Below are 57,671 nucleotides of genomic sequence, written 5' to 3'. Positions count from 1 at the left end.
TATGACCTAATAACGCATTACTGAAGCGAATAATATAATCGGTGATATTACCCACGTTCATTAAATTACCAGCCAGTATAAACCCTGGAATACAGAGCAATACGAATGAATCCATACCGGCATATAAACGTTGAGGCACTATTGTTAAAGGGATTCCCGCCATCGTTAAATAGGTTAGTGAGGCAATCCCCAAACAGAAAACAATTGGCACACCCACAAGTAGTAATAGAAAAAACACGGCAAACAATAAAATGATTTCCATTATGAGGTTACCTCTTGATCATCTCGATCGAGCAATACAAGCACAACACTCATAAAGCTATAAAACGCCGTTAAGGCAAAGAAAAAACTCACGGATAAAAAAGCCCAATACATTGGGACTTCCAAAGCAGGAGAGGTTTGCCAACGCCCAACTTGCGCGTATTTAATTGCATACGGCAGAATATAAATGGCAAAGCTACCCGCCAAAAGGTGGCAAAAAATTTGATATACCTTGTTCCAGAACCTATTTAATGCACCTTGAAACAGTTCCAGCCGCACATGGCGATTATGACGAATCACCAACCCTGAGCCCATGACGATAAGATATACAAATAAATAGCGAGAGAGTTCTTCAGTCCAGATAGGAGAACTGGGCAACAAGAAGCGAGAGAAAACTTGCAAAACAACAACGGCTGCAATTGCCAGCAAAGCCGATACGGCTAATACAGAAAATACCCAATCAGCTATGCGCAATAACAATTGGATGCCGTATTCCAACTTGCCAATATAGCCTTTTGGGTTATTGGTTTGAGATGAGGTACTCATCGCACTTTTCTCCAAAAAAGGCCCGTTCTTGCTGGTCTACAACAAAAACGGGCGTTTGAAACGCATCTAGATTTTTTATAAAAAACTAGATCTTGTTATAAAGTGCAAGTTGCTCAGGTGTAAGCGATTCTTGTACTGCTTTTTGAGCCGCAGCTTTAAATGCTTCAAGATCTGGTTGCACAAACTCCATGCCACGAGACTCTAGAGTAGAACGCAACTTCGCTTCATCTGCGGCAAACATACCATGCTCATAACTTTGCATTTGCTTACCAGCTTCTAAAACAATAGCGCGCAAGTCTGCAGGCATGCTGTTTAGCTTGTCTTGACCAATTACCACATAAATCCAGCTACGAACGTGACCCGTCAAATTCACATATTTCTGAACTTCGTAGAAGCTCGCGCTGTTAATCAAGCTTAGTGGGTTTTCTTGTCCATCAATCGTATTCTGCTGTAACGCAGTAAACACTTCACTAAACGCCATAGGAATGGGTTTGGCGCCTAATGCTTGCCACGTTTTCACAAACAAAGGAACGTTAGGTACGCGCAACTTCAAACCATCTAAGTCGCTTGGAGATTGAATTTTACGGTTAGATGTTAGATGACGTGGACCACGCTCAAACCAAGCAATAGGTTGTAGCCCGGTACGCTGAGTAATTTGATCCGTGATTTCTTTACCCACTTCACCATTAACCGCTTTTTGCAGCTGTTCTGAGCTAGTGAACGCATAAGGAACCGCCATCAAAGCCGCTTTTGGAGCCCAGTTTTGTAGCGACTCACCTGTTATGGTCATATCCGCTGTACCAAGCTGAATGCTATTGATCACCTCCATTTCTTTACCCAATTGCTCATTAGGGTAAAGCTTAACGTCGATACGACCATTGGATTGTGTTTCGGCTACTTCTTTGAATTTCAACGCGGCTTTATGCCAAATATTTTCTTCATTGGCAGGGTAGCCAAACTTCAAAGTAACATCGGCAGCGTGAGATAGACCCGCCATCAATATAGAAGAAATAACAGCGGCTTTTAGCATTGGTTTAATCATGGGGAACTCCGTTTTTATTGTTAGATTTATATTATGGGTTTATCAATCACTTACTCATCTCAACAAGCACTTTACGAGTGAGTTCTGGGTGGTTTTCCATTAACTGAATACCATCGCCAATGTCGTTTAACGCGATTCGATGGCTGATTAAAGCCAAAGGATCCAAACGGCCTGACGAAATCATTTCAAGCACTTGAGGAAAACGGCGGTTATTAAGGCGAGAGCCAACTATCGTCAGCTCTTTCTTAATCACTTCAATTTGCGCAAGATCGCTTGGCGTAGAGGTAAAGCCCAACAAGCCAATGCGTCCAGCAGGGCAGGCGATACGTAAAATTTCAGGTAGAAGAGCAGGAATACAAGCAGCATCGGCAATCAAAGGTACACCTTCACCGTTAGTCCATTCTTGGATACAGTCTTCTACTTTGTTTACTCGACTATTGATCACGTCCGTTGCACCAAGCGCTTTGGCTGTTTCTAAGCGCTCATCAACAATATCGGTAACAATGATGCGTTCGATGCCCATGGCTTTCGCCACTTGCACGATCGTCAGTCCAATCACGCCAGCGCCGTACACCAGCAAGGTGTCACCAGCAATCGGTTCCATGCGCGATAAGACATTCGTTGCAATAGAATACGGCTCAACTAATGCCGCTTGCTCAAGCGTGACATTATCTGGAAGCACTAATACGTTGCTTGCTGGTGCACTGGTGTATTCGCCAAAGCCGCCATTACGGTGTACGCCAAACACTTGCAATTTTGCGCATACATTAAAACGACCAGCGCGGCAGGCATAACATTCGCCGCAGCTAATAACAGGGTCGACGCAGACTTTATCGCCTACTTTAACGTGCGTAACGCCTTCGCCAATCGCTGCAACAACACCCGAAAACTCATGCCCTGTTATGCGAGGAAATTGAACGAATGGATTTTGCCCATGAATAATGTGAAGATCAGATCCACAAATTCCGGCAAAGGCGGTTTTAATCAATACCTCACCCGCTTCTGCAACAGGCTGTTTGGTATCGATCAATGCATAGTCATTTACATTTGCTACTTGAAACGCTTTCATAGTTTTCTACCAATTCCACAAGGTGCCATCTTCTAGGCGGTTCACCGGAAGATAGGCTGGTTTATAAGGGTATTTAGCCGCAAGCTCTTCATCAATGTCGACACCGTGGCCAGGTACATCTCCCGGTGTAAAGAAGCCATCTTTGAACTCATACGCATGAGGGAAAACAAGATCCGTTTCCTTGGTATGCGGCATGTGTTCTTGAATGCCGAAGTTCGGCACCCAAGTATCAAAATGAAGCGCAGCCCCCATACAAATAGGGGAAAGATCCGTCGCGCCGTGGAAGCCTGTTTTAACATGAAATATTGACGCGAAATCGGCAATCCGACGAACATTGGTTATGCCGCCTGCATGGGTAATAGTGGCGCGGATATAATCGATTAGCTGATTTTGAATCAACTCTTGGCAATCAGACAGACTATTGAAGATCTCACCAATCGCGAGCGGCGTTGTCGTATGCTTACGAATCAATTCATAGGAAGACTGATTTTCAACAGGCGTACAATCTTCTAGCCAGAATAAGTGAAATTTCTCCACTTCTTTACCCAAACGAGCGGCTTGGATAGGAGTAAGGCGATGATGAACATCGTGCAGTATATGCAAGTCTTCACCGAACTCTTTGCGTACAGCAGCAAAGAGCTCAGGAACATGATTAAGGTACTTTTCCGTCGACCATACATTCTCAGAAGGTAGCGCAGAGTCTGCAGGCTCATAAGGTTTGCCCGCTTCTTTGGACACACCATAGGTCGTTGGTATACCTGGTATGCCACATTGCACTCGAACCGCTTTGTAGCCTAGTTCAACGTGCTTACGAACTTCCTCAAGACAAGAATCGATATCTAGCCCAGTGGCATGACCATAAACCATCACTTTTTCACGGCTTTTGCCACCCAACAATTGATACAAAGGCATACCAGCGAGCTTGGCTTTAATATCCCACAAAGCAACATCAACAGCGGCAATCGCCGTCATGCCAACAGGGCCTCGACGCCAATAAGCACCACGATACAAGTACTGCCAAATGTCTTCTATTCGCTGTGGGTCTTTGCCAATTAGGGTAGGGATAACATGGTCTTCAAGATAAGAAACAACCGACTTTTCACGACCGTTAAGCGTCGCGTCACCAATGCCATAAACACCTTCGTCTGTTTCTATCTTTAATGTGACTAGGTTGCGACCTGGACAGGTCACTATTACTTTTGCAGATCGAATTTTCATAAACTACGATACCTAATTATTTTTTTTGGTATGCCAAATACCTATTATTTTGACAAAATAGCTGAAAAATTCACGCCTAACAAGTAGAAAAGACAAAATTGGTATACCAAATCACAATTCCCTGCCACTGAATTGATTAAAATATCGACTTTAAGTACAGCTTGCGTAAAAATGGCATACCAGATTATTGATAATGAAAGTAACTAAGAATCCTCCTATGGCAGAACGACTCTACAGAGAAATTGGCGAGAGCATTAAACAAGAAATTGCAAAATCCACAATGAAGATTGGTGATAAGTTACCAACGGAACGTGTTTACGCAGAATTATTTGGCGTCAGCAGAACCTTGGTAAGAGAAGCCTTCATCATGCTGGAAATTGAAGAGCTGATAGAAGTTAGAAAAGGCTCAGGCAGTTATTTGAAAAATAGTCTCTCTTCTTTACAGGCCATAGCTCAGGTCTCGGATGTCGGTCCGTTTGAGCTATTGCAAGCGCGTCAAGAGATTGAAAGCTCAATTGCCGCCTGCGCAGCACCAGTTATCACTAAACATGACCTACAAAAACTGCAGGATATTCTAGATATCGAAAGTGCAGAATTAGAAATTGTTGAAAAAGCCAATAGTGCAGATCGAGACTTTCATCTCTCTATCGCTCAAGCAACTCAAAATACCGTCTTGCTTGATACAGCGACTCGCTTATGGGATATGAAAGATGGCAATCCTATGTGGAAAAAACTCCACGCTCGCATACAAGACACGTCATATCACGATCAATGGTTAGACGATCATAGAAAGGTACTCGTTCAGCTGCGCAAACGAAATGCAGAGGGAGCAAGACAAGCCATGTGGCAGCATTTAGAGAACGTTAAACAAACCTTATTTAAGCTGTCAGATACGGAAGCCCCAGATTTTGATGGCTACCTTTTTGCTCAACCGCATAATTAGTTATACGGTTGAGGTTTGCTGCATATTTCGAGCTGTGTCAAAACCTCTAATACGGTGCCGAAATGAGTTCTTCAACGGTTTGATGCAACACTTTCAGGAATAATTCACGAGGTTTATTAGGCTGAGTGGTTTTCTTACAAATCACCGCAACACCTAAGGTGTAAGAGCGGTGTTCAGGCGCGACAGCTACAATTTTCCCAGACTCTATATAAGCCGCAGCATAGCGTTCTGGCAAAAAGCCGATATAACGACCGGATAAGATCAGCGCCAGACGACTGTCATAAAAATACGAAATCGCCGTGAGGTTCATTCCTGAAATTTGTTCACTGATCGCTTCGTGCGGCTTTAATCCCGCGTGAGTCGCTGGAAATTGGTTAACCTGTTCGTTCTGCTCTTCGGCAGACATCAGCGCCAAAGGGTGATCCTTACCACAGTACAGATAACAATCGTCGCTGTATAAATGCACGTAACTTAGTCCGTCCAGTTTACGATGATAAGGAATAAAGCCGATATCAGCCTCGTCATTCAAAATCATGCGTTCAATGTTCGACATGGAGGACACGTTAGTAGTGATCGATACTTCTGGCGCTTCAGTGGAAAAGCGCTGAATCAATTCAGGGAAGTGACTACGCGGATCTAAACTCACTTTGTCAGAAAGCGCGAGGCGAAGCTTTCCCGTCAAGCTGGCGTTTAAGTTATTAACAGTGGTTCGAAACGCGTCTAATGATTCGAGTAAGTTCTCGGTCATTTTATAAATGATGACGCCTTCTTCCGTAAGAGAAAAACCACCACGGCCACGCTTACACAAAACAAGATTCAGACGGGCTTCTAGATTAGAAATATGCAGGCTAATGGTCGATCGACCAATATTAAGAGAGGTTTCTGCAGCCGAAAATCCACCGCAATCAACGACGGTTTTAAAGACTTTTAACTGTTTGATTTCATAATCACCGACCTGTCCCAGTGAATAATTTTTAACGCTCATTGCCTCTCCCCACCTGTACTAACCTAATCGTCGCAATTTAAGTTCGTTGATTCTCTAACTTTACATTGATTTAAGCTACTTTCATCCCCCTTTCTGCTTCTTTAAGGTAAGAGATGTCGGCTACCGCAGACAAAATGCCTTCATGACGGCGTTTTGTGCATTCAGGATGATTCGTATCCGCATGGTTATACCCTGAAATGATTTGGCAATGCTCTTAAGTTAACAACTGGATACAGGCCTTTCATTTCGTTCTTCCAGCACGTTATTTTGGCCTGTTTGTCTTACTTGATAAACAGGCCTTTTTTGTCGTTTTGATTGCTTGCCCTTCTTTTTAGAAAGGGGTTTAAAGGAGGTTATATGTCTATCGCGTTATCCGTTCGTCAGAAGCTAATTGCTATTGTGGTGTTGGTCTGTATTGGTTACGCAGGCTTTGGAGCTTATTCCATTTATAACTTATCGCAAATGTCCAGTGCCTCAGACGATGCCACCGAACTAAGCAGACTCACCAGCGAAGTCAAAGACGTTGAAATTGCCCTGCTAAAATTTGAACGCGAAATGACCACTCTCTCCCCTGATAACATTGATGCGATCAGCGCAACATTAGCGGATATCAAACATGCCACTTCTACCGGGTTCAGCATTCGAGCGGATTTACTCGATACCCAAGGTAAGACTCTCTTAGCAAACAGCCAAGCTCTACAGCCTAACTATTTATCCGCGCTTGAAAACAACCTGCAAAACTTAACGACACTTGGGTTAAGTAGCAACACTGGCGCACTGGGTCACTTGAATCAATCTGCACAAGCGTTAGCGGAACAGCTCAAATCATTAGCAAGTTTTGCCGCCAGTTTCAAAGAGGTGAGGGCGAAAGAAAAAGACTTTCTGGCTTACAGCGATGCGACACACCAAGAAGACCTTCAGACCGCGATTCAAACGCTCAAGAACAATGTTAATAACATCGGCTTTGGCGATGTCTTCGGCCCAATGATTCAAACCTATGAAGATGCCTTAGCACCGGTTATTGCTCTCTCTATTGCCATAAAGGAACAACAACGCGAACTCACAACATTAAGCAATCAATACACGCAAGCCATGGATGAAAGCGCCTATTACCTGCAAAACACCTTACTGGCTAAGGCTCAAATACGTTCAACAGAAACAGCGACACAAGCCCGTAGTTCTTTGGTGATCGCCTGTATTGTATTGGCGCTGGTTATCGGTTTTATCTTGTCGACTGTGATTCGCTCTTTGAGTCGCAACCTAACAGCCGTATTAGCCGTATTAAAAGAGGTGGCGCAAGGCAAGCTTCGTTCCCGTCAACAGAACCAAGATTCCAGCAATCCAGATGAATTCCAACAGCTTTTTATTGCTTCCAACCAAATGTCCGATAGCCTGCGCTTATTGATCAGTCACTTAATTAATAGCAATGAAAAGCTGGTGCTCACGGCCGATGAGCTGGACAGCGGTATTCAAACCATCGTCAGCGGCAGCGAGCGTATACGAGATCGCAGTAACACCTTGGCTGCCTCTACAGAAGAAATATCTGCCACCGCAGATACAGTGCAGTCTATGACACAAAATGTGCAGAGCGTCGCCAATGTTGCTTATGAATCCGCAACCAGCGGTGTCACTGCCATGCGTGACGCCATGACCAGCATTAGCGATGTGGCGGACACTATTCAAGATACTAACGAACGAGTTGATCGTCTTGGTGCGCTGTCTAAAGAGATTGATGTGGTTATTGAGCTCATCGTCGGTGTCGCAGAGCAAACAAGTCTATTGGCTCTTAACGCCGCCATTGAGGCTGCTCGTGCTGGGGAAGCTGGCCGAGGCTTTGCTGTTGTAGCCGACGAAGTTAAAACGCTTTCAGAGCAAACGGTCAAAGCATCGGGAAGTATTACAGAGAAAGTCGAAAATATTCAGAAAGAAACACAAACAGTCATTGATGCTATGACGCTGAGCCTTAAGAAAGTTAGCCGAAGTAAAGAGCAAGGTGAAAACGCTGTCACAACGATCCATCGAGTCGAGCAAAATACACTAGAAGCAATGAACCATACGCAGGAAATTACTCAAGCGATTAAAGAGGTGGCATTAACAACAGCACAAATGGCGCAAGATATGGACATCATTGCTCAGGATATAAAAGACAATCACGCCGCAACCCAATCTATCCAAATGGCGAATAAAAATGTTCATCATCAAACAAACGAATTAGCTCAACAGATACAAGGTTTTGACATCAATTAACGATTTTTAAAGCCTGCTTGAATGATCTGAAAAAATAACACGCCCCGCTTTGGGGCGTTTTTGTTATTGAACGTTATATTCAGATCTATATTTAGAAAAAGCAAAAAACATGCACGTTTTCAACACCATAGATCAATATTATTCACTATAATGATGCACACCTTTCACCTAATATTTGCTCTATTATGGTGCGTTACGCGCGATTTTTGTGCATCAAATTCCTTTAGTTAACTGATTTTAAAAGGCTTTTCACTTTTTTAATTGTTTGATAGCTACAAAACTTTAGATAGATTTTACGCGCTTTAATGGTGACAGCCTTTTTGAAAGTATCGAATACAAGGCGTCACAACAATAAAGACGTGACTTTTTTATGCACTTTTGCACTCGAGGTAGCTCAATGATTAAGACGATACTAAAAGTAAAAAAACGATTGGTTGTAAGCTCTCTAGCGGTAGCTCTTGGATTAGGCGCTGTCGCTTCTTCTGCTAACGCTGCGGATTATAACTGGCGCTTCGCCAACCTATACAGCCGAGGCTCTGCATTTGGTGCAGTGTATGAAGATTTAGCCAAAAACATTGAGACTATGTCTGACGGACGCATCAAGGTACAAGTTTTGTACGACGGTGAAGGTGTAGGTTCTTCTGGCATTTTTGGTGCCGTAAAAACGGGCCTAATCACCATGGGCGCGACTTTCCAATCTTTGAACGCGGGCGAGCTTCCAGCAGGCTTGGTTGAAATCGGTCTACCTGGCGGTACAAGCGACGTTGGTGAGCTAACGACTTTGTTCCAAGAAAAAGGCTGGGCTCCTATCCTTAAAGAAGCGTACGGTGCTCAAGGTCTAGTTTGGCTTGACCCTTACATTCAGCCAGCGGTTTACGTTATCACTAAGGAACCAATCAACTCTGTTGAAGACTTCAAAGGTTTGAAAATCCGTGCGCCAGGTGCATACGGCAAATTCCTACGTAATCTAGGTGCTTCTCCGGTTTCTCTTGCTTGGTCTGAAATTTACACCTCGCTATCTACTGGTGTAATCGATGGGTCTATTGGCTCTAACATGATCGACCACCGCGATGGTAACCACGTTGAAGTAGCGAAATACATGTACCCACTTCCACTAGCTGGTGCACAAGTGTTACCTATCATCGTAAACCAAAGCGCTTGGAACAAACTGCCTGCAGACTTGAAAGCGATTGTTAAAGCGGCGACGACTGTCCACGCTCAAGAGCAAATGACCAAGTCTAAACTTTGGGAATCTCAAGCGGTTGCTGATATGGAAGCAAAAGGCCTTCAGTGGAGCCCAGAACCAAGTGCAGAAGACAAAGCAGCTTGGAAAGCAGCAGGTGCGAAACTTTGGGATGAGTACGCAGCAGCAGACAAATACAGCAAAGAGTTGATTGACGTTCTACGTAAAGAACAGAAATAATTAACCTAGCACTGACCAAAACGGCCTTCTTGATGAAGGCCGTTTTAGTTTTCCGATCCATCCTTACAGGTACAATACAATGATAATGACTGCGATTAGACGCTATTGTCTAGGCGTCCACGCATTGGTGGCGTTCATTGGGAATTCCGTTTCCTACCTAATGCCAGTATTAGCATTTGTCGTTGCTTTCGAGGTTTTCTCTCGTTACATCTTAGACAGTCCAACCATTTGGGCTTACGACACGTCGTTATTTATTTTTGGGTATATTGCGGCTTTAGGCGGTGCTTATGCCCAACAGCAACGCGCCCACATTAATGTCGACATTCTTTACAACAAAGTCTCTGCTCGAACCAAAAGCATATTTAACCTATTTTCATTCGCTCTCGCCATGTTCTTCATGATCATCGTCTGCAAAATGAGCATAGGTAAGTTTGAAGAAGCGCTCGAGTTTAACTACCGACGCCAAAGTGAATGGGCTCCTCAAATGCATCATTACTGGTTAATGATGGCAATCGCTAGCGTGCTGCTAATTTTGCAACTTTCCAGCGACTGGATTGATTCCTTACATCAAGCAATTACTGGCAAACCCTTATTGCCAAAAGCACAGACAGAGCAAGAGGAAACGGCACCATGATTAGTATTGAATTATTAACGGGCATTTTATTCGCCTGCATCATAGCGTCGTTTGCCTTGGGTGCGCCTGTTGGTTTAGCGCTTGGTGGTATCGCCATGGGCATAGGTTACATGACTTGGGGCGATGCGCTCTTTAACGTTATTCCCACTACGCTTGAATCGACACATTTTAGTTTCATCCTGCTAGCCATACCTTTGTATATTTACATGGGGCAATTACTGACTCGCTCCGGCATTGGCGATGCCATGTTCAACGCCAGCCAAATGTTAATTGGTCGAGTACGTGGTTCATTGGCCATCAGTGTGATTGTCGTGTGTTCTATGATCGGTGCCATGGTCGGTATTATCGGCGCAGGTATCATGACGTCTGGCAGTATCGCACTTCGTCCTATGTTGGAACGTGGCTACGACAAACGTCTAGCGCTTGGCGTGATTATGGCTGGCGGTGGCTTGGGTATTTTGATTCCACCCAGCATCCCGATGATCATGTTTGCTTCATCAACACAGAACTCAGTAGGGCGCATGTTTATTGGTGCCTTGATTCCTGCGCTGATCACCATCGTCTTGTTAATCACTTACGTAGTGATTTCTTGTAAGTTGAACCCTAAACGCGCGCCTATGGATGTGGTGCCAGAAGTTCAACCTACACCAAAAGAGAAGTTCCTCACCGCTCGCGATGGCATATTATCTCTGCTGCTGATCGTTGCGGTACTTGGCAGTATCATCATGGGCATCGCGACACCGACCGAGTCCGGCGCGATAGGCGTTGTCGGGGCGATTGTATTAGCGATTTTCTTTAAACGCTTCAAACCACGCATGGTGCAAAAAGCCGGTATGCAAGCGGCGTTGCTGGTCAGTGTGGCAATGTGGATTATTGTTGGCGCGTCGGTTTTCAGTAACTTCCACTTACTGATGGGCGTGCAAAACATGGTAGCCGGCTTTACCCAAGACTTGGGCTTACCTCCAATTGTCGTCATCATGTTGTTCCAATTGATCATGCTGTTGCTAGGCTTCATTATCGATGAATTTATCATCGTCCTAATGTGTGCACCTATCTTCACACCGATTGCTGTATCGCTGGGTTACGATCCTATTTGGTTCGGTATCTTGATGATTCTAAACATTGAGATTGCTGTACAAACGCCACCTTATGGTTTTGCCTTGTTCTACCTAAAAGGCATCGCACCGCCAAGCATCACCATGTTGGATATCTACAAATCCATTACGCCATTTGTATTACTGAAACTTCTGGTTCTTATCATCGTAATGATGTTCCCAGAATTGGTGACTTGGTTACCTAGCCAACTAATGGATGGCTAAAACCAATAATACACACGAAGAACAACGATATTGAAAAGGCGACTCAACTATTTGTGAGTCGCCTTTTTTGTTTAAGTTTGCTCGATTAGTTAATAGCGCTTCAAAATAATCGCAGCGTTGACACCGCCAAAACCAAAGCCGTTACACAGAACATAATCGACATTTTTTTCACGTGAAACCAATGGGATAAGATCCAAATCCGCCATGCTGTCTTCTGGATTTTCAAGGTTTAAGGTCGGAGGCAAAATGCCAGTGATTAATGCCTGAGCACTGAAAATGGTTTCCACGCCACCGGCAGCACCGAGCAAATGACCCGTTGCGGATTTGGTCGATGAAATCGCAACCTCTGTCACTTTTTCGCCAAACACGCGACGTAACGCATTAATCTCTCCACGGTCACCCACTGGCGTCGACGTAGCATGCGCATTTACATAGCCAATTTGATCCGCAGAAATACCAGCCATTTTGAGCGCCGTTTGCATCGCACGGGCTGCACCGTTGCCGTCTTCTGGGCCAGACGTTAAGTGATAAGCATCGCCACTGGTGCCATAGCCAACGATCTCTGCCAATGGTGTCGCGCCTCGTGCTAAGGCATGTTCAAGGGTTTCAAGCACAACAAGGCCAGAACCTTCGCCCATCACAAAACCTTCACGGTCTTTATCGAAAGGTCGCGAAGCTTTTTCTGGATCATCATTGCGAGTAGAAAGCGCCTTCAAGGCACCAAAGCCAGCAAGAGACAAGGGATCGATGCAGGCTTCTGTACCGCCCGCCAGAGCCACTTTGGCTTCACCAGTACGCAACAGGCGCATAGCATCGCCAATCGCCTGTACGCCTGCCGCACAAGCGGTCACTGGCGTGCCAATCGGTCCTTTGAAACCATATTTAATCGAAACATTACCCGCCGCAAGATTGGCAAGAAAAGCAGGAACCGTAAAAGGCGACAAACGTCGAGCGCCTTGCTCCATTAACGTTGTGTGCGCTTGAGTGATCGTCGGCAAGCCACCAATCCCCGTCGCAATGATGGTGGCGGTGGCTTCTTGGTCTTCAGCCGTCGTTGGTCGCCAATTGGCTTGGGTTAATGCTTCTTCGGCCGCAACCAGAGCAAATAATGTAAACAGATCGACACGTTTACGATCTTTAGGTGACAGATAGTCCGATTCATTCAAGCCATTCACCTGTTCCGTATGACTTGGCACTTGTCCGGCAATATGAGTGTTTAGCCCTTCCGACAAGGTTGTCGGCAACAAGCGAATACCGGATTCACCGCGAACCAAGCGATCCCAGACAGAAGCCACGCCTAAACCAAGTGGCGACACCAGCCCCATACCTGTAATAACAATACGTTCTTTAAGCGACATGAGATAACCCTCTTAAGTTTCAGCAGAAAGAAAGTCACCATGCTAGAGTGAGTCTATATATGATCAAGATAATATTTAGATTCCGATTTATACTGGGAGTCTCAATAGGATCTACAGGAGCTCACCTAGGAGGTTTTAACTATGTCTTACACACCAAGACACAAAGAACAAACTAGACAACGAATATTACAAGCCGCGGCAAAACTATTTTGCTCGAACGGCTTTGATCGCGTCACGCTTACTCAAATCATGAAGAAAGCCAACATGACGCACGGTGCGTTTTATGCGCATTTTTCCGGTAAAAGCAGTCTGTACGAAGCGGCCATGCAGTTCGCTACCTCTAATGGTTTCTGGGCGCGACATGACAAGCAAACCGAAAACAATGAAACGCATTTAAAAGCATTGGTTACTCGTTATCTAAGCTGGAGTCGCAGCGACAAAGAACATCCATCGCCATTGGAGTTTTTAGTCACCGATGCCGCGCACAAAGAAGAAAAAGTTCGCCAAGCCTACCAAACTTGTTTTGATAGTCTGGTTGACCGTCTTGCAGGAATTCTGAAAAAACGTGGTAGCCAAGAAGCCGAAGCGCTGGCAGAAGAGACAGTCGTCTCGTTAGTGGGAACTGTCGCCATTGCACGCTCCTTTGACAAACCACTACAAAGCGACTTTTTGAAACGCGCCCAAGAACGCATCGTCAACCGACTTAACAGCGGATTAAAATAGGACATATTAAAACAGCTTAATTTTCATAAGGCGAATCTGGAAACGGGGTCAGTGACATCTCGCCTTTGCCGTCGAACAATACGACAACATGGGTCGTCTTATTAGGCGAATAAACAACCCAACCATTAGGATCAGCATTTTCTTTTACACTACAGTTATTTACTCTAGAGAAGCATTTCAATGTATAAAAAACACGAATCCGTTCTTTCTCGACTTCGACCTGCATAACGCCCATATCACGCTTATACTCTTGGTAATAATTCCTAAGAGTCCGAATCTTTTTCTCAGCCAATTCGCTGTCGATGTCGACGGAAATACGGTAAAAGGCAACATAGCCACGTGCATTTGGATTTTGTTTCGCCCAATAGCCTTCAATATGTTTAGGCACTCCCATACGGCCAATGTCGGCACTTTTTCCAGGATAACCATCAACCGCACCATAACCAAAGCCGCCACCACCACCTAATACATCAGCAACACCAATCGGTCCTAGAACATATGGGCCATCTAAACTACCGCCATTGCCAATACTGGCAACATAAAAAGGTTTCTCTTCACACCCTGTGAGCATAAATAAAATGGCGAAGATTAAGAGCAGCTTAATTTTCATACGGCGAATCTGGAAACCGGGTTAGGGACATTTCGCCCTTACCGTCGAACAGGACGACTACATGTGTTGTATTATTAGGTGAATAAACCACCCAACCATTAGGGTCAGCATTCTCTTTTACACTACAGTTATCAACTCTGGAGAAGCACTTTAATGTATAAAAAATACGAATTCGTTCTTCTTCAACCTCAACTTGCATTACCCCCATATCACGTTTGTACTCTTGGTAATAATTCCTCAATGTCCGAATCTTTTTCTCCGCCAATTCACTGTCGATGTCGGCGGAAATACGGTAATAGGCTTCTTCTTTGTTCCAGCCCTTTACCCAAAAGCCTTCTATGTGCTTTGGCACACCCATACGACCGATGTCGGCACTTTTCCCCGGATAACCATTCACCGCGCCATAACCAAAGCCGCCGCCGCCGCCTAATACATCGCTTACAGAAATAGAAACTAAATAATAAGGACCATCCAGACTGCCTGCATTGCCAATACTGGCGACATAAAAAGGTTTCTCTTCACACCCTGTGAGCATGAATACGGTGATTAAGATGGTGAATAACTTATTCATTGTCATAGATTTCTCTTGTTGGTGTGTTCAATGGGGCATTCGGCTGGTAGCGTTTAAAGGCCTCTAGGTTAGCAATGCCGTTTACTTGACTATCGAGTGGTTCACTGCAACCGGGGTTAATCACACTATCATGAGAACGATGAATGCAGTTATTGGGGACTTCTGTCTGCCAATCTTGAGGAGAAATTTTCCCTAAAGGCAGAGCCTCCAATTTACCCCATAATGCTTTTTGGGCAAGATTATTCTCATAATCTATTGACGTGTTATAACGTGATTTTATCCATTCCACCCCAAATCGTTCTGCCTGTTGCTTCATCCGCTCTTGAGCCAATCCGGCAAGGCTGGCATCGATGGGTTGCAATCGATAAAAATACAAGGTGTTATGCTCGAGGGCGACCAGCCCTTTCTGTCCGTATTGGGCTTGGCATGCCTCATTCCATTCAAGTTGCTGGCTCGCTTGTTCACGATGCAACATCTCGGTAAAGTCGCTAATACCACCACGATAGTTGTATTGTTCGCGACGATACTCTAACGATAAGGCTTTAACCAATTCACGATTATAGGTATTGTTCGTAGGGATTCCATAACGCTCAGGTAAATTGGTTTTGTCATATTGTTGAACAAAAGGATAACCACCGCCCACATCCGTGTGCGCCCCGGGGAAAACTTCTTCATAAAAGTTGGGGGCGAGTTGCCCACGGGTTTTTAAGGAGGAAAGCGGGAAGTTGGTGCGGTATTCATGGTGTGCACAGATCTGCAAGGCATGACCCACATCCGCCGAGTTGACATGCAGGTTAAACACGCCATTATCGTCATTGCCCGGCATATAGAAGGAACCCACCGTATCAAATAACCCCAAAAAGCGCACACTGGCGCTGCGTTGGCTGTCCGCTTGGTAGCCCTCGAATGGGTTGTATTGATCGCCTTCCGTGGTGCCCAATAAATTCGGGGCATGGTGTCTGGTATCTCTACCTGAACGGGGTTGGGTGTAGTCTGGCAAGCCCATTTTCAAGGCATTGACGAAGTGCCGTGCTAACGCTGCGCCACGGCTAAACCCGAAGACATCAAAAGCAAGATGGGTCACTTCGTCATAAAGACCTTCTTGAAGCTGTTCAATAATAATATCGCGTAGAGATTTTAATAGTGTCTGCCATTTCTGAAAGGCACCATTGTCATCATAAAGACCCGTGGCACCAGACAGTTTGCTTTCGTCTTTGCCCTCATCGATCATCTGGGGTGTTTGCCATGCCCCATCCACGGAGCCGACACCCGAGACATAAATAGCCGCTGACTTTCCTAGTTCTTGTGGGTAAGCTTCGAACAATCGCGCGATGTTACTGCGGGATTTATCGCCCTTGTCTTCTTTGTAGGCATCATTTTTGTTGTTTTGCCCTGTGCCATCAAAGAAAACACCAATGCGCAAAATGCGCTCGGGTTTGACGTTGACCAAGGGCAAGCCTTTTTTGACTTTACGGGACTCTAGGGGCAGAAGCGGCGCACCATAGGCAAGGGTGAAGCGTTTTTTGTCACTGACGTAATGACTGTTTTGTGCGCTGTTGTATGTGCTAGGAGCTTCGGGCGGCGTTTCAAAACGCTCGAACTCGACCGGTGCTTCGGCTTCTTTTTGGATAATGCTCAGTACGTCTCCCACTTTGAGCGCGCTGGGGTTAGCATCGTAACTGGGGTTCTGCTCAAATAGTGCTTTGGCGGACAAACCGTATTGGCTGGCGATTTCAGGCCAAGTTTCACGCTGCTGAGTAGCAGGATTTTCTACCACGGTATGATAAGTCAGGTTACTTTTAGGGGCGGCTTTTTGGTAAGCGTCTCGTGGTAATTCGGAGGCATCGGAAACGGCCAAAATGGCCTCGGGGTCCAGCTTTACCGCGTGATCGTCTAGCCATTCGGTGGAAATAGTGTTCAATTCGTCATGCGTTAAGGATTCGCTTCGATACAACAGGTGCTGATCGGTCACGACCTGACCCGCGATTTTCCAATGGATGAGTAGATAGAGACTGGCATGACGAAAGGCGTCTGTGTTCTTGTTATCCGGCAAAGGCGTTAAAGTGCCATCGTCCAACCATTGGTATTTTTGAACCAGTTCGGTGCCTTTGAAATGGTACACATAACCCGCGGTGCCAAAGGCCAAACGCTCACCAAATTGGACTTGCGGCATGACTGGAATAAAGGCGTCACCGATTTTACCTGAGCCAATGGGCACTAAGGTCACGTTTTTGCGTGAGATCCCCATAGCCCGATGAACCGCTTGGATCTGCAAATGATGAGGCTTTTTATTTGTGGTGGTGATGGCGTATCGGGTGCCGTATTGGGTTGGGGTGGCTTGCCAATCTCCTTTCGCCATTTTGTTCTTAGTGTCGTAGAGCGTCATACTGAGCTCAACAGGATGTTTGGGCTTGTTCTTGGAAAAAGCAATTTCCAGATTGTATTCGGCAACAGGCTCGGTGGACTCGTGTGAAGGATCCCGTGCGCGAATGACGGGCTCTGGAGTGTAATCAGGTTCGATAGTAGGGTGCAGGTTGCCTCGGTTATTGGCTTCGGAAGATCCTGACCCTTGCCCCATCATGCTGAGGCGTTGCGTTACCGCGCCTAATAATCCCGCTGGCAGAGTGTCTTTTGTGTCTGGGTTAATTTGCCACTCAATAGCACCAAATTTCTGACGCTCTTGAATCAGTAACGGTTTGGCGGGACGGTCGGTCAGCAGAGCGTATTCACCAGACTGGACCTTATCGATCAGTGTGGCGTTGCTCCAGCCTTTTGGGAGAGCAGGCTGCAACTCACGTTCATCAATGTGCGCTAAGTCGAGACCTTCAACGTACGTAAAATCCATTGCCATTAAGCTATCTAGCTTAATCAAGCGGTATGTCATGGACAAATCCTTGTCGCAGTTTATGAATGTTAATTGTGTAGATTTTATTGGTTGCAGAAAAATGAATCAATTCTAATAGAAAATATTAAGACACAGATTGAATATATTGAGTTTTTTCACGTGAAACAATCAGATAAGGCGCTTAGGTATAGGTAAAGGTAAAGGAAGGGATATAGAAGAAGAGTAACGCTTACTCTTCTTCCTCGTTTTCTAGATACCAGTTCATCACATACGGGGCAAGTTCAGCACCCGATACAAAGAAGTGGCCATTAAGTAGGGTCTCTCTTTGGTTGTAACGAAACGGCTTTCCATCCGGGGTGACGAGCATGCCGCCCGCGGCTTCGATAATGGCTTGCTGAGCGGCGGTGTCCCATTCACTGGTTGGGCCACGACGCAGATGCAAGTCCGCAATCCCTTCGGCAATTCGACAGCCTTTAATTGAGCTGCCTTTTGGCAGTTCTCGTACTTGCTCGTAGCTTTGCTTTAATTTGTTTTTTAGCGAGGCTGGAAGAGCAGGGCCGTGGCTACGACTGGTCATGGCAATAATAGGTTCGCGAGGCTCACGAACGTTGATGCGTTCGTATTCGTCGCCTTGCCATTTGAACGCACCAACAGGCAAATCTTGCCACGCTTTGGTCACGCCGAAATAACCTTCCGTTGTGGTTGGTAAATACACCACGCCAAGAATCGGCGCGCCATTTTCAACCAAGGCAATGTTGATACTGAATTCACCATTGCGCTTGATAAATTCTTTGGTGCCATCGAGCGGGTCAACGATCCATAACATTGACCATTTAGAACGCTCTTCAAACGTCACCACACCCTCTTCTGAAAGAACAGGAATATCAGGTGTAAGTGATTGCAAACCTGCTAGAATCACTTTGTGTGCAGCGAGATCGGCAGCGGTCACTGGACTGTCGTCCCGTTTTTGCTCGATACCCAAATCGGCACGTTGATAAATATCCATGATCACATCGGCGGCATCGTGTATTATTTTTTGAAGAGCTTGGAAAATTGGGTGGTTATTTACGTCCTGCATAACAGCCTCAAATATGACAACAGAATAGGGTCAACGCATTCTTTATGAGTAAACCAGAAAAGCAGTCGGCACCACAAGCCGTTCGTTTAGATAAGTGGCTATGGGCCGCACGTTTTTTTAAAACTCGCTCACTTTGTAAAGACGCCATCGATGGCGGCAAGGTGACTTACAATGGAAGTAAGGGTAAAGCCAGTCGCAATGTGGAAGTTGGCGCCTTAATTGGTATACGTCTTGGCTGGGACGAAAAGATCGTGGAAATCAAAGCAATTAGCGAACAACGCCGTGGCGCACCAGAAGCACAATTGCTTTATGAGGAAACCCCAGAGTCGATCGCAAAACGTGAAAAACGCGCCCTAGAAAACAAATCGTTTGGCGGCCGGATTATGTCCGACCACAAGCCGAATAAAAAAGAGCGCCGTGATATTAAGCAATTAAAGAAAGATATTTTTAGCGATATTTAATCGCTGTCTATCTAGTAATCACTGCCTATCAAGAGTGTCACTTTGAAAGCGAGAAGGTCTGCAACGTTTACTTAACAACGACAATAAAGACCTTCTCGATTCTCCACACAACCATACAGCTCCAATTCCATTAGCACCTGCATCATCAGCCCCGCAGCCATTTTGCTTTGCCGAATCAAGGCATCAAAATCCATTGGTTGCGCTTCTTGTTCCATCATAGCAATAACCGCCTTGGCATTCTCCGAGGTAGATTCCGGTAAAGCACGAAGCTGATTCGATACTAGAATAGGGGAGCTATCCGACGCCTGATGTCTATTTGTAGATTGCGATCTTGTATTATCCTTGCTTGCGCTAGCCGAGCTCTTTAGCAGAGGAACAGAGGAAAGCGCTGAACACTCAGTGAAGATATCATCCACATGGCGAACTAAAGTCGCACCTTGTCTCAGTAGCTGATGACAGCCTTCTGATTTGGGATCCGTTAAACGCCCAGGCAAGGCGAATACTTCTCGGTTTTGTTGGATAGCATAACTGGCACTGATCAAAGAGCCACTTTTTACCGATGCCTCAGATACCAATACACCCATACTCAAACCGCTGATGATTCGATTACGCGGTGGGAATAGGTGAGGGCGAGGACTGGTTGATAGTGGGTATTCACTTATTAATGCGCCATCTTGTTCTAGAATCTCTTCAAACATCTCACGATTATGATGTGGATAGCGGTGAAATAAGCCTGTTCCCATGACGGCAATGGTTGGCGTTGTTTTGCTGTATAAGGCCCCTTGATGGGCGGCGGTATCAATTCCCATCGCACCGCCACTGACCACGCAAATACCACGAGCGGACAATTGCTCAGCGAATTGAAAGGTAGCGTCTCGGCCATAGCGTGAACACTTACGCGCACCCACAATGCCGATTTTCGGAAACGCCAACCCATCTGGGTTGCCTTCCACATACAGGAAGGCTGGCGCCACGGAGATTTCTTTTAACGCTTTTGGGTAGTGCTCATCTTCTTGCAGTACTAAGTGATGGTTGGCGTCTTCTAGCCATGCTAGCGATTCATCACGTTTGGTTTCTTGTTCCTTGCTAAGGGTACCGTTGGAAAAATATTCCATGGCCTGACGTGCAGTAATGTCTGGCCACTTTAAAGCGGTTAACAGATCATGAGAAATGGTTGCTGTTGAAGTCTCGGTAGCAAACAAGGATAAGGTTTCAGCGCCATCTGTTGGCTCAGGGTGGTCAAGCTGACTAAGGTAAGTATAAAGACGAGAGAGTCGAGACGGACCGATTCCCGATAAGAGACTGAGGCATAACCAATCGGTTTTCGACAAACCTGTGGTGTTATAAGTCGACATGTTAATAGCTTCCTTACAAATGAATTTTGAGCATTCCTTGCCCAAACAAATAATAAAAACACCAAGCTGAGAATAAATAGTCTCAGCCTATTGGGGCTATTCAATCATATTGACCAAAAAACCGCCACGAGAAGACTGCTCAATAGCCAGACTTGCGTTACAATAGAGTCAATGAAAAGAGTAGGAGAAAGTGTCTCCGCTCATGAACAAAGACACATCGTTGGAAAAGATCATGGCTGTTTTAACTGTACTTGAATACCCAGACAAACGCTTACGCAAAGTTGCGGAGCCTATTACCGAATTTACTGATGAGCTGCAAACTAAAATCGACGACATGCTAGACACCATGTACGACGAAAATGGTTTGGGCTTGGCAGCAACACAGGTGGATTATCACTACCGCCTTGTTGTGATGGATTTTTCTGAAGAACGTAACGAGCCGATCGTTTTTATCAACCCTGAATTTGAAGTATTAGACGAAGAACCAAACGAGTTCCAAGAAGGCTGTTTGTCTGTGCCAGGTTTTTATGAGCACATTTATCGTGCGGCTAAAGTGCGCGTCAACGCATTAGATCGTCATGGCAAAGCTTTCTCTTTAGAAGTCGACGAGCTAATGGCGGTTTGTGTGCAACATGAAGTCGATCACCTTGATGGCAAATTGATGGTTGATTACTTGTCGCCATTAAAACGCAACCGCATCAAAAGCAAACTAGAAAAAGCCCACAAACTGGCTCAGAAACAAGGTTAAGAAGAACGCTCTTTTTGACCCAAAGAACATTGATACTCGAATGATAAAATCAGGCTTTGGCCTGATTTTTTGTTAAGGAACCGTTATGCCAACCTCACCACTTCGTATCGTTTTTGCTGGCACACCCGAATTCGCAGCGGCTAGCTTACAAGCAGTCTTAGACTCCAAAACAGAAAACCAATATGAGATCGTCGGCGTTTATACTCAGCCAGACCGCCCAGCAGGCCGAGGCCAAAAATTGGTTCAGAGCCCAGTTAAGCAACTTGCTATCGCCAACAACATTCCTGTTTATCAGCCACTAAACTTCAAGCTAGATGAAGACAAAGAACAGCTGGCGGCTTTAGAGGCGGACATTATGATTGTCGCTGCGTATGGCATCATTCTTCCGAAAGTTGTTTTGGATACACCCAAACTTGGTTGCATCAATGTTCACGCTTCCTTGCTGCCTCGTTGGCGTGGAGCGGCACCTATTCATCGCTCTTTGATTGCAGGTGACAGCGAAACAGGCATCACCATTATGCAAATGGATGTGGGTTTAGATACGGGTGACATGTTGTTAAAAGCGCACTGCGATATTAAGCCAACAGACACGTCTGCAACACTGCATGATCGCCTAGCAGTGCTTGGTGGTAACGCCTTAATTGAGGCGTTAGAGAAATTGAAAGCTGGGACGTTAGTGCCAGAGCCGCAAGACGAAAGCCTTTCTTGTTACGCAGCAAAATTAACCAAACAAGAAGGTGATGTGAATTGGGCATCGTCTGCGAAATTGATTGAACGCCAAATTCGTGGCCTATCGCCATGGCCTGTGGCTTATACCAACAGCATTGCTGGCGTGATGAAAATCCATGCCGCACACATTGCTAGCGTCAGCGACGAAGCTTCCACACCCGGCGATATTTTAGTTGTCAGTAAAGAGGGCGTTATTGTTGCAACAGGACAAGGTTCTATCCTCATTACTGAAATCCAGTTTGCCGGTGGCAAGCGCATGAAAGTTCAAGACGCACTTAACGGCAAACATAAAGCCGCCCTAGAGATTGGCCAACGTTTTGGTCTTAACGAGCAAACAGCATGAATCACAAAGATAGCGCGCCATCCATCCAACACAGTGCAAGACAAGTCGCGATAGAAGTCATTACCAATATTTTGCTTCAACAAGGTTCGCTCAGTACTCAGCTTGCTCGGCACCAAGCGGATGTGGCAAGTGAACACATCCCCTTATTAAAAGAACTATGCTTTGGCGTTTGCCGACAGTACCCAAAACTAAACAGCATCGCCTTACACTTATTGGCTCATCCTTTTGAAGAAAAGGACACAGATTTATATGCAACCTTACTTCTAGGCTTATACCAATTAAGCTACATGAACACACCAGATCATGCAGCCGTTAACGAAACGGTAGAAGCGTGCCGACTGCTTAAAAAAGACTGGGCAACCAAATTAATGAACGCCGTTCTGCGACGCTTTCAACGCGAAGCTGACGATATTATTGCAAGCCTTGAATCGACACCATCCGTTGAATACAACCAACCAAAGTGGCTGCTAAAGCGTTACATTAAGCATTGGCCAGAGCAATTTGAAGCCATTGTTGATGCCAGCAATACTCATCCACCCATGTGTATTCGAATTAATGAAAGCCAAGTTTCACGTGAAACATACCAAGAGCAACTTAACGAATTAGGTATAAAATCCTATCCGGGCGACTTCTCTACATCGGCTCTGTACCTTAAAAATGCAGTACGCGTTGGCGAGTTACCTAGTTTTGAAGAAGGCTTTGTCAGTGTGCAAGATGAAGCGGCTCAATTGTCAGCGCATATTCTAAATCCGAAACCCGGCGAAAAAATATTAGACGCGTGTGCTGCTCCAGGTGGAAAAACAGGACACCTATTGGAAAAAGGCAATGGCATCGACTTAACCGCTGTTGAGCTAGAACCTTGGCGAATGGAAAAAATCGAGTCCAACATTGAACGCCTAGGCTTTAATGCTAACTTGATTTGTGCTGATGCTGGCGCGACGGATTCGTGGTGGGATGGAGAGCAATTCGACAAAGTACTGCTAGATGTACCTTGCTCTGCCACAGGCGTTATTCGCCGAAATCCGGATATCAAAATTAATCGCAAACCAGCAGATATTGATCAGCTGGTGCTTATCCAGCGCGAAATACTGAGTAAGGTTTGGGGGACGCTAAAATCAGGCGGCTACCTGTTATACGCAACCTGCTCATTAATGCCTGAAGAAAATGAACGTCAGATCCAACACTTTCTTGAGCACCAAACAGACGCAAAAGAAGTTGCGATGAATACTTTGGCTCCCGAATTCGCATTAGAGTGGGGGATTCCTGTGAGTCATGGTCGGCAGCTATTTCCGACCATCGAAGGGCACGATGGCTTCTATTATTGCCTGCTGAAAAAATCCTAGCCAAACTCTAGCCAAGCCAAAGTAGGCACAGACAGGTCATTGTTGTAATAGAAAATTTATAGAAAGCCCAGTAATTTGTTTCACATGGAACACAGATTACTGGGCTTTTTTCTGGAAAAAAACAGGTTGTCATTGACAGAGTCTTTTCGCCATTTCGTTACTCTGATCGTTACCAAAACATGTCTTAATAACCGATCAACCGCTGTGCCGTAGAATCAACAAAAATAATTACGACTATTTAGCAACTTCAAGTTAAATAATGATCTTTATGTGGGTAAACTTGCATTACTGGATTCGAGTAAAAATACACTCTGACATACAATCACGAGCTCACAACAAACAATGCTCACTCTAAGGTGAATAAGGCAAACTATGAAAATCATCATTATAGGTGCGGGCCAAGTCGGCGCGACGCTTGCAGAAAACCTAGCAAGTGAAGATAACGATATTACCGTCATTGATACAGACCTCACTCGCCTTAGAGAGCTGCAAGATCGTCTCGATATTCAAACCGTAGAAGGTAGCGGGTCACACCCGGATGTATTAGATCAAGCTGGTTGTAACGACGCCGATATGTTGATCGCGGTAAGCAACCAAGACGAAACCAATATGATCGCATGTCAGGTCGCTCATACTTTATTTAAAACACCGACCAAGATAGGTCGTGTTCGTTCTAGCGCTTACGCAAAATACCCAGAGCTATTTGCTGATGCCGCCATCCCATTGGATGTTCGTATCAGCCCAGAAAAAGAAGTCACCAAACACCTTAGCCGATTAATACGTTATCCAGGCGCGTTGCAGGTAATGGAGTTCGCCGAAGGCAAAGTGCAATTGGTTGTGGTGAAAGCAGAAAAGGGCGGCCCTCTCATCGATCAGCCAATCAGCTTTTTGAAAGAGCATATGCCATCGATTCAAACTCGTATTGCTGCAATCTACCGAGATGGCAAGTCGATTTCTCCTGACGGCAATACGCACATTCACGCCAATGACGAAGTCTTCTTCCTGACCGCACAGCGAGATGTATTGGATGTCATGAGTGAACTGCGCCCATTAGACGTTCCATATCGACGCATCATTATTGCCGGTGGCGGTAACATTGGTGAACGTTTGGCGCAAAGTTTAGAAAAAGAATATCGCGTTAAAATTATCGAGCGTGACCCTGAGCGTTGCCGTTATTTGTCTGAAACCCTCGACAACACCATTGTTTTGAATGGTGATGCTTCTAAACAGGAATTGCTACTGGAAGAGAACATCGAATCCACTGATGTATTCTGCGCCTTAACCAACAACGATGAAGCCAACATTATGTCTTCCATGTTGGCAAAAGTGCTCGGCGTACGTACGGTTATGACCATCATTAATAACCCTGCGTATGTGGACATTGTTCAAGAAGGCATGATCGACATTGCGATTTCGCCTCAACAAACCACCATTAGTTCGCTGCTTAGTTATATCCGACGCGGTGACGTGGTTAACGTACACTCCATGCGTAAAGGTGCGGCGGAAGCATTAGAGGCAGTAGCGCATGGCGATTATCGCTCCTCCAAAGTGGTTGGCCGCAGCATAGCGAATTTGAACTTGCCGGAAGGCGCAACCATTGGTGCCATCGTTCGCGAGGACGATATGCTTGTCGCTACCAGTGAATTAGTGATTCAGGCGGAAGATCACGTCATTATCTTCGTGACGAATAAAAAGCAAATTCCTGCAGTGGAGCAACTCTTCCAAGTAGGACTGACTTTCTTCTAACCGCTCCCTACATGCCTTAACACGACCAGTCGTTAGGGTTTGTTAACCTTGCTTAAGAAGAAATACGGTAAGACAAGTAAGAAGCCCAATAAGGGCTTCATCAGAAATTTAACGCAGACCTAACGACACAAGAGCGTTAGGCTCTAGGAAGCAAGTATGCATTTTAGTGTTATTTTACGAGTCATCGGATTATTGGTTATGGTATTCAGTGTGTCACTGATTCCACCAATCATTGTCTCTTTAATTTACTCTGATGGTGCGCTCAATGCGTTTCTTTATGCGTTAGGTATCAACTTAATCGGTGGTTTTTTACTCTGGTTTCCAGTTCGTCGAGAACGTGGCGAGTTAAAAATTCGTGACGGTTTCTTGGTTACTGTATTGTTCTGGACAGTGCTAGGCTTGTTCGGTTCTGTGCCATTCTTTCTAGCCGAAAACCCAGAACTCACTTTTACCGATGCGCTATTTGAATCCATTTCTGGTCTCACAACGACAGGGGCGACGATTCTCACTGGCATCGATGATTTGCCTCAGTCGATTCTTTTTTATCGCCAGCTTCTCACTTGGTTAGGTGGTATGGGTATTATCGTATTGGCCGTTGCCATCATGCCGATGTTGGGTATCGGTGGTATGCAGCTCTATCGAGCAGAGACACCAGGACCGGTAAAAGACACCAAACTGACACCTCGAATTGCCGAAACCGCGAAGGCCCTTTGGTACATTTACGCCACGTTAACCACTGTCTGCGCATTAGGTTATTGGATCGCAGGTATGAGCTTGTTCGATGCGATTTGTCACAGTTTCTCCACCGTGGCGATTGGCGGTTTCTCGACCCATGATGAGAGTATTGGTTACTTCAACAGCGTCGCTATCGAAATGATTTGTACCTTTTTTATGATTGTATCGGCGTTCAACTTCGCACTGCATTTCTACGCTTGGCGTCACAAAAGTGTCTGGCATTATTTTAGAGATCCTGAAGCCCGATTCTTTTTGTTTATTTTGCTAAGCACCTGCGTACTGTCTACATTGGTACTGGCAATGACATCCACCTATGATTGGAGCTCTTCGTTACGTTATGCAGTGTTTGAAAGTGTTTCCATCGCCACCACCTCAGGTTTTGGCACAACAGATTTTTCTTCATGGCCGCATTTCTTACCCTTCTTGTTGATCGTTACCTCATTTGTGGGTGGCTGTGCCAGCTCGACTGGTGGCGGTATGAAGGTCATTCGTATACTCCTGATCCTCAAACAAGGTATGCGAGAGATCAAACGCTTGATCCATCCAAATGCCGTTATTCCCGTTAAGGTTGGCGGCAAGGCAATTAATGAGCGTGTGGTCTCTGCAGTATGGGGATTCTTCTCAGCCTATTTGTTGGTTTACGTGGTATTGATGATAGGACTTATGGCCACAGGATTAGATCAAGTCACGGCTTGGTCTGCGGTTGCAGCAACATTGAATAACCTAGGTCCAGGGTTGGGCGATGTCTCATCCAGCTTTACCAGCGTCAGTGATCCTGCAAAATGGATGCTGTGTTTTTCTATGTTATTGGGTCGTTTAGAAGTCTTTACTTTGCTGGTATTATTCACGCCTATGTTTTGGCAAAAATAAAACCATAAGAAAGAGAGGCAAGCTTTGACACCCGCTATCAACCAGCTTAAAAAGCTGAAAGTTGCGTTTAGTATTCATGAATATGAACACGACAGTAGTTGCTCAAACTTTGGCGAAGAAGCCGCTCAAAAGTTAAACCTAGATCCAGCTTGCGTCTTTAAAACATTGTTAGTCACCGACGAAAAAAACACCTTCGTCACCATTGTGCCAGTAACAGGTACATTGAATTTGAAACGAGCAGCCAGTGCCTTGGGCGTAAAAAAGCTGCGCATGGCCGACACCAAAGATGCCGAACGACTTACTGGCTATTTAGTTGGCGGCATCAGCCCAATTGGGCAAAAGAAAAGTCTAATCACCTGTATTGATGAAAGCGCCCAAGCCTTCGAAAAAGTCTATGTGAGCGGCGGACAACGAGGCTTAGACATAGGTCTTGCACCCAAGGATCTAAGCTTAGCTTGTCGTAATGCTTCTTTCGCTGCCATTGGTGAAAGCAAATAGACAGCGATACATAACGCCAAATACTATGGGCAAATCAAACTTCTTCACTCACTAAACAGAGCATCTTTCCATGGCGCAAATTAAACCTATTATTCTATTAGACCGAGACGGCGTCATTAACCAAGACTCAGACGCTTATGTAAAATCCGTCGATGAATGGCAGCCCATCCCAGGCAGCATAAAATCCATATCAGCATTGTCTAAAGCAGGCTTTAAAATCTTTGTCGTTACCAACCAATCAGGGATTGCGCGCGGTTACTATGACGAAACAACACTGCAAGCAATGCATAATAAGATGACAGCATTGGTGGCAGCAGAGGGCGGTAAAATCGATGGCATTCAATATTGTCCACACGGCCCAGACGATAACTGCCAATGTCGTAAGCCAAAAAGCGGCATGATTGAAAACATTGAGGCTGAGCTAGGCTTATCCTTCGAGGAGCACCCAGCTATTATGGTCGGAGACTCTCTCAGAGACCTTCAGGCGGGAAATGCACGCGGCTGTTCACCAGTATTGGTTTTAACCGGAAAAGGCCGTGAAACGCAGTACAAGACGATAGATTTCCCTTTCAGCGTTTATACAGACCTTGCGGCCTTCACCATCGCGACGCTACACAAATACAGCTAATTGAATCAAGCGACCATAGTCTAGCTGAAGCAACTTGTTAGTGAGTGGTTACTACCAAGTTGCTTCAGATAAAAACTAGGTGTCTCGTGTCATGCCTGCTAATCTGTGCCAGCTCAACGATATTAACAAGGCCAAAATCAATAGCAGATATGGAAAGGCTTTGGCGCTAAAAGCATCAATAATGACCCCAGCCAAAGAGGGAGCAAACAAGGCACCAAAACCACAACACACAAAGACATAACCTGTGCGTTTACCGTTAAGTGCCATGATGTTATTCGCATACGAAAACAACATAGGGAAAAAGGCTGAGCAACCCAAGCCCAACCACAAGGCAATCAGCACCAGCGGCGCATCGGATACTACCATCGCCAGACACCCCGTACAGCTCAGCGTCAGCAAACCATAAATGCCCTGTCTTGGGGCAATCCAGCGCAACAAAAACACAGAGATCAAACGACCAAGGGATAAACTCACAAAGAACCAAGTCACGAGAATCGCGGCGGTGTTTTGATCTTCTCCTGACAAAACCGCATAAGTACTGATCCAACCCGCAATGCTAATTTCAAATCCGACATACAAAAAAATAACCACCAAAAACGCTAAAAAACTGGCTTTTTGCTTTGTCGCTGGAACCGTCTCACTGGCCTTTACTTCAAAAGTCGGGCTAGGTTGTCGCCACAGGAAAATAGGCAACAGAACCGCATACAAGGCCACCAGCCAATAGCCGGCACCGTAGCCATGACCAGTCCATTGCGCGAAGACAAGAATCAGAGGCGCCAGCATGCAACCAGCACTGTGACATAAATGCAAAATCGTAACGTAAGAGCCAACTTTCTCTTTATGCAGCCACAACATCATCATGTTGCCGCCTGCGTTAGCCGACACTTCCGTAGCCCCAAGCAAAAAGAATAACACCACCAGCATCGATAAGCTGGTCGAGAAGGGCACCATCACCAATCCAGCAACCATACACAGCAACATCACAATCAGGTAATGATGACCTTGCCAACGGTCGAACATTCTACCCGCCAATAGAGCACCAAAAATGTTGCCGATTGCTCGGGCGCTAAACACGATGGAGATTTCCGCCACGGAGGCATCAATGAGATCCGCTAAATAAATTAGACTGGGACCCAATATACCTGCAACCGCACCAACGGCAATAAACATGGCGCAGTACAGCGCAGTTCGAGTTAATTCCTTCATCGAGCAGTATCCATTTGTCTAGTTTATAAAGTAAATCCGGATTTAATCATGCAACCTGATTAATTAATAGGCACTTATGTCTAGGCGGGTAACAATCTTCAACACGTAGTTTAAAAAATAATTAGATGATAATGGTTATTATTATGTAAAATAGCCATGACTTTTGGCTTTCTCATGACGCAACTTGGAGGTAAGGAAATATGGAAAGACTTATAGATCGTCTTTTCAACACAGCAAGATCTTACATTCCTGCATTAGACGGAGAAGAAGGCGGCTCAGATGAAAAGCCAAACACCGCAAACCTGTCCGCCAAAAACCCAGAACAAGCATTACGTGTGTTGCATAACAAATTACAAGAAGCACACCCAGAAACAGGCGCGCCTTATTGGCGGGTAAGGAGTTGGGGATTGGTTTGTTGGCAACCAGTTTATTTGGCGATGATTTGCGTCTATCAACTCAAAGCCATACCTCAGCGTTTACAAGACTTAGAACAAAAGCAAAGCGGCGAGATGATCGCGGGGTATTGTTTACCTGATGGGATTTGGCATGAAGGCAATCACGAGTTTCTTATCAGCTGTGTTTGTCAGCAACTCAATGCTCTTTTCCAATCGTTTGCCAACGCACATGTAGGTGCTTTTGGTGGACAACCTGCACTTTATAGAGGCTTGCTGGCAGATCAATTAATGAGTGCATTAATAGCCATCGGCAACAGGCTCCCCATTGAACAAAAATTCGATCTTGAGCAGGATTTTCGCGATTGGGCAGAAGCGATGAATTTACCGTTAAAACCGCTCGCAGGGCTACACCTGCAAGAAACCGATGCTCCGGTTTTTGTGCGTCACACTTGCTGTTTGCACTTTCGCCGCGACGACGGAAAACTTTGTGCGAATTGCCCAAGGCTGCGCACAAAAAACACTAAGAAAAAGCAACTTATTAGCCATTAATTGCCAACAAGTTGCTGTCAGTTCGTTAGCCTTTTAAAAACTGTCCCACCCAAGCCATTAGCTGCTGATTGTCTATCGACTCATTAGCAACCGTCTGACGTGCTTTCGCAGCCACATCAGGCGCGAGAGTCACACCATCATATAAGTCGATCAATTCGTTCTCATAAGCCTTGGAAAATTCAGGATGGCCCTGGAAAGTCAAAATACGATCTTCGTAAATGAGTCCCGCGTGCTGACAAAAATCACTGCTCAAAAAGCTCGTCATTTTCTCGGGTTTTTCTAATACTTGGTCTTGGTGAAAAGCGCAAAAAGCGATGTCTTTCTGAGTTAAAGGCGTTTTTACATTATCTGCAATTTGGTAATGATGAACCCCCACACCCCAACCGCCATCATATTTAGCTACGCGGCCACCAAGCGCTCGGGCGATAACTTGATGACCAAAGCAAATACCGACCAACACTTGGCACTTGGCATCCACTTCACGTATAAACTCACATAAACGAAGAATCCATGGCTCATCTGCATACGCATCCGCTTTAGAGCCAGTAATCAACCAAGCATCACAGGTGTCCGTACTGTCTGGAAACTCATCCAAACGAACGTCAAATATCTCAAACGACAACTCAGGCTCTAATATAGCAATCTGCTGAGCAAACATTTCAGCATAGGTTGGGTACTTAGAGCGCAGTTCATCAGGTGTAATGCCCGCAGCGAGAATTCCTATCTTCATTAATTATTTACCTCAAAAAACAGCGGTTAAGGATTTTGAAAACGACTTTGGCGGCGCATGATAAAAATGGCAGCGATGACGGCAATCGAGACAACCAAGATCATCAAGGTCGCTAGCGCATTTATCTCTGGCGTAACGCCCAGTCTCACTTTAGAGAAAATCACCATAGGCAAAGTGGAGTTACCAGGACCAGACACAAAGCTAGCAATAACCAAATCGTCTAATGATAACGTAAAGGACAACAACCAACCTGATAATATCGCTGGTGAAATCAATGGCAAAGTAATCAGGAAAAACAACGACACGGGCTTAGCCCCTAAATCCATTGCAGCTTCTTCCAACGTCTCGTCCAGCGACGACAAACGCGATTGAACGACAACAGCAACGTACGCCAAACAGAAGGTCGTGTGCGCAATGACAATGGTGGTCGTGCCTCGACCTGCGGGCCAACCAAACATACTTTCCATCGCCACAAACAACAGTAACAACGACAAGCCAGTAATGACCTCAGGCATCACTAATGGCGCTGTTACCCAGCCAGCCATCATGGTTTTGCCGCGGAATTTACCCATTCGACTCAACACAAAGCCCGCTAAAGTCCCCAATACTGACGCCAGGGTTGCACTGATGAAGGCGATTTTTAAGCTGACCCAAGCCGCGTTCATAATCTGCTCATTCTGAAACAGCTCCACATACCATTTGAGAGACCAACCACCCCATACGGTCACCAGTTTAGATTCGTTGAAGCTGTAAATAATCAAAGCAACAATGGGGGCGTACAAAAACAAAAAGCCGAAGCCAGCACTGAGCTTAAGTGCTAAAGAATGATTTTTCATTACAGAGCCTCCTTGTTGCCATTACGCATAAACATAATAGGGCCCACCAAGACAATCAGCATAATGATCGCCACAGCAGACGCTAAAGGCCAATCTCGATTCAAGAAGAATTCATCCCATAAAACTCGACCAATCATCAAAGTGTCTGAGCCACCCAATAAAGAGGGTATGACAAACTCACCGACAGCGGGGATAAATACCAACAAACAGCCAGCGATGATGCCAGGTTTTGCCAATGGTAAAGTGACAAAGCAAAATGCTTTCCATGGCTTGGCGCCTAGGTCTTTCGCGGCTTCAATCAAGCTCATGTCCATTTTTTCTAGCGTGGTATAAAGCGGTAGGATCATAAACGGCAAATAGGTGTAAACAATACCAATATACACCGCCACATCCGTTTGTAGGATTTGTAATGGCTGATCAATCAAGCCTAAAGACATCAATGTATCGTTGACCAAACCATTCTTTTTCAGCAACGACATCCAAGCATAGACGCGCAATAAGAATGATGTCCAAAAAGGCAAAATGACCAATGATAACAATATCGTACGCGCAGTCGGACCACTACGGGCAATCAGATAAGCAATCGGAAAACCGATAATTAAAGTGAAAAAAGTCGACACCGCCGCAATGCGCAAAGAGCTTAAATAAGCGTCTAAGTAAAAACGCGATTCGAACAAAAACAAATAGTTGCCAAAGGTAATCTTTAACGTTGCGTAAGCGCTACTTGGATCCCACTCCAATAAAGGCGAATAGGGCGGCACCGCAATCATTGCCTCTGAAAGCGATATTTTAAACACCACTAAAAAAGGGATAAAGAAGAACGCAGCCAACCACAACATTGGAATTAGGATAACGAACCAGCGCCCCAAACGAATGGCTTGCAAACGCTGCAGCAGCGTCGGCTGTGTTGTATTGGTCGGTGCGTTTATCATGATGTTAATACCACGCTGCTGTCGGCATCCCAAGATAGGTAAACATGATCATCCCATGTGAGACGCTCCCCGGTATCTCGATGGGAATTGGGTTGTGTAATACGCACTTCTTTCCCTGACAGCAAACGCACTTTGAAGATGGACTGGCTCCCCATGTACGCCACTTCCGTAATAACCCCTTCTGCGGAGTTATTTTCAGCACTAGATGCTTCTCGGGCGATACGCATTTTTTCAGGGCGAATCGCGACATTTACCACTTGGTTAGGTGCGCAGCTAATGCCATGATCCAAGTAAATAAGGCCATTGGTATCATCACATTGAATCGCAGCGCTATCACGCTCATCCGACACCACAATGCCGTTAAACAAATTCACGTTACCGATGAACTCAGCGACAAAACGATTACTAGGGTATTCATACACTTCATGGGGTTCGGCAGTTTGGACGATGACACCGTTGTTCATAACGCCAATGCGCGTTGCTAACGTCATCGCCTCTTCTTGGTCATGAGTGACCACCACAAAAGTGATTCCAAGCTCGTCTTGTAAGCGCATTAATTCGAATTGTGTTTCTTCGCGTAACTTTTTATCTAATGCCCCCAAGGGCTCATCCAGCAAAAGAAGTTTAGGGCGCTTGACCAAAGAACGCGCCAATGCAACACGCTGACGCTGGCCACCAGATAACATATGCGGTTTGCGACGAGCAAGGTGCCCTAATTGCACCATATCTAGAATATCCTCTACGCGCTGCTTCACTTCACGGCTTGGCAAGCCCTCACGCTTTAAACCAAACGCCACGTTCGCTTCAACCGTCAAATGAGGGAACAAAGCATAGGACTGAAACATCATATTTACTGGGCGTTCCCACGGTGGCACATGAGACATGTCCACGCCGTCGATGATAATTCGACCCGAGGTGGGGGATTCAAACCCAGCTAACATTCGTAACAAAGTACTTTTACCCGAACCAGATCCGCCCAGCAGACAAAACAGTTCGTTCTTATAAATATCCAAAGAGACATTATTCACAGCAGTGAAGTCTCCAAACGCCTTATTAATTTGTTCAATGCGAACAAAAGGCTCTGCGTCTTTTTGACGCCAAGTTGGCATGGATTGCGAAGTCACAATAGGAGAAACAGAAGATACAGACATAAACGCACCAGTCAGCATGGTAAGTATTCAAGAAAAGTGACGCCGAAACGACGTCACTCACGCACAGATGGCTGCTTAGCGCCCAGTTTTGATGTTAGTCCAAGCACGTGTCAATAAACGATCGAAGCGCGCAGTGTGGGCTACTTGTACGAACAGTTTCTCTTTGATTTCCTGAGTTGGGTACACACCTTTATTGGTTGCCACTTCTTCATCTAGCAATGGCGCCGCCGCCGTGTTGGGCACCGCATAGAAAACGTAGTTCGAAATCGCTGCGGCAATGTCCTTTTTCAAAATAAAGTCGATGAATTTGTGGGCAGCTTCAGGATGGGGAGCGTCAGCAGGAATTGCCATTAAATCAAACCACACCAAGGTGCCTTCTTTTGGGATCACGAACTTAATATCAACGCCTTGACCCGCTTCTTCAGCACGGCTTTGCGACTGCAAAATATCACCGTTGTAACCAATCGCCACGCACACATCACCGTTAGCTAAATCGGAAATGTATTTGCTGGAATGGAAATAACGAATGTTATCCTGAGCCTCTGACAGGAGTTTTGCGGATTCCGTTAACGCATCTTTGTCTTCGGAGTTTGGATCCACGCCACGATAATTATTAACAACCGACATCACTTCTGCAGGAGAATCCAACACGGCAATACCACAGTCGTTCAACTTAGCCGCAATACTTGGATTAAATAAAATATCCCAAGAATCAATATCCGCCGTACCCAAACGCTCTTCAATCATTTTAGTATTGTAGCCAATACCGATCGTGCCCCAAGCATAAGGAATATTATGAACATTACCGGCATCGTGCTTTTCAATTTGCTTTGCCAATGTTTGATCCAAGTTGCCATAGTTACTCAGCTTACTTTTGTCGATGGCTTGATACACGCCTGCTTTAACCTGTCGCTCGAAGAATGAGTTAGATGGCATAACCACGTCGTAGCCAGAACCACCAGCCATGAGTTTTGCTTCCAACACTTCGTTGCTGTCATAAACGTCGTAATTCACCTTGATGCCCGTTTCCTTAGTAAACTGCTCCAAAGCACCTGGCGCCATATAATCCGACCAGTTATAAACGTTTAAAACATCTTCAGCGTAGCTACTAACAGCAAAACTAGACGCTGCACCAGCGATCAATATACTCAATACATTGCGTTTCATGTGGAGTTCTCCCATATACAGCCAACGTGACATTGGCTGGTTCCTGTTGTGATGTTGTTTTCGTATTCAAGCTAAGCCTCTGATGGGCTCTAAATTCTAATGTCGCTGTGCTTTGCAGCGCTTTTACAAATAGGCTTCATATTCCACATTGGAAATACGGCCATATATTTTTTGTTGTTCTTGTTCTTTTGCCGCGCCATAGACACGCACAAATTCGCTCCCCAAATACTCTGTTAAAAACGCGCTGTCTGCAAAAGATTCAGAAGCCAGTTCCCAACGATTCGGTAGCGGCTCAAAACGTTCCGACATAGCATAAGCATCGCCTTCAATGGGCTGTGGCGGAGACATTTTCGTTTCAATGCCATGCAACGCTGCCCCCAACACCGCTGCCAATACTAAATAAGGATTCGCGTCTGCGCCAGCCACTCGATGCTCAATTCGACGAGCAAAATGATCACTTTCTGGAATACGCACTGCAACAGTGCGGTTTTCATAGCCCCAGCTCGCAAATGTTGGCGCATGTGCTCCATTTTGGAAGCGGCGATAAGAGTTCATATGTGGTGCAAACACCAGCATAGAATCGGACATATGGTTCAATAATCCAGCAACCGCTTGCAGCAATAAAACTGAGCCTTCGTCTGTGCCGTTGTTAAATACGTTATTACCTTGCTCATCAAGTAAACTAAAATGAACATGGAAGCCATTGCCGCTCTTGTCTGCATAGGGTTTTGCCATGAAGGTCGCACCAAAGTCATGTTGACGAGCAACGCCTTTAACCAAACGCTTAAACATAATCGCATGGTCTGCCGCTAAAACAGCGTCGTTGCTATGCTTCATGTTGATTTCGAATTGACCAGGACCTAATTCAGAAATAATAGTGTCCGCAGGAATGCCTTGGATCTCACACGCTCGGCGAACTTCCGCAAAGAACGCTTCCAAGCCATCCATTTCTTCGATGGAGTAACAGTCCGTTTTATTCAAACGCACACCGTTGCCTTCTACGATGATAGGAGGAGAAGGCTGGCGTTTGGCTTCTGATTGACCATCTAATAAGTAAAACTCTAGCTCTGTTGCCACAACGGGTGTGTAGCCGAGATCCTTAAAGCGCTTAACAATGCGCGTCAATATTTGACGAGGGTCTGGATAAAATGGTGTGCCATCGGCGTTGTACATCATGGCCAAGATTTGATCACGAGCGGATTCTGCCCACGGCACAGAAATAGGTTTAGGATGAACAGCGAAACACACACCATCACTGTCACCCGTCTCAAAGACCATACCATTATCGAGAACGTCATCACCCCAGTGGTCGAACCCAATGACTGAGTGAGGCAGTTTTACCCCTTGCGTCATCACGCTTTTTAAACCACTAGAGGGCATACGCTTGCCACGCAAATTGCCGTTTAAATCTGTAATAAACAGATCAAATTCGTTGTTCCCTTCGTACATATCAGACATAGAATGTTCTCTTATGAAATGAGTCTTACTGCAGAAGAAGTTGTGCTCTCTAAAATGATAATCGAGTTTTAATTCGATTTTCATATTGCTTAAACAGGATTTAAGTCAATTTCTTCCGATATAAATCACCTTAACCTGAGCAAATGATGCGAGTAACTATCCCCGAGTGGGTATATGCAAAGATAGAACCACTTATATATAAATCACGCTTAAAAAGATCACTACTTTTCTTCACATTCAGCTAATTTGCTGATATTTATTAATAAAGCATCATCTTAATGTGTTTTGAGAAGATGACTTTCGAACACCATAAGCCGAAAAATCATTCAGGTTATGTATTCATTTTTACTACAGAAATTACGCGAAAGTCGATGGAAATTTTGCAGAAGCAGAGCAATTTTAGGAATAAAAGCAAAACCGATAAATAACTCGACTTAAACTTGATCAAATAGAACACTATTTAAAATAGCCGATGGTTTGTGTATTCATCACTTTCATGCCGCACCTCACTCAAGCGATGCATGCGGAAGGACTTCAACATAATGCAAAAAAGTACTCTAAGAGGACAATTATCCTTACCCGAATTAATGAAAGACCTAGGCGCTCTCACTAATCACATTCGGGTACCCAGCTTTCCCATTGCGTTAGAGGGAGTTCTTAGCAACATTTGCTATTTCGATACCATTATCATGGTCACTTACAAAAAAACGCTGAAGCCGCTGCTGATTCATCCAAGTGACCCAAGTGAGCAAAGTCAAACCCTGCGAATGTATTTGAACAAGGCGTATTTGTTAGACCCCTTATTTAACACCATTCAGCAGGGCATCTCGCCGGGCGTATATCGTTTGGCCGACATGTCTCCAGACTCCTTCGAGGAGACTGAGTACTACCAAACGTGTTATCGCAACTTTGACTTAGTCGATGAAATTAATATTTTGGTGGAATTAGACACAACCACAACCTGTGTGATTTCGTTGGGGCGTCAGAAAGCAGTTGGCTCCATTCGTCGAACAGAATTGAATAACTTGAAAAGCGTTTTTCCCATGCTAGAAGCCTTGATTCGTCAGTTTTGGCTAACACAAGCAGGGGAGTTCGTTGAAAGGGAATCTAGGTCTGGACCATTAAAGTACGCGCTCAAAACCTTTGCTCATGGCGTGTTAACCACCCGCGAGCAAGAAATTTTAGGCTTGTTGCTCAAAGGTCACTCGTCAAAATCCATCGCTAACGAGCTGGGCATCAGTGCCGGTACGGTAAAAGTACACCGTAAAAATATCCACGCACGCTTAGACACATCAACGCAGTCGGAAATCTTCACCTTGTTCCTCAGCCACCTAGATTCACTAGACAGGGAAAAAAGTTAATATGAAAAGCGGGCAAATAAGACAACTATTCAGGATCGTTTAGATGTCGTTCTAAAACGCTGGTTAACATCAATTTTAAATCATCAAGCGTGCGCGCGGCACGACGTTCGTTTTGGTTTACGACGACCAGATACGTACTGTGTGTTACTTCTAGATAGAGACGCGCGATGCGCTCTCGCTCCCGAATGTGCTTGTTTAACCCTAAGCGTTTGAACACCTTGGCCATTTTCGAAATGACCATATCATCATGGCGTTCATCCAATTCACGTAACTCTTGCACCGAAAACATAGCTTGTACTAAACGTAATACCGCACGCTGCTGACGATAAGTGCGTAAATTGATATTAACAACTTGATCGATAAAGTCGGGCAGCGTCATCTCTTCCAGACGCCACTCCTGAATGTCTTTTAGCACTTCTTCAATACTGTCCAGCCAAGACTTACCCATGGCATAGAGAATAGCGTGCTTATTTGGGAAATAGTGGTACAAAGATCCCACAGAAATGCCAACTTCTTTTGCAATAATGGCCGTATTCAGATCATTCAAACCAACGGTTTCCAACAATTCGCTAGTCACGTCTAAAATTTGTTGTGCGCGCTTAATGGAGCGAGACTGCACAGGCTCGCTACGAGGCGAAACAGATTGCATGGTTTTCATTGTCGTAGGGGGATTTGCCATAATAAAGATTGGCTTCCTTATAAACAGAGAAGTTCAATTAAAGTGATTAAATTATACACATAGCAATGAAGACTAAACATACCCATCAGTCGCCATTCATCACATTAGGGTAAACGATCTAACATTGAGTAATACAGCATCCCAGCGACTAAACCAGGCCAACGAAGTAACGTGCCGCCAGGAAAATCACGCATGGGAAGCCGTTCAAATGCATCCACGGTTTCTAACGATCCCTGCACGGCTTTGGCAAAAATCGCCCCCGCATACGTTGCCATCGCCACTCCGTGACCAGAATAACCATGAGCTACAAAAATATTTTCTTGCTGGCGCGCAATATGCGGCATGCGATTCAGCGTAATCGCTAAGGTACCGCCCCAAGCGTAATCAATGCGGTATTTGCCTAGCTCAGGGTAGGTTTCCAACATATGTTTTTTAACAAACCCTGCAATATCTTTTGGAAAACGCTGACTGTAGTTTTCACCGCCCCCCCACAACATTCTTCTGTCTTTTGATAAGCGATAATAGTTCACGACAAATTTTGAATCTGCCACAGCAATGCGGTCTGGATTAATTCGATTGGCAACACTTTCCGGTAACGGTTCTGTTGCAATAATAAAGTTGTTTATCGGCATGATTTTTCGTGCAGCAGGACCATTCAAATGCCCAAGATAGCCATTGCACGCAAACAATAAATAACGACAACGTACACGACCTTTGGCCGTCATAACCTCAGGTTGCTTGCCATCGGTGTATTCCAATACTGCGGAATGATGATACAACTTAGCACCGTGAGCTTCCGCAGCGCTCGCCAAGCCAAGCGCAAAGTTCAGAGGGTGAATGTGCGCACCTTCTTTATACCATTCACCACCATGATAACGATCTGTACCCAATTTATCGGCAACAGCGTTCGCATCCAAAAACTCAACTTCTTCGTAATTGAGTTGCTGGCGTTTGTATTCAACGGCTTCTTTAATCTCATCCGCATGACGAGACTTAGACGCCACATGCAATACTCCAGCAGCCAGGTCACAATCGATTTGATACTTCGCAATCAGCTCCTTTACCAAATCAACCGATTCGACCGAGGTTTGCCACAACACATCGGCAGTGTCTTTACCGACCTTTTTGACCATCTCGGCGTGGCCCATGTTGTGGCCTTGGCAAATTTGTCCACCATTACGCCCAGATGCTCCCCAGCCAATTTCATTGGCTTCCAGTAAGACCACTTGAAAACCCGCTTCAGCAAGGTGAAGCGCCGCAGAAGTGCCAGTAAACCCACCACCTATAATACAAATATCGGCACTGTGATCCCCGACTAACTGAGGACGGCTTTGGTACGCTTTTGCCGTAGCTTCGTAGTAAGACGGCTCATGTTTGCTCAAGGAAAACTCCTGTAATAGTTCAAAACCCAATAACCGAATGATTGATCGAATTTATAGTCAGTGTCAATTGTAATATAAACTTATTTTTTGACCAGGTGTTGATTTAATGATCAAAGTAAAATAATGTTTAAACCGAAGTATTATTCGGGTTGTGAGAAAGAGTACCCCAATAGCAAGAGCCAGTAAAAAAACGTTACGGCTTAAAAACGTTCGTTAAGCAGCCAACTTAAGGTGAGTTATGACAGAGTTTGAAGCTTTTTTAAAAGAGCATGCAATTACTGAAGTCGAGTCAACATTAGCTGATATGACAGGGAATGCGCGAGGTAAGTTTTACCCAACATTCAAGTTCCTTGCGGAGAAGACAGGGCGCATCCCTGAAACCGTTTTGGTGCAAAGTGTGACGGGGGATTGGGCCGACAATCACTACGACATTGTCGACGCCAGCGACCGCGACATGGTGTTGAAGCCAGATCCAAACACCATACGTATGGTGCCATGGGCCGACGAACCCACTGCTCAAGTCATCAATGACTGTTATACCACCGACGGCAAGCTTCACCCATTGGCAAGCCGTACAATCTTGCGTCATATTTTGTCACTCTATGAAGCCGAAGGCTTAAAACCCGTCATTGCGCCAGAAGTCGAGTTTTATCTGATCCAACCTAATACAGACCCAGATTATGAACTAAAACCGGCAGCAGGGCGTTCTGGCAAACGCGAAACATCACGTCGCTCGTACAGCATTGATGCGGTAAACGAGTTCAACACCATCATTGATACTCTGTACAGCTATTGTGAAGCTCAAGGCTTGGACGTAGACACCTTGATTCATGAATCCGGCGCCGCGCAAATGGAAATTAACTTTATTCATGGAGATCCACTGGACTTAGCCGACCAAGTGTTTGTGTTCAAACGCACTTTACGAGAAGCCGCACTAAAACATGGTGTGTATGCCACTTTCATGGCAAAACCGATGAAAGACGAGCCTGGCAGTTCGATGCATATTCACCAGAGTTTGGTCGATGCGAAAACAGGTCAAAATGTCTTTGATGACAACGGTAAACCAAGCGAATTGTTCTACCATTATTTAGGCGGTTTGCAGAAATACACGCCAAATGCGATTTCTTTCTTCGCGCCAAACGTTAACTCATACCGACGTTTTTCACCAGAAATGGCCGCGCCCATTAATATGAACTGGGGGTTTGATAACCGCACAGCAGGACTACGCATTCCATTTGCACCACCACAAGCAACGCGCATCGAAAACCGTTTCCCTGGCGCAGACTCCAACCCGTATCTTGCCATTGCTGCCACCTTGGCGTGCGGTTATTTAGGCATGAAGCAAAAGCTACAACCAACCGACCCGGTCAAAAATAATGAGCCGCCATCCGATTATCCCGAAGTGGAAATTGCGAGAACACTAGAAGAAGGCCTACGTCTATTAGAAGAATGTGAACCATTATGCGACATCTTAGGCAATGACTTTGTCACAGCTTATATGGGTGTCAAACGCAGCGAGTTCGAAACCTTTAACCGAGTTATTAGCTCTTGGGAACGGGAGCATCTATTGTTGAATGTGTAATTATTTTTAATCCGCTAAGCATCGCGACAAGGATAAAAAAGCTTTGCGTAATGTCAGTATCGATATCACTAAGGAACCAAATCATGACACAAAAAAACCATAAAATGCGTCAATTATTACCTATTGCGGGTATGGTCTGTGCATTAGGCACATCGGCAACGTCCGTTTATGCCGACACGTTAAAATTCTTCAACTGGTCAGATTACATGGCCGAAGACACCGTTGAACGATTTGAAGCCGAGACCGGTATTCAAGTCATTCAAGACGTATTTGACAGCAACGAAGTACTAGAGGCAAAACTGCTGGCGGGTAATTCTGGTTATGATTTGGTGGTGCCTACTGCGTCTTTCATGGGGCGTCAAATACAAGCAGGCGTATTTAGCAAACTGGACAAAGCCAAATTGCCCAACCTAAAACACCTCGACCCTGAATTATTGTCCTTTCTTGAAGCCGTTGACCCCGGCAACCAATACGGTGTGCCTTACTTATGGGGAACCACGGGCATTGGCTATAACGTCGATAAGGTCAAAGAAGTCTTAGGTGAAGATGCGCCAGTAAATAGCTGGGATCTCGTCTTTAATCCAGACAACATGGCAAAGCTACAACAGTGTGGTGTTATGTTTTTAGATTCACCGGACGAACTGTACCCACTAACATTAAATTATTTGGGTAAAAACCCCAATAGCCGTAATCCGCAAGACTATGCGTTAGACAGTGACGCCGTAAAATTACTGAAGAATGTACGTCCTTATGTGACGCAATTCCATTCTTCCCAGTACATCAGTGCACTGGCTAACGGTGATATTTGCGTTGCCATTGGCTGGTCTGGGGATGTTATTCAAGCCCAAGATCGTGCTATTGAAGCCGATAACGGGGTGAACATCGAATACAGCATCCCTAAAGAGGGTACGCAAATCTGGTTTGACATGCTTGCCATACCGAAAGAGGCTGAAAATAAAGAGGCGGCGTACAAGTTCATTAACTTCTTATTACAACCAGAAGTCATTGCCGATATTTCAAACTACGTTGCGTACGCAAACCCAAATCTAGACGCGATGGATCTGCAAGACCCAGATATTTCGAGTAATGAAGGCATTTACCCAAGCAACGAAGTGAAAAAGAAACTCTTTGCGCAAAAGGTGAGAGGCTTGAGAATCGAGCGTTTGATGGTACGTTTATGGACGGACATTAAAACCGGACGCTAAACATCCGTCTTTCATTCCAACGTAAACACCAAAAAATGCCTAGCAATGCGCCGCTAGGCATTTTTTGTACTTCTAAGACAATAGGAAAATGACGATATACCTCCACGGGGATATGGTCAGAAAGGGCGCTGCTCAGTTAGTTTAGATTCATAGCAACTCATTTAGCGTTTTTGATAGACGCCAGAGAAAGGAATTACGTATGAAAACTTACCAAGAATGGCAAGCACTTCGTAACACAATTAGCCTGCATTCCGACGCCTACATCAATGGTGTTTTTACACCAGCACAAAGCGGTGACACGTTCGATTGTATTAATCCAACGGACGAGTCCTTGTTAGCAAAAGTAGCGAGTTGTGATGAAGCCGATGTGAATCTGGCGACCGCCGCGGCCAAAGCCGCGTTTAAAAGCGGTGTTTGGTCAAACATGGCACCAAACAAGCGCAAGCGTATTCTACAAAAATGGGCGGATTTGCTAGAAGAACACCAAGATGAACTGGCCTTAATCGATACTTTGGATATGGGTAAGTCTATTTCAGAAATGGTCGGTATCGATGTACCAGATTCAATCGACTGCTTACGTTGGTCAGCGGAGTGCATTGATAAATTATACGGTGAAATCGCACCAACAAATCCAGATAATCTGGCGCTCATTAGCCGCGAACCTCTTGGTGTTGTCGCTATCATCACACCGTGGAATTACCCATTAATGATGGTGATGTGGAAAATTGCGCCGGCGCTGGCGGCAGGCAACAGCATCATTCTAAAGCCGTCTGAGAAATCGCCTTTAAGCGCGCTCAGAATTGCCGAATTGGCGACACAAGCAGGGGTTCCAGATGGCGTATTCAACGTCCTCCCAGGTTTTGGTCACACCGCTGGGAAAGCCCTTGCGCTGCATCATGATATCGGCACCTTGGCGTTTACAGGCTCTAGCCGCGTTGCAGGCCTGTTAATGCAATACGCGGGTCAATCGAATATGAAGCGTGTTTGGCTAGAAGCGGGCGGTAAATCACCTTGTATCGTTTTTGAGGACTGCAAAGACATTCAAGCCGCAGCCAAGGGTGCTGCAACAGCCATCTTCACCAACCAAGGTGAAGTGTGCATTGCCTGCTCTCGCTTGTATGTTCACAGCAGCATTAAAGACGCCTTCATGGTCGAACTGCTTGCCGCAGCGAAAACTTACGTGCCAGGAGATCCGTTAGACCCAGCCACAAAAATGGGTCCAATGGTCGATAAAGCACAGCTTGATACTGTGACTGGCTTTATCGAAAGTGCCATTGCTGACGGCGCAAAATTGGCGTTAGGTGGCCTTCCATATTATCAAGAAGGCCAAGGTTTCTATGCAAAACCAACCATTTTTACGGATGCTAACCACACGATGAATTTCGTTAAAGAAGAGATTTTCGGCCCTGTATTAGCCGTTATGACGTTCGATACTGAAGCCGAAGCCATTGAATTGGCAAACGATTCAAAATACGGCTTAGGGGCTTCCATTTGGACCAATGATTTGGGGCGTGCTCACCGTGTCAGCCGTCAATTAGAATCGGGCATGGTGTGGGTAAATACATGGGGTGATGGCGATACCACGGTACCATTTGGTGGCGTTAAAGCGTCTGGCAATGGTCGCGATAAATCTTGGCACGCACTAGAGAAATACACGGAACTTAAAAACACCTGGATCAGCCTGAAATAAACTCATCCTTGGACTGGCAATAACCGTTAGATTAACAGAGGGGCGTTAATAGCCCCGCTTTTTTACTTATGTGCAGACGCAGGATCATAATGTCTACACGCTATAGGAGAGGTTCTCTATGTCATCACCTACTCATGCAAACTCATACTACGCGGCCTCCGCAAATGATAAAGCCATTCGCCCACAGTTAACGGGTGAGCATCGTTGTGATGTCTGTGTCGTTGGTGCTGGGTTTACAGGCATATCGACCGCTCTGAGTCTGGCAGAAAAAGGAAAGCGCGTTATTGTCGTTGAAGGGTCGCGCATCGGCTTTGGTGCTTCTGGTCGCAATGGCGGTCAGATCGTAAACAGCTTTAACCGCGATATTGACTACATCTTCAAGAATTATGGCGACAATATCGGCCAGAAAATGGCGAAAATGGCGTTTGCAGGTTCTGAGTTGATTCGTCACCGCATTGAAAAGTACAACATAAAGTGTGACCTAAAGCACGGTAACCTCTTTGCAGCATGCAACAAAAAACAGTTCGAAGAACTGAAAGCCAAAAAAGCATTGTGGGAAGCTCATGGCCACAATGAGCTGGAATTACTGACGGCATCCTCTATCCAAGACCACATCGGCTCGGATCGTTACGCAGGCGGTTTGCTGGACAAGAAGGGCGGGCATATTCAGCCATTAAACCTAGTGCTTGGCCAAGCCAAAGCATTTGAAGCACTTGGTGGACAAATTTTTGAAGACTCCGAAGTCATTCGCTTAGAGCAAGGTAAGCTAGGCAAGGTAGTGACCAAACAAGGTAGCGTCATTGCGGATAAGATTGTTGTTGCCGGCAACGCCTATATGTTTGGCTTATTGCCAGAAGTAGAGAAGAAGGCCATGCCATGCGGAACTCAGGTCATCGCAACGGAGCCGTTGCCGGAAGAAATCCAAAAACAATTGTTACCAACAGATCACTGTGTGGAAGACTGTAACTATTTATTGGATTACTACCGTTTATCAGGCGATGGTCGACTCATCTATGGTGGCGGGACGACGTATGGCGCCCGTGATCCAGGCAAAATTGAGTCCATCATAGTGCCAAAAATGCTGAAAACCTATCCAATGCTTAAAGACGCAAAAATCGATTTCGCATGGACAGGTAACTTTCTTCTTACCATGATGCGCATGCCACAAGTCGGTAAAATTGGCGATAACCTCTATTACGCACAAGGTTATTCAGGACATGGCGTGACCAATTCGCATTTGATGGGAGAGATCTTATCCGATGCAATCGACGGTGAAATGGAGCGCTTTGATGTTTTTGCCAGCATGCCGCAATATCAATTCCCCGGCGGTCGTTTATTACGCGTACCTTATACAGCAGTGGGGGCGGTTTACTACAACATGCGCGATAAGCTGGGGATTTAGTCTTTATTGGGCTTTTATGAATCCATTCGCTAAGCCGCTTTAAAGCGGCTTTTTTATTATTGGCTCTAAGCAATATGTAAAAAAGAGTGATCTCATGTAATAAAATGTTAGTGAGTATTCACTCTAACTCTAGAGCGTTGATAAATAATATTATTTAATTACTTAGGTCGTCTGCTTTTTGAGACTGAGCCGACAAAATATCCGTAATATTATCCTCAATCCAATCCGCTAAGCTGGCGACTCGAGCAGCCACTTCTACACCTAATTCCGTCAAACTATATTCCACATGAGGCGGCACCACAGGATAAGAAATTCGTAGTACAAAGCCATCTGTTTCCAAGGCTTGAAGCGTTTGCGCAAGCATCTTTTCACTCACCCCGAGGATCTTACGACGCAGTTCACTAAAACGATGTGTTTGACCATCTTTTAAAGCAAACAGTACCAAAACGCCCCAACGGCTCGTCACGTGTTTCAAAATATCGCGAGAAGGGCATTTGTCTGAAAACACATCGCCTTTTTCAAATAAGTGCGACAACCCATTCTGAGAGTCTTGTAGATTATTTTTCATACTTACCTTTTTGTAGGTACTTACCAAAAGTTTGTTAGTAATATATTCTACTTCTATCAACTTAAAAACTCAAAGGAGAATAGTATGATTTTAGTTACTGGCGCATCCGGTCAACTTGGCCGTCTTGTGATTGATTCCTTGTTAGAAAAAACCGCAGCAAGCAAGGTTATCGCTGCAGTGCGTAATCCAGACAGTGTAAAAGAGTTAGCAGAGAAAGGCGTAAACGTGCGCCAAGCGGATTATACCGATCCAGATACTCTTGCTAGTGCCATGCAAGGCGTTGACAAAGTACTGCTTATTTCTTCAAGTGAAGTAGGCCAGCGTGTTGCGCAGCACCAAAATGTTATCAATGCCGCTAAACAAGCGAATGTTTCTCTGATCGCATACACCAGTATTCTAAAAGCCGACACCTCGCCTCTGTTACTTGCACAAGAGCATGTGGCGACCGAAAATCTGTTGGCGGAATCAGGCGTACCTTACGTGCTACTTCGCAATGGCTGGTATTCAGAAAACTACACGATGAGTGTGGCAGCGGCATTGGAACATGGAGTGGTGGGCTGTGCAGGTGACGGTAAACTGTCAACTGCAACACGTGCCGATTACGCAGAGGCCGCGGCAACAGTGCTGCTTCAAGACGGTCAGGCAGGCAAAGTCTATGAGCTTGCTGGCGACAATGCCTTCACCCTAAGCGAGTACGCAGAGGCCATTAGCAAAGTAACGGGCAAAACAGTCTCCTACCAAAACGTTCCAGAAGCCGAATACACCAAGATTCTAGTTGGCGTAGGCCTACCTGAAGGGTTCGCAGCTGTTCTTGCGGATTCAGAAGCTGGCGCAGCTAAGGGCGGTTTGTTCAGTGACAGCAAAGCATTATCTACCTTGATTGGACGCCCAACGACATCCATTGAAGACAGTATTAAAGCCGCGTTGTAAATTGACGCAGTGACAGACTAAGGCAAACTTATTCGCCTTAGTCTGTCATAAACGTTTTATGAAAATATGAGCAAAAGTAGGGCTTTGTTAGGAAAGACGCGCTTGACGCTCTAACCATTCAAAAAATTGCATAGCTTCAACCGAAATTTCTGGACCCGATTTGCGTACCAGATAAAAGGATTCACTTGCAGGAATACGCAGGTTAAAAGGTTCTACCAACCGACCATCTGCCAACATATCTTCCACCATGGAGGACCTCGCCAACGCCACACCAATACCAAGCTCAGCTAAACGCAACGACGCCAATAGGGTGTCCACTTGCATTCCTCTGGATGGATCCACTTCCGCTTCATTAACCATAGACAGCCAATACCCCCAACCTTCCTCGTAACCCAATACATGCAGTAAAGTATGGTCAGCAAGATCTGTTGTGGCATTCAGCGGTAAGCGCTCCAACAACTCAGGTGAACAGACTGGAAATAGACTGTCCCAACTTAAGCGCTGAGAAACATAACCTGGCCATTGCCCATTCCCCCAGCGAATTTCAAAATCATCATCGGCTTCAGTGTCTTTCACCCAAAGGGAACTGATGTATCGAATATCAATATTAGGGTACAGACGATGGAATTCCGTTAATCTTGGTGCTAGCCAATGGACAAAAAAAGACAAGCTGCCACGTATTTTGACTGGGGTTCGCTGGTCTTGATTAAACAACTCATTGGTTGCAGCCGCTAGGCGTGAGATGGAATCCTGCACCACAGGAAGATAAGACATCCCTTCATCGGTGAGCGCTAATCCTCGAGGCAAGCGAGTAAATAAGGACACACCTAGATGACCTTCGAGCAAGCGTATTTGTTGGCTAACAGCCCCTTGGGTTAAGTGCAGCTCTTGTGCGGCCTTAGTAAAGTTCAGGCTGCGCGCAGAAACCTCAAAGGTTCTTAACCAATTTAACGGTGGAAGTGACTTTTGGTTCATTCGGTACTTTAACCATCGCGCAAAGAAAGACGAAGCGTTAGAGTACCTGACCTAAAAAGCGTTGCAAGCGTGGATGATCAGAATGAAAGAAACGCTCTGGAGATTCTTCTAAAACAAGCTCACCTTCTTCCATGAATACAACGCGATCAGCCACTTCACGGGCAAAGCCCATTTCATGCGTTACAACCACCATGGTCATACCTTCGCGCGCGAGTTCTTTCATCACATCCAAGACTTCTCCAACCATTTCAGGGTCAAGCGCACTGGTCGGTTCATCAAACAAAAGCACCTTAGGTTTCATTGCTAGCGAACGGGCAATGGCGACTCGCTGTTGCTGGCCGCCAGACAATCGGGTTGGGTAATTGCCCATTCGATCCGCCAGCCCAACTCGATTAAGCAAATCCGTGGCCGTTTTTCGTGCTTCAGGTTTAGTTTGTTTCAGCACTTTCATGGGTGCCAACATAACATTGCCTAGTGCGGTTTTATGGGGGAACAAGTTAAACGCTTGGAACACCATACCCACTTCTTCACGTACCTTATTGATATTGGTGCGCTTATCAGTCAGATCCACTTGATCTAACAAAATACGACCAGATGTGATGCTTTCCAATTGATTCAGGGTACGTAAGAAGGTCGACTTTCCCGAACCGCTAGGCCCAATAATAACCACCACTTCACCTGGTTGAACATCTAAGGAAACGTCTTTGAGAGCATGACAACCATTAGGGAAAACCTTGTTTACCTTATGCGCTTGAATAAGTGCTGGCTGGCTAGATTGCTCTTTCACTGGATCAATCACTGACTGATAACCTCTTTTCTAAACACTGAATAAGCAAAGATAAGCCCCCAGTGACCACCAAATACAAAACGGCGACCGTAAACCAAACTTCAAATGGCGCAAAGCTGCCACTGACCACTTCACGACCCGCCTTGGTTAAATCAGTAATAGAAATAACCGATACCAATGAAGAATCTTTAATCAAATTAATAAATTGCCCAGCAAGCGGTGGTAAGGTGCGCTTAATTGCCTGTGGCATGATGACGTACGCCATGGCTTGCACATAATTCATTCCAAGAGAGCGTGCCGCTTCCATTTGTCCTGCCGAAACCGACTGAATTCCCGCTCTTACTATCTCGGCAACATACGCGCCAGTAAAAATAGACAATGCCGCCACACCTGATGTGAAACGATCTAAGTCAAACACAGTACCAACAAAGAAATACACGATGAATATCTGTACAAGCAGAGGCGTACCACGGATCACTTCCACATAAGTCATCGCCAAATTTCGCCATACTTGACCATGAGCCACGCGCATCAAGCCAAACATAACCCCTAATAAAACGGCAAAGATCAGCGAGATAAACGAGATTTTAATGGTCACCCACAAACCCTCAGCGATTGGCCCAAAACGCCAACCCTCAATACGAGCAATGGTGTCGCCTTGGAATATTAAATCCCCATCTCGAGCCACTAGGGTATCGTAAACTTTAACTAACTGAGGGTCATCGCCATAATCAGGCAGAACAGACAAACGGCCCGCTTTATCTACCACAGCAGTGCCATCCGTGATCGCCACAATGTCTTGGGATTCGGTGTTTATGATGTAGGGCCACAAGCGTTCCCAATGCCAGGAGTAATTGATTTTCTGACCAGCAAAGTAGACGCCAGAAACCAATATAGCCATGATCACTAGGTATAAACCGTGTCCAAGCCAACGTGAAGATTGTGTTTGCATGAGCTCTCTTAAATATAAAAAGAGCCTATAATATATAGACTCTTTGAAACGCGGTAATTAACGTCAATTATTACTGAATGCTATCGACCCAAGCATCCGATTTAAACCACTTGTCATAAATACGGTCATAAGAACCGTCTTTTTTGATCTGCACAAGATAGTTATTTAAGAAGTTAAGAAAGTTCGGATCATTTTGGCGAATCGCCCAACCTAATGGTTCATAAGTGAATGACTGATCCAAGTGAACGACTTTGCCTTTGTGCTGAGAAGCGTAAAGCGCATTATATGGTAAGTCATAAACAAACCCATCCGCTTTACCATTTGCTACTTGAAGTACCGCATCGGCAGACGTTTCAAACAGGTTCAAAGTGGCTTTCGGAAAGTATTTTTTCGCAGCTTGCGCGCCTGTGGTGCCAATTTGAGATGACAAGGTGTACTTCTCATCGTTCAAATCACGGTACGACGTTACTTTGCCTTGTAAATCAGGCTTAATCAGCACCGTTTGACCAATTTCGATGTAAGTATCAGCAAACATAACTTTCAAGTTACGCTGCGGTGTAATCGCCATACCACCAATAATAATGTCGCATTTTCCCGTCTGTAACGCAGGAATAATACCGTCCCAAGCCGTATTAACAGGAACGAACTTCACATCCATGGAACGTGCCATATGCTTCGCAAGATCGATATCAAAGCCAATAAAACGGCCATCTTTGGTCTTCATTTCGAAAGGAATATAACCCGCCTCAAAACACACTTTCAGTTCGCCACTGGTCAAAATGTTATCAATAGCAGAATCGGCAGCGTAACTATGAGCAGAGAACAAAGCACCAACCAATGCCAAACCGGACAGAGCTTTTTTAAGACCTACTTTCATATCATTCCTCTCGTTGTTCATCCAAGACGCAATAAAACGCATGAATCTCGACTTTTTATGGGGTATTTGGCGGACAATATAGCGGAAATGGGATGGTAAGAATAACCATTGAATCCGCCCCTAAGACCAAGGTTTTTTAATGGATAGAGGGAGTTTTCTAATGGTTACGACTATTATAGACATAAAAAGCTGAAATTGACCCAAAATTTATAATCAAACTAATTTCTATCTGTAGAACTCATGGTTAAAATGCCCAGTATTAATAAAACTGGGGACAATAATGCAATCAATCACTATTCTAGATGGCGGCATGGGTCGCGAATTAGAGCGTCGTGGCGCTCCCTTTAAACAACCAGAATGGTCTGCTTTGGCCATGATGGAAGCACCTGACACTGTTAAAGAAGTGCATAAAGCCTTTATTGCAGCTGGTTCTCGCGTTATTACCACCAACAGCTACGCATTAGTGCCTTTCCACATTGGCGAAGAGGTTTTTCAGCAACGCGTAACGGAGTTGGTCATTGAATCTGCTCGCGTTGCTCGTGAAGCCGCAGAAGAAGCGAACGAAGACGTGAAAGTGGCAGGCTCTTTGGCTCCTTTATTTGGTTCCTACCGCGCGGATTTATATGAAGCCGATCGTGCCGAGCAAATTGCTCGTCCAATCATCGAAGCATTAGCCCCACGAGTCGATTTATGGCTAAACGAAACACAAAGTTTGCTCGCGGAAACCCTACAAATAAAAGCCCTAGTCGATGAGATCGACGGCCAAGACAAACCTTACTGGGTCTCTTTCACCCTTGAAGACGCAGAAGTAACGGATCAGCCACGCTTACGATCAGGCGAAACCGTGAAAGAAGCCGTTACCGCCATGGCCAAAGCCGGTGTGAATGGCATTCTATTTAACTGCTGCCAGCCTGAAATTATTGCCGACGCAATCCAAATCTCAAAAGACGTACTGTCCAAAATAAACGACCAGATACAACTAGGCGCATACGCCAATGCCTTTCCTCCTCAGCCTAAAAATGCGACAGCAAATGATGGCTTAGACGAACTGCGCAAAGACTTATCACCTGATTCTTATCTGGTATGGGCACAACGTTGGAAAGAGCAGGGTGCTACCTTGATTGGCGGTTGCTGCGGTATTGGACCAGAACACATCAAAGCGTTGTCTGAACACCTTTAAGAGACAAAGGGCAAGCGACACCCTCGCTAACCCCTAGAAACTAAAAAGCCCCAGCTTCATTCGAAACTGGGGCTTTTTGTTCTATAGAGCAAACACTTAAACGTCTAGGTTAGCTACATTCAAGGCGTTGTCTTGAATGAAGTTACGACGCGGCTCTACTTCGTCACCCATCAAGGTGGTAAACATTTGGTCTGCAGCAACGGCGTCGTCAATGGTAACGCGAAGCATGCGACGAGCATCAGGGTCCATAGTGGTTTCCCATAGTTGCTCTGGGTTCATCTCACCCAGACCTTTATAGCGCTGTACCGTCATGCCGCGAGACGCTTCTTTCATCAACCAAGCTTTCATGTCGCTGATGGTTTTTACTGTTTCACGGCGTTCGCCACGTTGGATGTAAGACTCTTCGCCGAACAATTCTGCAACGGTTTCAGACATAGCCACGATACGCTTGTATTCCGGCGAGCTGAAGAAAGTACCTTCAAAGCGGTAACGGTTTGATACACCATGAGACATGATATCCACCACGGGTAGGTAGATATTACGTTCATCGTCTTTCTCTACAGAGAAATCAAAACGGAAACCGGTACGAGCGTCTTGTGGCATTTGGCTACGGATGGCTTCGACCCATTCCATAACCGTTGTTTCGTTGGTTAAATCTTCTTGTGTTAGTGCTTTACAGTACAGAAGTTTACCCATTACATCTCTTGGGTACACACGAGACAAACGCTCTACATCGGCTTCAATGTGAATGTAGTCACGCATCAGTTTCGCCAAGTGCTCGCCTTGAATACCTGGCGCGTCTTCGTTGACGTGCATATGAGCCCCATCTAAAGCCACTTCGATCAAGTGCTGATCCAGTGCCGCTTCGTCTTTGATGTACTGCTCTTGCTTACCACGTTTGATTTTGAACAGCGGTGGCTGGGCAATAAAGATATGACCACGTTCGATGATTTCTGGCATTTGACGGAAAAAGAAAGTCAACAGCAGGGTACGAATGTGCGATCCATCGACGTCGGCATCGGTCATGATAACGATGCTGTGGTAACGCAATTTGTCTGCGTTGAATTCGTCACGGCCGATGCCACAACCCAATGCGGTAATCAGAGTGCCTACTTCAACAGACGCGAGCATCTTGTCAAAACGGGCTTTCTCAACGTTCAAGATTTTACCTTTAAGAGGCAAAATCGCTTGCGTACGACGATCTCGACCTTGTTTTGCAGAACCACCCGCAGAGTCACCCTCCACTAGGTAGATTTCAGAAAGCGCTGGGTCTTTTTCCTGACAGTCGGCCAATTTACCAGGCAAGCCTGCGATGTCTAGCGCGCCTTTACGGCGAGTCATATCACGGGCACGACGTGCAGCTTCACGAGCACGAGCCGCATCAATCATTTTATTAACGATGATTTTGGCTTCGTTTGGTTTTTCTAGCAGGTATTCCGCAAAACGCTTACTCATTTCCTGCTCAACGGCGGTTTTCACCTCAGAAGAAACCAACTTGTCTTTGGTCTGAGAAGAGAACTTAGGATCTGGAACTTTTACCGACACAATAGCTGTTAAGCCTTCACGGCAGTCATCACCTGTTGTCGCCACTTTTTGCTTCTTCGCCAAGCCTTCCGACTCAATGAAGTTATTTAAAGTACGAGTCAAAGCGCCACGGAAACCCGCAAGGTGCGTACCACCATCGCGTTGTGGAATGTTGTTGGTGTAACAGTAGATGTTTTCTTGGAAGCCTTCGTTCCACTGCAAGGCCACTTCAACGGCAATGCCGTCTTCAAGGTCTTCACGCTGGCAAATGAAGTGAAAAATGTCGTTGATTGGCGTTTTGTTGGTATTCAAATGCTCAACAAAAGAACGCAAACCACCTTCATAGTTAAAGAATTCTTCTTTACCAGAACGCTCATCTTTTAATTTGATGGCAACACCAGAGTTCAAGAAAGACAACTCACGCAGACGTTTTGCCAAGATGTCGTAATAGAATAGGATGTTACTAAAGGTATCTGCAGACGGTTTGAAGTGAACGGTTGTACCCTTGCCATCAGAATCGCCAACAATAGCAAGAGGAGCTTGTGGTACGCCGTGTTTGTAGTGTTGCTCGTAGACTTTACCGTTCTTGCGAATCGTCAAGGTTAGTTCTTCAGATAGGGCGTTTACCACCGAAACACCTACACCGTGAAGACCACCAGAAACTTTATATGAGTTATCGTCAAACTTACCACCAGCATGCAGTACCGTCATGATAACTTCGGCAGCGGAAACGCCTTCTTCTTCATGAATATCAACAGGGATACCACGGCCGTTATCCGACACAGAAATGGATTCATCTGGGTGAATCAGGACGGTAATCGTGTCACAGTGACCAGCAAGGGCTTCATCAATGGAGTTATCCACGACTTCAAATACCATGTGGTGCAAGCCTGTGCCATCGTCCGTATCGCCGATATACATTCCTGGGCGTTTACGTACGGCATCTAGCCCTTTGAGCACCTTGATACTGGACGCTTCGTAATTATTTTCACTCATTTAACTCTCCTGCAAACCTTTGCTCAATAAAGACAATTCGCCGTTACTCATAGCAAATTGACGAACGTCGGTTGTATCGGCCCAAGTAAAATCCGTTGTATCAGGCTCGACACTGGTAATAAAAATTTGGCTGTTTAATGACTCCAACAACTGACAAAGTTTCTGTCTGTGGTTGGCGTCTAACTCAGCTGGTAAATCATCCACTAAAAATACCAGAGGGCGACCCATATCGATCAATAACTGTCCTTGAGCAATCTTCAGTGCAGAAACCACCAGCTTTTGCTGACCACGGGACAAGGTATCTAACGCATCTCCCGTTGCAGTTTTTACACGTAAATCCGCTCGCTGAGGGCCGGTATGTGTATAACCTAGCTCGATATCTCGCTCGCGCCCCGCAGCCACCGCCATCGCTAAATCTTTCTGTGCATCCCAGCCTTGGAAGAACTGAAGACTTACTGACAGCTCGGTGGTTAGGAGCGCTAAAACCTTCTCAAAATGTGGTGTTAGCTTTTCCACATAGTCTTTTCGAGATTGATTTACTTGCTCGCCCAGCCGGATCAATTCCTGATCAAATGCCGCTAATAAACTGTTGGATATTTTACCACGTCTGAGCAAGGTATTCCGCTGTTTTAATGCTTTTTGCCAGCCTCGCCACGCTTGAATGAAATCTTTATCGAAATGAAAGGCTCCCCAGTCGATAAATTGGCGTCGAATGCTGGGTGATCCTTCTAATAATCGGAAAGCATCGGGGTTAATCAGCTGTACTGGAAGACGCTCTGCCAGCTCAATAACCGACTGAGCACGTTGCCCTTGTATACGCACATCAATTTGACCATCACGATAACGCTGCAAACCGACACGAATAGGGCTGCCTTGTGCTTGGTGCAGCTGGGCAAAGACAATGCAGGCTTCGTTTTCGTGCTGTATATAGGTTTTGTGCTTATGACTACGAAAGGAACGACCAAACGACAAAAGGTGAATAGCCTCTAAGACTGAGGTTTTACCACTGCCATTTTTACCAACAATCACATTCACTTGGGGCGAAGGTTCAAAGCGCACACTAGAAAGGTTGCGAACATGAGAGATGTCCAAACGCACCAGCGGCATAACTCTTAAACCTTAATTGGGGGAGGGAAGATAACCCACCAAGCATTGGATTTTCTCAAGCACTTGGTGGGTGATAGGTCTATTCATCTAGCAGATAATTATAGACGCATCGGCATCACAACGTATTGTGCTGCGTGGCTTTGTGCTTCTTCGATCAAGGCACTGCTGTTAGAGTCATTCAATGACAAACGCACTTCTTGAGAATCCACAACGCCCAATACATCTAATAAATAACCCACGTTGAAGCCCACTTCCATATTGTCGCCTTGGTATTGCACCAATACGGATTCTTCGGCTTCTTCTTGCTCTGGGTTATTGGCAAACACTTGCAACATTCCATTAGACAGAATCAAACGCACACCACGATATTTCTCGTTAGAAAGAATCGACGCACGTAAGAAAACTTGACGAAGTTCCAAACGGTCAGCGATAACAATTTTTTCATTGTTACGTGGAATAACGCGATGATAATCAGGGAATTTGCCATCAACTAGCTTAGAAGTGAACACATAATCCGCGACTTTGGCACGAATATGGTTTGTACCTATAGTTAGCTCAACCACTTCATCGCTATCGTTCAGCAAGCGGTTTAATTCCAATACCCCTTTGCGCGGCACGATGACTTGCGTCAGATCGCCACTTACTTGGGCATCTTCAACCGCAGTCGCTAAACGGTGTCCATCGGTGGCAACAACACGCAGTTGGCCATCAGCCACTTCTAATAACATGCCGTTAAGGTAATAACGCACGTCTTGGTTCGCCATAGCGAAACCAGTACGATCGATCAAACGACGTACGCTGTTTTGTGCGATAGACACAGACAAATCACCTTGCATATCTTGGATATTCGGGAATTCATCTGCTGGTAAGGTAGACAGACTAAAGCGTGAACGACCTGAGCGAATCACCGCTTTTTGATCATCCAAAGTAAATTCAATCACTGCGCTGTCTGGTAAGCTTTTGCAAATGTCCATTAGCTTACGAGCAGGTACCGTGATACGGCCTTCTTCGCACTCATCTAATGGCACATGCCCAACTAACTCTACTTCTAAGTCAGAGCCAGTCAGTGTTAATACTTGGTCTTTCACTTCCACCAATACATTGGCCAAGACAGGCATAGTTTGTTTGCGCTCTACAACGCCTGCCACTAGTTGAAGTGGCTTAAGAAGTGTCTCGCGGACGACTGAAAATTTCATTATTTTCCTCGTAAACTCAAAGTCTTAGACCATCAGGTGGTCAGGATTCGCATCAATTGCTTATAGTCTTCACGGATATCCGAATCGGTGTCTTGCAGCTCTTTAATCTTACGAATCGCATGCAATGCAGTCGTATGATCTCGTCCACCAAACGCATCACCAATTTCTGGCAAACTGTGGTTGGTCAATTCTTTGGCTAATGACATCGCCACTTGGCGAGGACGAGCCACTGACCGACTACGACGTTTGGATAACAGATCACTGATCTTAATTTTGTAATATTCCGCGACAATTCGCTGGATATTATCAATGTTAACTAGCTTATCTTGCAAGGCCAAAAGGTCTTTTAACGACTCACGCACAAAATCAGGCGTAATCGCACGCCCAGTAAAATGCGAGTTGGCAATAACACGCTTTAGTGCACCTTCTAATTCACGCACGTTAGAGCGTATTTTCTGGGCAATAAAGAAAGCAGAATCGTAGGATAACTTAATGCCACTTTCATCGGCTTTGCGCATCAAAATCG

52 protein-coding genes (2 of these 52 cut by a window edge) are annotated in these 57,671 nt (G+C 45.4%); 22 read left to right on the top strand and 30 right to left on the bottom strand.

What is annotated here, in order from left to right; all coding sequences use genetic code 11:
* The 5 genes from DFP75_RS12975 to manD form a co-directional block, all read right to left on the bottom strand.
* A protein-coding gene (locus DFP75_RS12975; RefSeq protein WP_110576340.1) for a TRAP transporter large permease crosses the window boundary here: on the bottom strand, positions 1-262 show its start. It extends 1,013 nt beyond the left edge of the window; 262 of the gene's 1,275 nt are visible here — the first part of the coding sequence; its start codon is at positions 260-262; its stop codon lies beyond the left edge, outside the window.
* A complete protein-coding gene (locus tag DFP75_RS12970) occupies positions 262-807 on the bottom strand; it encodes a TRAP transporter small permease (RefSeq protein ID WP_110576338.1) in 546 nt (181 codons plus the stop codon). The genes DFP75_RS12975 and DFP75_RS12970 overlap by 1 nt, the downstream gene beginning before the upstream one ends.
* Positions 808-892: 85 nt before the next feature.
* Complete coding sequence (locus tag DFP75_RS12965) at positions 893-1,849, bottom strand: TRAP transporter substrate-binding protein (RefSeq protein WP_110576336.1); 957 nt, start codon at positions 1,847-1,849, stop codon at positions 893-895.
* 46 nt (positions 1,850-1,895) lie between these two features.
* Positions 1,896-2,918 carry a Zn-dependent oxidoreductase gene (locus tag DFP75_RS12960; protein ID WP_110576334.1) on the bottom strand — a complete coding sequence of 341 codons (1,023 nt, stop codon included), beginning with the start codon at positions 2,916-2,918 and terminating at the stop codon, positions 1,896-1,898.
* A gap of 6 nt (positions 2,919-2,924) precedes the next feature.
* Complete coding sequence (gene manD, locus DFP75_RS12955) at positions 2,925-4,136, bottom strand: D-mannonate dehydratase ManD (protein ID WP_110576332.1); 1,212 nt, start codon at positions 4,134-4,136, stop codon at positions 2,925-2,927.
* Between the two features lie 217 nt (positions 4,137-4,353).
* Between manD and DFP75_RS12950 the strand changes: the two genes are divergently transcribed.
* Positions 4,354-5,079, top strand: a complete 726-nt coding sequence (locus DFP75_RS12950) for an FCD domain-containing protein (RefSeq protein ID WP_110576330.1) — start codon at positions 4,354-4,356, stop codon at positions 5,077-5,079.
* Positions 5,080-5,125: 46 nt separating this feature from the next.
* On the opposite strand, the gene DFP75_RS12945 is transcribed toward DFP75_RS12950, so the two are convergent.
* Positions 5,126-6,064, bottom strand: a complete 939-nt coding sequence (locus DFP75_RS12945; RefSeq protein WP_110576328.1) for a LysR family transcriptional regulator — start codon at positions 6,062-6,064, stop codon at positions 5,126-5,128.
* A 357-nt stretch (positions 6,065-6,421) separates the two neighbouring features.
* Here DFP75_RS12945 and DFP75_RS12940 point away from each other — a divergent pair, with 357 nt between their 5' ends.
* From DFP75_RS12940 to DFP75_RS12925, 4 genes are all read left to right on the top strand, one after another.
* On the top strand, positions 6,422-8,311 hold the full coding sequence (locus tag DFP75_RS12940; RefSeq protein ID WP_110576326.1) for a HAMP domain-containing methyl-accepting chemotaxis protein: 1,890 nt from the start codon (positions 6,422-6,424) through the stop codon (positions 8,309-8,311).
* Between the two features lie 397 nt (positions 8,312-8,708).
* Positions 8,709-9,734, top strand: coding sequence for a TRAP transporter substrate-binding protein (locus DFP75_RS12935; RefSeq protein ID WP_181417029.1), 1,026 nt, complete (start codon positions 8,709-8,711; stop codon positions 9,732-9,734).
* A gap of 79 nt (positions 9,735-9,813) precedes the next feature.
* On the top strand, positions 9,814-10,368 hold the full coding sequence (locus tag DFP75_RS12930) for a TRAP transporter small permease subunit (RefSeq protein WP_110576324.1): 555 nt from the start codon (positions 9,814-9,816) through the stop codon (positions 10,366-10,368).
* A complete protein-coding gene (locus DFP75_RS12925) occupies positions 10,365-11,687 on the top strand; it encodes a TRAP transporter large permease (RefSeq protein WP_220032642.1) in 1,323 nt (440 codons plus the stop codon). Before DFP75_RS12930 ends, DFP75_RS12925 begins: the two co-directional genes overlap by 4 nt.
* An 89-nt stretch (positions 11,688-11,776) precedes the next feature.
* Here the strand turns inward: DFP75_RS12925 and fabF are convergent, their stop codons facing one another.
* Positions 11,777-13,045 (bottom strand): beta-ketoacyl-ACP synthase II, encoded by a 1,269-nt coding sequence (gene fabF, locus DFP75_RS12920; RefSeq protein ID WP_110576322.1) that lies wholly within the window; start codon positions 13,043-13,045, stop codon positions 11,777-11,779.
* Between the two features lie 141 nt (positions 13,046-13,186).
* Between fabF and DFP75_RS12915 the strand changes: the two genes are divergently transcribed.
* Positions 13,187-13,768, top strand: coding sequence for a TetR/AcrR family transcriptional regulator (locus DFP75_RS12915; RefSeq protein ID WP_110576320.1), 582 nt, complete (start codon positions 13,187-13,189; stop codon positions 13,766-13,768).
* Positions 13,769-13,784: 16 nt separating this feature from the next.
* On the opposite strand, the gene DFP75_RS12910 is transcribed toward DFP75_RS12915, so the two are convergent.
* The 4 genes from DFP75_RS12910 to cysQ form a co-directional block, all read right to left on the bottom strand.
* Positions 13,785-14,378: a hypothetical protein gene (locus DFP75_RS12910; protein ID WP_110576318.1), complete on the bottom strand. Its 594-nt coding sequence runs from the start codon at positions 14,376-14,378 to the stop codon at positions 13,785-13,787.
* A complete protein-coding gene (locus DFP75_RS12905) occupies positions 14,368-14,955 on the bottom strand; it encodes a hypothetical protein (RefSeq protein WP_110576316.1) in 588 nt (195 codons plus the stop codon). The genes DFP75_RS12910 and DFP75_RS12905 overlap by 11 nt, the downstream gene beginning before the upstream one ends.
* Positions 14,942-17,833: a phospholipase effector Tle1 domain-containing protein gene (locus DFP75_RS12900; RefSeq protein ID WP_110576314.1), complete on the bottom strand. Its 2,892-nt coding sequence runs from the start codon at positions 17,831-17,833 to the stop codon at positions 14,942-14,944. The genes DFP75_RS12905 and DFP75_RS12900 overlap by 14 nt, the downstream gene beginning before the upstream one ends.
* Before the next feature lie 190 nt (positions 17,834-18,023).
* Positions 18,024-18,872 (bottom strand): 3'(2'),5'-bisphosphate nucleotidase CysQ, encoded by an 849-nt coding sequence (gene cysQ, locus DFP75_RS12895; RefSeq protein WP_110576312.1) that lies wholly within the window; start codon positions 18,870-18,872, stop codon positions 18,024-18,026.
* Between the two features lie 44 nt (positions 18,873-18,916).
* Here cysQ and DFP75_RS12890 point away from each other — a divergent pair, with 44 nt between their 5' ends.
* On the top strand, positions 18,917-19,333 hold the full coding sequence (locus DFP75_RS12890) for an RNA-binding S4 domain-containing protein (protein WP_110576310.1): 417 nt from the start codon (positions 18,917-18,919) through the stop codon (positions 19,331-19,333).
* A gap of 71 nt (positions 19,334-19,404) precedes the next feature.
* Here DFP75_RS12890 and dprA read toward each other — a convergent pair whose 3' ends face one another.
* On the bottom strand, positions 19,405-20,688 hold the full coding sequence (dprA, locus tag DFP75_RS12885) for a DNA-processing protein DprA (protein WP_110576308.1): 1,284 nt from the start codon (positions 20,686-20,688) through the stop codon (positions 19,405-19,407).
* A gap of 232 nt (positions 20,689-20,920) precedes the next feature.
* Between dprA and def the strand changes: the two genes are divergently transcribed.
* The 7 genes from def (at position 20,921) to gmhB (ending at position 28,328) form a co-directional block, all read left to right on the top strand.
* Positions 20,921-21,436 carry a peptide deformylase gene (gene def / locus DFP75_RS12880; protein WP_110576562.1) on the top strand — a complete coding sequence of 172 codons (516 nt, stop codon included), beginning with the start codon at positions 20,921-20,923 and terminating at the stop codon, positions 21,434-21,436.
* Between the two features lie 85 nt (positions 21,437-21,521).
* Positions 21,522-22,508, top strand: a complete 987-nt coding sequence (gene fmt, locus DFP75_RS12875) for a methionyl-tRNA formyltransferase (RefSeq protein WP_110576306.1) — start codon at positions 21,522-21,524, stop codon at positions 22,506-22,508.
* Positions 22,505-23,851, top strand: coding sequence for a 16S rRNA (cytosine(967)-C(5))-methyltransferase RsmB (rsmB, locus tag DFP75_RS12870; protein ID WP_110576304.1), 1,347 nt, complete (start codon positions 22,505-22,507; stop codon positions 23,849-23,851). The genes fmt and rsmB overlap by 4 nt, the downstream gene beginning before the upstream one ends.
* Before the next feature lie 372 nt (positions 23,852-24,223).
* Positions 24,224-25,597, top strand: a complete 1,374-nt coding sequence (trkA, locus tag DFP75_RS12865; protein WP_110576302.1) for a Trk system potassium transporter TrkA — start codon at positions 24,224-24,226, stop codon at positions 25,595-25,597.
* Between the two features lie 156 nt (positions 25,598-25,753).
* Positions 25,754-27,202 (top strand): TrkH family potassium uptake protein, encoded by a 1,449-nt coding sequence (locus tag DFP75_RS12860; RefSeq protein WP_110576300.1) that lies wholly within the window; start codon positions 25,754-25,756, stop codon positions 27,200-27,202.
* 24 nt (positions 27,203-27,226) lie between these two features.
* Complete coding sequence (ybaK, locus tag DFP75_RS12855; protein WP_110576298.1) at positions 27,227-27,700, top strand: Cys-tRNA(Pro) deacylase; 474 nt, start codon at positions 27,227-27,229, stop codon at positions 27,698-27,700.
* A 70-nt stretch (positions 27,701-27,770) separates the two neighbouring features.
* Entirely contained in the window at positions 27,771-28,328 is a 558-nt protein-coding gene (gene gmhB, locus DFP75_RS12850) for a D-glycero-beta-D-manno-heptose 1,7-bisphosphate 7-phosphatase (RefSeq protein WP_110576296.1), read from the top strand.
* 75 nt (positions 28,329-28,403) lie between these two features.
* Here gmhB and DFP75_RS12845 read toward each other — a convergent pair whose 3' ends face one another.
* A complete protein-coding gene (locus DFP75_RS12845; RefSeq protein ID WP_110576294.1) occupies positions 28,404-29,534 on the bottom strand; it encodes an MFS transporter in 1,131 nt (376 codons plus the stop codon).
* 200 nt (positions 29,535-29,734) lie between these two features.
* Here DFP75_RS12845 and DFP75_RS12840 point away from each other — a divergent pair, with 200 nt between their 5' ends.
* Complete coding sequence (locus DFP75_RS12840) at positions 29,735-30,478, top strand: siderophore ferric iron reductase (RefSeq protein ID WP_110576292.1); 744 nt, start codon at positions 29,735-29,737, stop codon at positions 30,476-30,478.
* Positions 30,479-30,503: 25 nt separating this feature from the next.
* Here DFP75_RS12840 and DFP75_RS12835 read toward each other — a convergent pair whose 3' ends face one another.
* The 6 genes from DFP75_RS12835 to DFP75_RS12810 all read right to left on the bottom strand — a co-directional run bounded on the left by DFP75_RS12835 (position 30,504) and on the right by DFP75_RS12810 (position 36,752).
* Positions 30,504-31,208 (bottom strand): glutamine amidotransferase-related protein, encoded by a 705-nt coding sequence (locus tag DFP75_RS12835; RefSeq protein WP_110576290.1) that lies wholly within the window; start codon positions 31,206-31,208, stop codon positions 30,504-30,506.
* A 26-nt stretch (positions 31,209-31,234) separates the two neighbouring features.
* A complete protein-coding gene (locus DFP75_RS12830) occupies positions 31,235-32,044 on the bottom strand; it encodes an ABC transporter permease subunit (protein ID WP_110576288.1) in 810 nt (269 codons plus the stop codon).
* On the bottom strand, positions 32,044-32,976 hold the full coding sequence (locus DFP75_RS12825) for an ABC transporter permease subunit (protein ID WP_110576286.1): 933 nt from the start codon (positions 32,974-32,976) through the stop codon (positions 32,044-32,046). The genes DFP75_RS12830 and DFP75_RS12825 overlap by 1 nt, the downstream gene beginning before the upstream one ends.
* Complete coding sequence (locus tag DFP75_RS12820) at positions 32,973-34,127, bottom strand: ABC transporter ATP-binding protein (RefSeq protein ID WP_110576284.1); 1,155 nt, start codon at positions 34,125-34,127, stop codon at positions 32,973-32,975. Before DFP75_RS12820 ends, DFP75_RS12825 begins: the two co-directional genes overlap by 4 nt.
* Positions 34,128-34,202: 75 nt before the next feature.
* Positions 34,203-35,327 (bottom strand): polyamine ABC transporter substrate-binding protein, encoded by a 1,125-nt coding sequence (locus DFP75_RS12815; protein ID WP_281270072.1) that lies wholly within the window; start codon positions 35,325-35,327, stop codon positions 34,203-34,205.
* A gap of 90 nt (positions 35,328-35,417) precedes the next feature.
* Positions 35,418-36,752: a glutamine synthetase family protein gene (locus tag DFP75_RS12810; RefSeq protein WP_110576280.1), complete on the bottom strand. Its 1,335-nt coding sequence runs from the start codon at positions 36,750-36,752 to the stop codon at positions 35,418-35,420.
* A gap of 542 nt (positions 36,753-37,294) precedes the next feature.
* Here DFP75_RS12810 and DFP75_RS12805 point away from each other — a divergent pair.
* Positions 37,295-38,113, top strand: a complete 819-nt coding sequence (locus DFP75_RS12805) for a response regulator transcription factor (protein ID WP_110576278.1) — start codon at positions 37,295-37,297, stop codon at positions 38,111-38,113.
* A gap of 25 nt (positions 38,114-38,138) precedes the next feature.
* Here DFP75_RS12805 and DFP75_RS12800 read toward each other — a convergent pair whose 3' ends face one another.
* Both DFP75_RS12800 and DFP75_RS12795 read right to left on the bottom strand, forming a co-directional pair.
* A complete protein-coding gene (locus DFP75_RS12800; RefSeq protein ID WP_110576276.1) occupies positions 38,139-38,792 on the bottom strand; it encodes a TetR/AcrR family transcriptional regulator in 654 nt (217 codons plus the stop codon).
* 104 nt (positions 38,793-38,896) lie between these two features.
* Complete coding sequence (locus tag DFP75_RS12795) at positions 38,897-40,174, bottom strand: NAD(P)/FAD-dependent oxidoreductase (protein WP_110576274.1); 1,278 nt, start codon at positions 40,172-40,174, stop codon at positions 38,897-38,899.
* Positions 40,175-40,412: 238 nt separating this feature from the next.
* On the opposite strand from DFP75_RS12795, the gene DFP75_RS12790 reads away from it, so the two are divergent.
* From DFP75_RS12790 to DFP75_RS12775, 4 genes are all read left to right on the top strand, one after another.
* A complete protein-coding gene (locus DFP75_RS12790; protein ID WP_110576272.1) occupies positions 40,413-41,756 on the top strand; it encodes a glutamine synthetase family protein in 1,344 nt (447 codons plus the stop codon).
* Between the two features lie 83 nt (positions 41,757-41,839).
* On the top strand, positions 41,840-42,961 hold the full coding sequence (locus DFP75_RS12785) for an extracellular solute-binding protein (protein WP_245927055.1): 1,122 nt from the start codon (positions 41,840-41,842) through the stop codon (positions 42,959-42,961).
* A 199-nt stretch (positions 42,962-43,160) separates the two neighbouring features.
* Positions 43,161-44,651, top strand: a complete 1,491-nt coding sequence (locus DFP75_RS12780; RefSeq protein WP_110576270.1) for an aldehyde dehydrogenase — start codon at positions 43,161-43,163, stop codon at positions 44,649-44,651.
* Positions 44,652-44,769: 118 nt separating this feature from the next.
* Entirely contained in the window at positions 44,770-46,053 is a 1,284-nt protein-coding gene (locus DFP75_RS12775; protein ID WP_110576268.1) for an NAD(P)/FAD-dependent oxidoreductase, read from the top strand.
* 154 nt (positions 46,054-46,207) lie between these two features.
* On the opposite strand, the gene DFP75_RS12770 is transcribed toward DFP75_RS12775, so the two are convergent.
* On the bottom strand, positions 46,208-46,621 hold the full coding sequence (locus DFP75_RS12770) for a winged helix-turn-helix transcriptional regulator (protein WP_110576267.1): 414 nt from the start codon (positions 46,619-46,621) through the stop codon (positions 46,208-46,210).
* Between the two features lie 84 nt (positions 46,622-46,705).
* Here DFP75_RS12770 and DFP75_RS12765 point away from each other — a divergent pair, with 84 nt between their 5' ends.
* The gene (locus tag DFP75_RS12765; protein ID WP_110576265.1) at positions 46,706-47,551 is read left to right on the top strand and encodes an SDR family oxidoreductase; all 846 of its coding nucleotides are present in this window, start codon (positions 46,706-46,708) and stop codon (positions 47,549-47,551) included.
* An 87-nt stretch (positions 47,552-47,638) separates the two neighbouring features.
* On the opposite strand, the gene DFP75_RS12760 is transcribed toward DFP75_RS12765, so the two are convergent.
* The 4 genes from DFP75_RS12760 to DFP75_RS12745 form a co-directional block, all read right to left on the bottom strand.
* A complete protein-coding gene (locus DFP75_RS12760; RefSeq protein ID WP_110576263.1) occupies positions 47,639-48,526 on the bottom strand; it encodes a LysR substrate-binding domain-containing protein in 888 nt (295 codons plus the stop codon).
* Positions 48,527-48,563: 37 nt separating this feature from the next.
* Complete coding sequence (locus tag DFP75_RS12755; RefSeq protein WP_425451228.1) at positions 48,564-49,325, bottom strand: amino acid ABC transporter ATP-binding protein; 762 nt, start codon at positions 49,323-49,325, stop codon at positions 48,564-48,566.
* On the bottom strand, positions 49,318-50,265 hold the full coding sequence (locus DFP75_RS12750) for an amino acid ABC transporter permease (RefSeq protein WP_110576261.1): 948 nt from the start codon (positions 50,263-50,265) through the stop codon (positions 49,318-49,320). Before DFP75_RS12750 ends, DFP75_RS12755 begins: the two co-directional genes overlap by 8 nt.
* A gap of 70 nt (positions 50,266-50,335) precedes the next feature.
* Positions 50,336-51,142, bottom strand: a complete 807-nt coding sequence (locus DFP75_RS12745; protein ID WP_110576259.1) for a transporter substrate-binding domain-containing protein — start codon at positions 51,140-51,142, stop codon at positions 50,336-50,338.
* 280 nt (positions 51,143-51,422) lie between these two features.
* Here DFP75_RS12745 and DFP75_RS12740 point away from each other — a divergent pair, with 280 nt between their 5' ends.
* Entirely contained in the window at positions 51,423-52,322 is a 900-nt protein-coding gene (locus DFP75_RS12740) for a homocysteine S-methyltransferase family protein (protein ID WP_220032641.1), read from the top strand.
* Between the two features lie 96 nt (positions 52,323-52,418).
* Here the strand turns inward: DFP75_RS12740 and gyrB are convergent, their stop codons facing one another.
* The 4 genes from gyrB to dnaA all read right to left on the bottom strand — a co-directional run.
* Positions 52,419-54,842, bottom strand: a complete 2,424-nt coding sequence (gene gyrB / locus DFP75_RS12735) for a DNA topoisomerase (ATP-hydrolyzing) subunit B (protein WP_110576257.1) — start codon at positions 54,840-54,842, stop codon at positions 52,419-52,421.
* Positions 54,843-55,949 (bottom strand): DNA replication/repair protein RecF, encoded by a 1,107-nt coding sequence (gene recF, locus DFP75_RS12730; protein ID WP_110576255.1) that lies wholly within the window; start codon positions 55,947-55,949, stop codon positions 54,843-54,845. It lies immediately after the preceding gene.
* A gap of 98 nt (positions 55,950-56,047) precedes the next feature.
* Complete coding sequence (gene dnaN / locus DFP75_RS12725) at positions 56,048-57,145, bottom strand: DNA polymerase III subunit beta (RefSeq protein ID WP_110576253.1); 1,098 nt, start codon at positions 57,143-57,145, stop codon at positions 56,048-56,050.
* 32 nt (positions 57,146-57,177) lie between these two features.
* Positions 57,178-57,671, bottom strand: partial view of a chromosomal replication initiator protein DnaA gene (gene dnaA, locus DFP75_RS12720; RefSeq protein ID WP_110576251.1) — the end only. It continues 1,057 nt past the right edge of the window; the window shows 494 of its 1,551 coding nt (coding positions 1,058-1,551); its start codon lies off the right edge, out of view; the stop codon is at positions 57,178-57,180.

It is taken from the genome of Marinomonas alcarazii (assembly GCF_003208215.1).
Classification (GTDB): Bacteria; Pseudomonadota; Gammaproteobacteria; order Pseudomonadales; family Marinomonadaceae; genus Marinomonas; species Marinomonas alcarazii.
Note: the sequence above shows the minus strand (reverse complement) of the source record. Positions and strands in the feature narration are given on the sequence as shown.

Excerpts from the sequence above, each read along its gene's own strand:
- DFP75_RS12945 (WP_110576328.1), bottom strand. The coding sequence starts at position 6,064 with ATGAGCGTTAAAAATTATTCACTGGGACAGGTCGGTGATTATGAAATC.
- DFP75_RS12935 (WP_181417029.1), top strand. The coding sequence starts at position 8,709 with ATGATTAAGACGATACTAAAAGTAAAAAAACGATTGGTTGTAAGCTCT.
- DFP75_RS12830 (WP_110576288.1), bottom strand. The coding sequence starts at position 32,044 with ATGAAAAATCATTCTTTAGCACTTAAGCTCAGTGCTGGCTTCGGCTTT.
- DFP75_RS12805 (WP_110576278.1), top strand. The coding sequence starts at position 37,295 with ATGCAAAAAAGTACTCTAAGAGGACAATTATCCTTACCCGAATTAATG.
- DFP75_RS12790 (WP_110576272.1), top strand. The coding sequence starts at position 40,413 with ATGACAGAGTTTGAAGCTTTTTTAAAAGAGCATGCAATTACTGAAGTC.
- DFP75_RS12960 (WP_110576334.1), bottom strand. The coding sequence starts at position 2,918 with ATGAAAGCGTTTCAAGTAGCAAATGTAAATGACTATGCATTGATCGAT.
- DFP75_RS12950 (WP_110576330.1), top strand. The coding sequence starts at position 4,354 with ATGGCAGAACGACTCTACAGAGAAATTGGCGAGAGCATTAAACAAGAA.
- DFP75_RS12925 (WP_220032642.1), top strand. The coding sequence starts at position 10,365 with ATGATTAGTATTGAATTATTAACGGGCATTTTATTCGCCTGCATCATA.
- DFP75_RS12840 (WP_110576292.1), top strand. The coding sequence starts at position 29,735 with ATGGAAAGACTTATAGATCGTCTTTTCAACACAGCAAGATCTTACATT.
- fabF (WP_110576322.1), bottom strand. The coding sequence starts at position 13,045 with ATGTCGCTTAAAGAACGTATTGTTATTACAGGTATGGGGCTGGTGTCG.
- DFP75_RS12970 (WP_110576338.1), bottom strand. The coding sequence starts at position 807 with ATGAGTACCTCATCTCAAACCAATAACCCAAAAGGCTATATTGGCAAG.
- DFP75_RS12940 (WP_110576326.1), top strand. The coding sequence starts at position 6,422 with ATGTCTATCGCGTTATCCGTTCGTCAGAAGCTAATTGCTATTGTGGTG.
- recF (WP_110576255.1), bottom strand. The coding sequence starts at position 55,949 with ATGCCGCTGGTGCGTTTGGACATCTCTCATGTTCGCAACCTTTCTAGT.
- DFP75_RS12785 (WP_245927055.1), top strand. The coding sequence starts at position 41,840 with ATGACACAAAAAAACCATAAAATGCGTCAATTATTACCTATTGCGGGT.
- DFP75_RS12820 (WP_110576284.1), bottom strand. The coding sequence starts at position 34,127 with ATGTCTGTATCTTCTGTTTCTCCTATTGTGACTTCGCAATCCATGCCA.
- gyrB (WP_110576257.1), bottom strand. The coding sequence starts at position 54,842 with ATGAGTGAAAATAATTACGAAGCGTCCAGTATCAAGGTGCTCAAAGGG.
- DFP75_RS12905 (WP_110576316.1), bottom strand. The coding sequence starts at position 14,955 with ATGACAATGAATAAGTTATTCACCATCTTAATCACCGTATTCATGCTC.
- DFP75_RS12845 (WP_110576294.1), bottom strand. The coding sequence starts at position 29,534 with ATGAAGGAATTAACTCGAACTGCGCTGTACTGCGCCATGTTTATTGCC.
- DFP75_RS12915 (WP_110576320.1), top strand. The coding sequence starts at position 13,187 with ATGTCTTACACACCAAGACACAAAGAACAAACTAGACAACGAATATTA.
- DFP75_RS12740 (WP_220032641.1), top strand. The coding sequence starts at position 51,423 with ATGCAATCAATCACTATTCTAGATGGCGGCATGGGTCGCGAATTAGAG.
- DFP75_RS12930 (WP_110576324.1), top strand. The coding sequence starts at position 9,814 with ATGATAATGACTGCGATTAGACGCTATTGTCTAGGCGTCCACGCATTG.
- DFP75_RS12775 (WP_110576268.1), top strand. The coding sequence starts at position 44,770 with ATGTCATCACCTACTCATGCAAACTCATACTACGCGGCCTCCGCAAAT.
- DFP75_RS12745 (WP_110576259.1), bottom strand. The coding sequence starts at position 51,142 with ATGAAAGTAGGTCTTAAAAAAGCTCTGTCCGGTTTGGCATTGGTTGGT.
- DFP75_RS12815 (WP_281270072.1), bottom strand. The coding sequence starts at position 35,327 with ATGTCACGTTGGCTGTATATGGGAGAACTCCACATGAAACGCAATGTA.
- cysQ (WP_110576312.1), bottom strand. The coding sequence starts at position 18,872 with ATGCAGGACGTAAATAACCACCCAATTTTCCAAGCTCTTCAAAAAATA.
- DFP75_RS12890 (WP_110576310.1), top strand. The coding sequence starts at position 18,917 with ATGAGTAAACCAGAAAAGCAGTCGGCACCACAAGCCGTTCGTTTAGAT.
- DFP75_RS12910 (WP_110576318.1), bottom strand. The coding sequence starts at position 14,378 with ATGAAAATTAAGCTGCTCTTAATCTTCGCCATTTTATTTATGCTCACA.
- DFP75_RS12860 (WP_110576300.1), top strand. The coding sequence starts at position 25,754 with ATGCATTTTAGTGTTATTTTACGAGTCATCGGATTATTGGTTATGGTA.
- DFP75_RS12760 (WP_110576263.1), bottom strand. The coding sequence starts at position 48,526 with ATGAACCAAAAGTCACTTCCACCGTTAAATTGGTTAAGAACCTTTGAG.
- def (WP_110576562.1), top strand. The coding sequence starts at position 20,921 with ATGGCTGTTTTAACTGTACTTGAATACCCAGACAAACGCTTACGCAAA.
- DFP75_RS12750 (WP_110576261.1), bottom strand. The coding sequence starts at position 50,265 with ATGCAAACACAATCTTCACGTTGGCTTGGACACGGTTTATACCTAGTG.
- trkA (WP_110576302.1), top strand. The coding sequence starts at position 24,224 with ATGAAAATCATCATTATAGGTGCGGGCCAAGTCGGCGCGACGCTTGCA.
- DFP75_RS12810 (WP_110576280.1), bottom strand. The coding sequence starts at position 36,752 with ATGTCTGATATGTACGAAGGGAACAACGAATTTGATCTGTTTATTACA.
- dnaN (WP_110576253.1), bottom strand. The coding sequence starts at position 57,145 with ATGAAATTTTCAGTCGTCCGCGAGACACTTCTTAAGCCACTTCAACTA.
- DFP75_RS12835 (WP_110576290.1), bottom strand. The coding sequence starts at position 31,208 with ATGAAGATAGGAATTCTCGCTGCGGGCATTACACCTGATGAACTGCGC.
- DFP75_RS12965 (WP_110576336.1), bottom strand. The coding sequence starts at position 1,849 with ATGATTAAACCAATGCTAAAAGCCGCTGTTATTTCTTCTATATTGATG.
- DFP75_RS12770 (WP_110576267.1), bottom strand. The coding sequence starts at position 46,621 with ATGAAAAATAATCTACAAGACTCTCAGAATGGGTTGTCGCACTTATTT.
- rsmB (WP_110576304.1), top strand. The coding sequence starts at position 22,505 with ATGAATCACAAAGATAGCGCGCCATCCATCCAACACAGTGCAAGACAA.
- gmhB (WP_110576296.1), top strand. The coding sequence starts at position 27,771 with ATGGCGCAAATTAAACCTATTATTCTATTAGACCGAGACGGCGTCATT.
- fmt (WP_110576306.1), top strand. The coding sequence starts at position 21,522 with ATGCCAACCTCACCACTTCGTATCGTTTTTGCTGGCACACCCGAATTC.
- dprA (WP_110576308.1), bottom strand. The coding sequence starts at position 20,688 with ATGTCGACTTATAACACCACAGGTTTGTCGAAAACCGATTGGTTATGC.
- manD (WP_110576332.1), bottom strand. The coding sequence starts at position 4,136 with ATGAAAATTCGATCTGCAAAAGTAATAGTGACCTGTCCAGGTCGCAAC.
- DFP75_RS12765 (WP_110576265.1), top strand. The coding sequence starts at position 46,706 with ATGATTTTAGTTACTGGCGCATCCGGTCAACTTGGCCGTCTTGTGATT.
- DFP75_RS12800 (WP_110576276.1), bottom strand. The coding sequence starts at position 38,792 with ATGGCAAATCCCCCTACGACAATGAAAACCATGCAATCTGTTTCGCCT.
- DFP75_RS12825 (WP_110576286.1), bottom strand. The coding sequence starts at position 32,976 with ATGATAAACGCACCGACCAATACAACACAGCCGACGCTGCTGCAGCGT.
- DFP75_RS12900 (WP_110576314.1), bottom strand. The coding sequence starts at position 17,833 with ATGACATACCGCTTGATTAAGCTAGATAGCTTAATGGCAATGGATTTT.
- DFP75_RS12780 (WP_110576270.1), top strand. The coding sequence starts at position 43,161 with ATGAAAACTTACCAAGAATGGCAAGCACTTCGTAACACAATTAGCCTG.